The organism is Parageobacillus galactosidasius (assembly GCF_002217735.1).
In the GTDB taxonomy this organism is placed as follows: domain Bacteria; phylum Bacillota; class Bacilli; order Bacillales; family Anoxybacillaceae; genus Parageobacillus_B; species Parageobacillus_B toebii.
This window is the reverse complement of the sequence record NZ_NDYL01000002.1, coordinates 1265688-1323358: the sequence shown is the minus strand read 5'-3', so window position 1 is coordinate 1323358 and position 57671 is coordinate 1265688. Positions and strand designations below refer to the sequence as shown.

The window sequence follows — 57671 nt, the reverse complement described above, 5'->3', positions numbered from 1 at the left end:
CTGACAATATAAAAGCAATGGTAGATGATGAGCAGCAGACGATACAAATTCATGAAGATGAAAAGTATATAACCGCGCAAATTTTCCTTCGTCTTTCCGAGGAGTTAATCGGGATGTTGCAGCTAGTGTATGATCGCCAGCTTTTCATAAGCAGAAGGCTGCTAAAAAAAATCAAACAAGATTTTTCAACGCTTTTCCGAAAGTTCAGGATGATATCCCAAGGGCTTAGCGATGAAAAACGTTATGAACAGCTTCATCGGTTTGCCGCGAAAATTCATTCATCGATGAAGATTGATGATGTGCTCGAGGAAATTATTAACACTCTTAAGCAAGTATATCCGTCCTTTACATACTATTTGCTTTTGTCGCACGATAATCAGCATCACGGGCATTTGCCAATCAAACCGCTTGTTTTTGATGAAAGCGGCGAAAATATGGCAGCGATGCAGGCTTTTTTGACGGGGAGAATTCAGTTTGAAGACTCCATTTCGCTGCGTCGTTCCGTTTTGTATGCGCCGATTAAAGGAGCGCAGGGCGTTTACGGTGTTATTGAAATTATGGCCCCTTACATTATGGAGTTTCCAAAAAGGGAAATCAATTTTATTTCTTTGCTTGCCAATACGGCGGGAAGCGCGTTGGAAAATGCGAAATTGTATGAGCAATCCCGTCGTCTCGTTGCGGATTTACAGCTAATTAATGAAACGATACACCAGTTGAATGCAAATTTGCGTCTTCAAGATGCCATTGAATTTATGGTAAAGCAAATTAAGCAATCGTTTTGTGCGGATGAAGTCGGTTTTTTCTGGTTTGAAGGGAGGAAACGAAAGCTATTACCTGGGAGCACACCATTTTTTCAATCCTGTAAATCCAAAAAGTATATTGAATTTGTGGAAAAGAAAATGAAAACGGAAAAGGATATCGTCTTTGTTGGAGATGCAAAAATTCATGCTTCTCTTTCCGTTCCTGTCTACCACTCTCTAATGGCTGCTCCTATGGTTCAAAATGGGGAGCTAAAAGGAGTTACGATTGTTTTACATCGCGAACCATACCATTTTACGTTTGAAATGTTTAAACTGTTGCAGTCACTGATTCAACATTCCACCCTCGCATTTACGAATGCGATGTTAAGAGAAGAGCTTGAAAAGCACGTTGTTACGGACTATTTGACGAAATTGTATACAAGACGCTATTTAGATGAACAAATCAAAACATCGATGCTTCATGACGAATTTGGAACGTTTATTTTAGTCGATATTGATAATTTTAAACAAGTAAATGATACATATGGACATCAAATCGGGGATCATGTGCTCGTTCAGGTTGCCAACATCATTCGTTCCAATATTCGCGCTAGTGACATCGGCGCTCGTTGGGGCGGGGAGGAACTTGCCGTCTATTTGCCGAAAGTGTCATTAGCCGTAGGAATTTCGATTGCGCATCGTCTTGCTGAAAAAGTAAGAAAGGAAACACATCCTCCTGTAACGATTTCATGCGGCATTTCGTATTGGAAAAAAAATCGTCCCGAAGAAGCGAAAGATTTATTTAAACGGGCTGATGAGGCGCTTTATGCGGCGAAAAGAACAGGAAAGAATTGTATTTTTGTGAAAGATTATGTTCGTCAATATAAAGTGTAAAAAGGAATCCGTTCATTCGGATTCCTTTCTTCTCGATTATTGTTTTCTATCCTATAATGTCGCTATAATGACGTCGACGAACTTTTCCAAATATTTTTGATCTGTTTCATCAAAACGATTTTTGATCGGACTATCAATGTCTAGTACACCGATTACATTCCCATCTTTTATCATAGGCACGACAATTTCTGATTGCGATGCAGCATCACATGCAATGTGCCCTGGAAACAGATGAACGTCAGGAACGATGATGGTTTTTTTGTTTTTTGCGGCGGTGCCGCATACACCTTTGCCAAACGGAATGCGTACACAGGCCGGAAGCCCTTGAAACGGACCTAACACAAGCTCATCGTTTTCCGTTAAGTAGAAACCAACCCAATTGATTTGTTCGAAAAAATGATTTAATAAAGCGGAAGCGTTGGCTAAATTAGCGATGAAGTTTGATTCTCCTTCAATTAACGCGCGCAGCTGTTGAATGACAAGTTCGTAGTTTTCTTCCCGTGTTCCGTTATAAGCGACAGCATGAAACAATGTTTTTCCGCCTCCTTTGTCCATATGAGGATATTCTATGGTGGTTATAGAAACTTTGTCAATCGAAAAACGCTTCTTTTAGCATAACGTCCGTTCCTTGATGTAAATCGTTTGCGCTATGTGCGTCTGAACCATATATAATACGGATGTTTCGCTTCATTGCCTCGCGGATTACCCAGTTTGGCGGATACGGCTGCAAACAAAGCGGTTTTCTAGCACCTGCACCGTTATAGTCAAGCTCATAATCGCGGAGTTTTATTTCATCGAGAATCCGTAACAGCGGCTCCGTCATCGGTGAAGAACAAGGGAAGCGTTTTTGAAATTTATGGATAAGCGTCATATGGCCAATGCGTTTCGGTTTATACGGGCCAAGATTTGCGCGAATCGATTGCAAAACTGTGTCGTAATACGCATTGTACACATTGTCGATCGAGCCGAATAATGTTATGATATCGGCGAACATTTCAGGGCTGTAATCGATACAGACGTACTGTCCTTTGCAATAGAGAAAATGTACAGATAAAATGCCGTCATCTAACAACGGTCCGACATCTTCTAAAAATCGTGCTGTTTTTTCTTCGAAACCGAGAATAAAATCGACTTCAAGACCGATGTGGATGATAATATCATTTTGATAACGTGCTTTCAAATCGGTTAATGATGCGAAATAATGATCGATTTGTTCGCGACGCATTGCGCTATCTTGATATGGTGTCGGATCGGTAAATCCTTCCGGAAGCGGGGCATGCTCTGTAAAAGAAATTTCTTTATAGCCAAGCATAATGGCCCGTTCAACGTATTGTTCTAGTGAATCGCCGCTTCCGTGCGGACAAAACGGGGTATGGATGTGCCCGTCACGCAAAATGACTCACTCCTTCCTTAATATAAGAAAAATGAAGATTTCTGTGAAAAAAATAAAAAATTTGGTCAAAAAATGTCGTTAACATGGTATCATAAAAACATTGAAAAAACATTACGCAAATTTGCCTTCTCGGTTAACCTCATTTTCTTTTGTGACTAACTCGGGTGCAAGGGGGCTATTTCTTGATGGAAATCGCAGTTATCGTTCTACTCCTTCTTGGCGGAGTAATGATATATAATCATGTGTACCGAAAAAAAATGTATAGCGAAATTGATCGACTGGAAGCGTGGAAAATTTCGATTATGAATCGACCGGTGCCCGATGAGCTTTCGAAAGTAAAACAATTGAATATGACGGGAGAAACGGAACAATTGTTTGAGAAGTGGCGGCAAAAGTGGGACGATCTCGTAGCTGTTAAGTTGCCTGACGTGGAAGAAAAATTATTTGATACAGAAGAATTGCTTGATAAATATCGTTATGCAAAAGCAAAAGCGGTGTTGCGTGAAATCGATCAGCTGCTGCGTCAAGCGGAAGAGGAAGTTCAACTCATTATTGATGAAGTGCATGAATTGATCGGCAGTGAGGAGCAAAACCGTACTGAAATAGAAGAGTTAAGAACAATGTATCGTGAAGCGAAAAAAACGTTGTTGGCTTATCGGTATACGTTCGGAGTTGCAGCGGCAAAGCTAGATGAAAAATTAGAAGAGATCGAATCAAAATTTAAACAGTTTGAGGAATTAACAGCATCAGGAAACTACTTGGCTGCGCGGGAAATCGTTCTTTCATCAAAAGGGGAACTAAACAAAGTTACAGAGATGATGAGCGATATTCCAGAATTATTAACAGAGTGTCAAACAACGATTCCAGCCCAGCTGGAGGAGCTTTACGATGGATATAAAGAAATGAAGCAGGAAGGCTATATCCTTGATCATTTACAAATAGATCGGGAAATAGTGCAAAAGCGGGAAAAAATTGAACAGTGTATGCAAATGATTGGCGATTTGCAAGTAGAAGAAGCAAAACAAGGGATTACTGAAATAAAAGAAGAGATTGATACATTATACGATTTATTGGAAAAAGAAGTAATTTCCCATCACTACATAAAAACAGAAATGTCTCGTATTGAAGAAATGTTGAACGAGCTCAACGAAGAAGCGAAAGAAACAAGTGAAGAAACATTGTTTGTACAGCAAAGCTATCGGTTATCGACAAAAGATCTTGAAAAATATCGCAGCATTGAAAAACAAATCCATCAGTTAATGAAGCGTTTTGAAATCATTCAAGCCCGCATTTTAGAAGCGAAAACCGCTCATTCGCTTTTAAAAGAAGAATTAGAGCAGCTGTTGGCGCAAATAGAAATGATGAAAGAAGAGCATGAGGAGTTTCGCAAGATGTTGCAAACATTGCGAAAAGACGAGCTAGTTGCCCGCGAAAAACTAGATGAGATGAAGAAAAAGCTGTCGGAAGCAATGCGGCTTGTGCAAAAAAGCCGGTTGCCAGGGCTTCCAAAATCTTACGAATTGCAATTGTCGGAAGCAAAAGATAGTTTGATGAAAGTCGCGGTGCGTTTGGAGGAAAAACCGCTTAATATGTCTGCTGTCCATCAAGCGTTGGAGGAATCCGGAAACATGGTTCAGCGCGTATATGAACGGACGGTGGAAATGATTGAGCAAGCATCTCTTGTCGAAAAAGTGATTCAATATGGGAACCGCTACCGCCGTCGCTATCCTAGCGTAAAAGAAGGATTGGAAGAAGCCGAATTTCTATTTCGCCATTACGATTATGAACAGGCGCTGGAGCAAGCGGTAGCGGCTTTAGAAAAAGTGGAGCCTGGTGCGCTTCAACGCATTCAACAAATTTTTCGTGATGAACGTTCCAAGGAAGAATAAACGATTCGCAAGACCGATAAATATCACTGGATAGATAGAGATATTTATCGGTTTTTTTGCGAATAATGTAAGTATAATATGTTTCGGTTGATGTTTAACGGCTTTCTTTATTATAATTACTTACTAGTGTACAATTTGTTAACGATAATCGGAGGATGGACGTGATGATTTATTTAGATAACAGCGCAACAACAAAACCGTTTCCTGAAGTGGTGGATTCGTTTGTCACTGTGGCTACAAAGTATTTCGGAAATCCGTCCTCTCTTCACGAATTAGGAATGAAAGCGGAGCGGCTATTAACGCAAGCTCGTGAACAAATTGCCGCGTCATTGCAAGTCAAACCGAGCGAAATTATTTTTACATCTGGAGGAACGGAAGCAAATAATTTTGCCATAAAAGGAGTTGCCTTTCAATATCGCCATCGCGGCAATCATATTATCACGACGGCGATTGAGCATCCATCTGTATCAGAGGCTTGCCATCAATTGGAACAATTAGGATTTGAAGTGACATATTTACCGGTGAATGAAAATGGTGTCGTTACAGTTGAGCAAGTAAAAAAAGCGCTGCGCGATGATACGATTCTCGTTTCGATTATGCATGTCAATAATGAAGTTGGCGCTATTCAACCTGTAGAAGAGATTGGTGAGCTGCTTTCGAGCTATCCGAAAACGATTTTCCATGTCGACCGAGTGCAAGGAATCAGTAAAGTACCGCTTGATATGAAAAAAGCGCATATTGATTTATGTACAATGTCGGCTCATAAGTTTCATGGGCTGCGTGGTGCGGGAATTTTATACGTTCGCCAAGGAATTCAGCTTTCGCCGTTGTTAGCGGGCGGAGGGCAGGAAATGCAGCTCCGTTCTGGGACCGAAAATGTTCCGGCAATTGTAGCAATGGCAAAAGCGTTGCGGATGTCGTTAGAAAAATACGACAAACAAATCGATTATTTACTTGAAGTCAAGCAAGCTTGGCTCAATGAATTAAAAGAGATTCCCTTTATTCAAATAAATACGCCATTAGAGCATTCCGCCCCGCATATTATTAACTTTTCTTTAGATGGCATTAAACCGGAAGTGTTTGTTCATGAATTGGAAAAAAACGATATTTTTGTTTCCACTACATCGGCGTGTTCTTCGAAAAAGAAGGCGCCAAGTAAAACATTATTGGCGATGGGAATGGGGGACAAACGGGCGGAAAGCGGCATTCGCATTAGCCTTTCCTTTGAAAATACGCTCGAAGAAATTCCGATTGCTATCGCCGTGATGAAAAAGGCAATCGAAAAATTAAGAGAGGTAACGAGGTAATTGCTATGAAATATGACCGTATTTTAATTCGCTATGGAGAAATGACGACAAAAGGTCGAAATCGAAACTTGTTTGTTCGCCGTTTAAAAGATAATGTCGCTAAAAAACTTCATGCGTTTCCGAATATTAAAATCGAATATATGCGTGATCGCATGTACATTTTACTAAACGGAGAACCGCATGAACCGATTATTGACAAATTAAAAAATGTATTTGGCATTCATTCATTTAGTTTAGCAATGAAATGTCATAATGAATTGAACGAAATAAAAGAAACAGCATTGGCAGCTGTTAAGCAGCTTCCTCATGAAGGAAAAACGTTTAAAATAAGCGCTCGAAGAGTGGACAAGCAATTTCCGTATGGAAGCAGCGAGTTAAATTATGAAATTGGCGCTCATATTTTGCGCAATACAGACGGGTTAACGGTAAATGTACATGATCCTGATATCGATGTCCGCGTGGAAGTTCGCCAAGAAGGCACATATATCACGTGTCACGATATTCCAGGTCCCGGGGGCTTGCCGGTGGGATCGAGCGGCAAAGCAATGCTCATGCTTTCCGGTGGAATCGATAGCCCAGTTGCCGGGTATTTGGCAATGAAGCGCGGATTGGAAATAGAAGCGGTTCACTTTTTTAGTCCGCCGTTTACAAGCGATCGGGCAAAACAAAAAGTGATTGATTTAGTGAAAAAATTAACCACGTACGGAGGAAAAATAAAACTTCACATTGTTCCTTTTACAGAAGTGCAGCAAGCCATTTATACACAAGTGCCAAACGAATACTCGCTTATTTCAACAAGAAGAGCAATGCTAAAAATTACTGATGCGTTGCGTCAGCGGCATCGCGCACTTGCGATTGTGACAGGGGAAAGCCTTGGACAAGTTGCCAGCCAAACTCTAGAAAGCATGTTTGTCATTAATGATGTCACCACAACGCCGATTTTGCGGCCGCTTGTATCGATGGATAAAATAGAAATTATCGACATTGCTAAAAAAATTGACACACACGATATTTCGATTCTTCCATATGAAGATTGTTGTACCATTTTTACGCCAAGATCGCCAAAAACAAAACCAAAAAAAGAAAAAGTGGTTCATTATGAAAGTTTTGTTGATTTACAACCATTAATAGAGAAGGCGATCGCAAATACGGAAACGATGGTCATCGACGAACATTCCGCAACGGAAGATGAGTTTGAACAGTTATTCTAAATCCCGAAATTTACCAATGAGATAAATGCATGAAGCCATATGTTTTCACACATTCTATAGGTACAAGGAGGTGAAAACATATGGCACGCAACAACAATTCGAATCAATTGCTTGTTCCAGGAGCACAACAAGCTCTTGAACAAATGAAATACGAAATCGCTCAAGAATTTGGCGTAAAATTAGGCGCTGATACTACTTCTCGCGCTAACGGTTCTGTTGGGGGAGAAATCACAAAACGCCTTGTTGCTATGGCGCAACAACAATTAGGCGGTACTCAACAACAATTTTAATTGAATATATATGGCTACGAAGGCGGGTTTATCCCGCCTTTTATTATTTTTTAAAAATATTCAAAATATATAAATTATTTTGTATAATGTAAGTAGCATGCGCTAAATTGGCACCTATCATATTGTAAAGGGGAGTTGGAGAAAATGAAGCGGGAAAATTTCATCGCGCCGGAACGCTATAATTTAACGTCTGAGATCGAAAAACATGCGATGGTTAATCCGAATAAGCTTGCTTTAAAATGGGAAAATGAACAAGGGGAAACACGGGAGATTACATATGGCGATTTAATCAAACACGCCAATCAAATTGGAAACGCTTTATTAAAACGTGGGCTTGAAAAAGGGGATAAAGTGCTTGTTATGGTGCCCCGCTTAATTGAAGCGTATGAAGTATATTTAGGAACATTAAAAGCGGGGCTGGTAGTCATTCCGAGTTCGGAAATGCTCCGCACAAAAGATCTGCAATACCGTATTTCCCATGGTGAGGTAAAAGCGATTATTGCGTATGAGCCATATGTGGATCAATTTGAACCGATCGGAAACATTGACCATATTATGAAATTCGTTGTCGGAAAGACGAAACCGAGCGGTTGGATCAATTTAGAGGAAGCGATGAAGGCAGAAAGCGATGAGCTTGTTGCTGCTGACACATCCCGTGATGATATGGCGTTTTTATCCTATACATCGGGAACGACCGGAAATCCGAAAGGGGTCGTTCATTCGCACGGGTGGGGGTATGCGCATTTGCGCATCGCTGCGAAAAATTGGTTATGCATCGAAGAAAATGATCTTGTCTGGGCGACTGCCGGTCCAGGATGGCAAAAATGGATTTGGAGCCCGTTTTTATCAACGCTCGGTTCAGGCGCCACTGGGTTTGTGTATTATGGCCGGTTTGATCCAGAAAAATATTTACAGCTTTTAAGCAAGTACGAAGTAAATGTGCTTTGCTGCACGCCGACGGAGTATCGGCTAATGGCAAAAGTGCCAAATATCGGCGATTATAAGCTTCCGCATCTCCGCAGCGCCGTATCAGCCGGAGAGCCGCTTAACAGGGAAGTGATTGATACGTTTGAAAAATATTTCAACATTCAAGTCCGGGATGGATATGGACAAACGGAAAATACATTGCTTGTCGGCGTTATGAAAGGTATGAAGATCAAACCAGGCTCCATGGGCAAACCGACGCCGGGAAACATCGTTGAGATTATCAATGAAAACGGGGAACCTTGCGCCGTCGGCGAAGTTGGCGATATCGCCGTCCACGTCGACACTCCAACGCTGTTTAAGTATTACTATAAAGATCCGGAAAGAACGGCGATGCAATTCCGCGGTGATTATTATATTACAGGGGATAAAGCGAGAAAAGATGAAGATGGGTATTTTTGGTTTGAAGGGCGTGGAGATGATATTATCATTAGCTCCGGTTATACAATCGGACCGTTTGAAGTAGAAGACGCCCTTGTCAAGCACCCTGCGGTAAAAGAGTGTGCTGTCGTCGCTAGTCCAGATGAAATACGCGGTTATGTTGTGAAAGCGTTTGTTGTTCTTCGCGAAGGAGTAGATAAAAATGATCCGGCGCTGATTCCAAAGCTGCAGGAGCATGTCAAACAGCTGACCGCACCGTATAAATACCCGCGTAAAATTGAATTTGTCGATGATTTGCCGAAAACGCCGTCAGGAAAAATCCGTCGCGTGGAGCTGCGCGAACGCGAGATGCGCCTTGCAAAGCAGCAATAAAAAAGTAAAAAAAGGACTGTTTCAAACAGGAAACAGTCCTTTTTTGCTCTTAAACGGCATTGTGGGCGAAAGACTGTCTCCAGACTGACTTGTCTTATCAAAAAGCTAAATCACAACAAAAGCAAGAACACCCCAGCGGGCGAAGAACGGTTTACTTCCAGAGAGAGTTTTCTTATAAAAACACTCGTTTTACTTTGTCCCAGAAAGAATTGTCTTTTAAACGGACGGTTTTAATCACTCTGTCGCTTAAGATGACATCAATTTTTTCAATATGTTGAATGCTTAATGCTTCATTATCTAAACCAATGATTGGAAAATGGCTTGTTTCATCGGACATTTTTAAAGTTAATTTTCGCTCTCCGCTTAAAATAAACGATGAACCGAGCGTCCGGTAACGGTTATTATTGAGTGAAGCTAACTCGCTTACTTGAAAGCAAGGAAGAAGCGGATCAACGACAGCGCCGTTTACCGATTTATTATATGCCGTACTTCCTGTCGGTGTCGAAATGATGATTCCATCTCCACGAAACGTTTCAAAGTGCAGGTCGTCAATAAATACGTCCATCGTTAATGTTTTAATAATTTGCGAGCGAATGGAACATTCGTTTAAACAGAAAAATGAAGCGGTGCCATCAATGGTAACTTGAATAATTGGATATTTTCTTACTTCCAGCTGTAAATTTTTTATTGATTCTGCCATATGATCAATGTCATCAATTTGAAAGTCGCAGTAAAACCCGCGTGACGGAAGTGTGGAAATCCCGACATATAAGCAATCGTTGCGAAATCCTGTTTGACGCACCGCTTGTAAAAACGAGCCATCGTCCCCGATGCTGACGATGATATTCGCTTTTTTATGATCATCGACTACCACAAACGGACCTTGTTTTGCAAGCGTGATCAGCGGTTCTACACGTTTCATCAGTTGTTCATCACGCTTATAAAAAAAATAAAGATGATTGCGCTCGTCTGCCATTTAAAACCCTCCCATTGTCTCGTTGTCATATTTTAGTCAATTGGTAATTATGGTACAATAAGTGAAGTATACATAATTTAGTGTAACACTTTTACACGAAATCTAAAAATAAGTTGTTTTCATAGGGGGAAGAATGATGAATCGAAAGCGATGGATTGCGTTATTGATTGCTGTTGTATTATTTGTTTTTTCCGCCTTAGTAAACGTTATTACTACACTGTTAACAAGCGATGTGGAAAAATGGTCGGGAAATTGGCTTGCATTAGTGCAGAATGAGTTCAGCGAAGAGGTTCTTGAAGATGGCGATGAATTGCAAAAAATCGTTGTTCTTGAAGTAAATGGAGTCATTCAAGATGTAGGAGATACGGGGGCGCTATTTGCTGCAGCAGGATATGATCATCAATCATTTTTGCGAATGATTGAGCAAGCAAAAAATGACGATACGGTAAAAGCGATTGTGCTAAGAGTAAATTCACCTGGGGGCGGCGTCGTGGAAAGCGCGGAGATTCACGACCAACTGCTGGAGCTAAAAAAAGAAACGAAGAAACCAATTTACGTTTCAATGGGATCGATGGCAGCTTCGGGAGGATACTATATTTCGACGGCAGGGGATAAAATTTTCGCAAGTCCTGAAACGATTACCGGTTCGCTGGGGGTGATTATGCAAAGTTTAAACTATGAAGGACTTGCTAAAAAGTATGGAGTAAAGCTTGTCACGATCAAAAGCGGACCGTATAAAGACATTATGAATCCGACAAGGGAAATGACGGAAGAAGAAAAGAAAATATTGCAGCAACTAATTCAAAATTCTTATGAGGGATTTGTGAAAGTGATTTCCGAAGGCAGACATCTTCCGGAAAGCGAAGTTCGAAAAATTGCCGATGGGCGAATTTATGATGGAAGACAGGCAAAACAATTGCATTTGATTGACGAATTTGGTTATTTGGACGATACGATCGCCGCATTAAAAAAAGACCATCGTTTGTCGGACGCGCAAGTGGTGAAATATACGAATGAATTTTCGTTTGGCTCCTTATTTCAAATGGCGTTCAATCAAAACACAACGCCAAAGCATGAAGCAACCGAATTAATAAAATTGCTTTCTAACCCTTCTTCACCGCGCTTAATGTATTTATATGCTGAATAAAGGAAGTGGAAAAATGACCGAAAAGTATCTGCCAGTTCCTGTAGAGGCAAGAAATGAAACATATGCAAATGTATCTTCTCATGTACGATATGCTGGGTTTTGGATGCGATTTTGGGCATATTTGCTCGATTTGCTTGTTGTCTCCAGTTTAAACCGTTTGCTTATTTTTCCGTTCTTTCATCTGTTGGATATTTCTGTTGATCGGACGAATATGTTTGCGCCAGCAACGATTGCTACGACCTTGACATTTTATGCATATTTTGTATTGATGACAAAATTCTTTCAACAAACGTTAGGAAAAATGGTGTTTGGATTAAAAGTGATTGATGAGTCTGGAAAGCCGTTAACATGGACGACCGTGTTATTTCGTGAAGTGATCGGGAAGTTTATTGCGAAAACGATTTTGTTTATCGGATTTCTTTTTGTCGCTTTTTCAGAAAAGAAAAAAGGGATGCACGACCAGTTTGCTGATACACTTGTCATTCATGAATAAACCTGTCATATTGGCAGGTTTATTTTTTTACGCACATGGTGACAATGGTATGTTGAAGGGGAGTGCTGATGTTGAAAATTGCGGTAAGTATAGTTGTCGCTCTTTTTCTATTGATTTTTGTTTTATCGGTGATGAAGTTGTCGATTACAATTCTTTTTCAACATGCACAAGATGATGATGAATGGAAAATTACGTTTCGAACATTATTTGGGATTATTCGATATACGATACATATACCATTAGTAAAAATAGAAACAGAGTCGCCAGGTATCGTCATTGTTCATAACAAAACGGTAAAAAATATTTCCGAAAGCAAGCCAAACCGAAGCAAGTATACGCTAGAGGATATTATCGATAGCTTTCAGAAAGCAAAGGAGTTTGTCAGACATGTCGTACGACTGAATGCAATTATAAAAAAATTCCTTCGTCATATATCCATTACGAAATTCGAATGGCAGACGAAAATCGGAACAGGAGATGCAGCGGCAACAGGGATGATTGTCGGATTAGGATGGTCGTTGAAATATAGTTTGGTTGCATTATTTAGCAAATATATGAAACTACAAACGTCACCTTGTTTAATGATTACTCCATCTTTTCATGAAGCAATTTCCGAAACGAAATTCGTATGTATGATTCATTTTCGAATCGGGCATGCTATGTTAGCAGGAATACGAGTTGTGAAATATTGGCGTGACTATCATTTGTCAGAAATAAAAACATTTGTCACCCAGCAAACAAATGAAAGCTACTAGGAGGAATCTTGCATGAGCAATCATCCAATTCAAGGGCTTATGACAACAGCGATGGAAAATTTAAAACAAATGATTGATGTCAATACAATTATCGGTGATCCGGTCGAAACGCCAGACGGAAGTATCATTTTAACGGTGTCCAAAGTAGGTTTTGGATTTGCGGCGGGTGGTAGTGAATTTATGATGGATGGCAATGGCGCTAGTCAACAACAGGCTAGTGAGCATCCATTTGGCGGCGGAAGCGGCGGCGGTGTTTCCATTACGCCTATTGCCTTTTTGATCGTTAACTCTTCGGGAGTAAAACTGCTTCATCTTGACGAAAGCACTCATTTATATGAAAAGATATTGGATGTGGCACCGCAGGCGATTGAGAAAATTCAAGAGATGTTAAAGAAAAATAAAAAGGATTCGCCAACAGAAAAACACGATTTTGATATTTGATAAGTTGAAACCATTGAAATTTTTTGGTATTCCCTTTATGATGACAGTAGTACATATTTTAAGGGGGGAAGACCAATGGCGCAAGTTACATTTAAAGGACAACCGGTAACATTAGTTGGTAATGAAGTGAAAGTGGGAGACAAAGCACCTGATTTTAAAGTATTGGCTAACGATTTATCGGAAGTCACGCTCGCTGATACGAAAGGCCACGTCCGCTTGATCAGTGTTGTTCCGTCGCTGGATACAGGCGTTTGTGATGCGCAAACACGCCGGTTTAATGAAGAAGCAGCAAAATTGGATAATGTGAAAGTATTGACGATTAGCGTTGATTTGCCGTTTGCGCAAAAACGCTGGTGCGGGGCGGCAGGTGTGGAAAACGTACAAGTTCTTTCTGACCATCGCGATGTTTCCTTTGGGCAAGCGTACGGCGTGCTGATTAAAGAATTGCGTTTACTGGCACGCGCGGTGTTTGTCATTGACAGCAACGATATTGTAACATATGTGGAATATGTGCCGGAAGTAACAAATCATCCGAACTACGAAGCGGCCATCGAAGCGGCAAAAGCAGCAAAATAACCGAAAAGACCTCGACTTGTTCGAGGTCTTTCCTATTTTATCGACACAGGCTTGCGATCGGCAAATGTTCGTTTATCCTTCTTGCTATTGGATTGTGCACATCGTACAATAAAATATTGGACACTTACGGAAAGGTGGAGGAACAATGGCAACTCCAGTAGAACGTTTGTTTACATTATTTGATGAAACAGCCAAAATTTTGCAAGATGAATTACAATGCACCTATTTAGAAGCGGTGGCAGAAACGGGAGAAAATGTGTTTCACGGCGATGTTCTTCAAGAAGAAGTGAGCGAAGTCAACGCGAAACGTCTCAAAAAACAATATGCCGACATTCAACTCGAACGGTTTACGAATGAAGAAATAAGAAAAGCATTTCAGCTTGCGGTGTTAAAAGGAATGAAGGAATATACACAACCGCATCATCAAATGACCCCGGATGCGGTTAGTTTATTTATAAGCTATTTAGTCAATCAATTTACTCGCCAACATCTGGCGCTTACCATTCTTGATCCTGCCGTCGGTACCGCGAATTTGCTGACAACGGTGCTTAACCATCTTAAAGGGAAGCAAACGAAAAGTTACGGTGTGGATGTGGACGATGTATTAATCAAGCTGGCATATGTGAACGCGAATTTGCAAAAACACGCGATTCAGCTTTTTAATCAAGATGGGCTGCAGCCGCTATTTGTAGAGCTTGCAGATGTAGTCGTGTGTGATTTGCCTGTCGGTTATTATCCACATAAAGAAAATGCTTCTCGCTTTGCATTAAAGGCGGAAGAAGGACATTCATACGCCCATCATTTGTTCATTGAACAAAGCTTGTATTATACAAAAGAAGGCGGCTACTTGTTTTTCTTAATTCCAAATACATTATTTTCAAGTGACCAAGCGGCAAAATTGCATGAATTTATTAAAGAGCATGCGGTTATTCAAGGATTGTTGCAACTGCCGCTATCGATGTTTAAAACAGAACAAGCAGCAAAAAGCATTTTTATTTTGCAAAAGAAAGGAGAAAACGTAAAAGCACCGAAAAAAGCGTTGTTAGCGGAACTTCCCCGTTTCTCCAATAAACAGGCGATGCAGGCGATGATGAGAAAAATTGATGAATGGGTTACAGAAGAAAAAGGGAAGTAAAACAGTTCCTGTGATAAGTGGGAACTGTTTTTATTTTCGGAAGATAGTAATTATTTTTATTTTCGAAAGATAAAAATATAGGCTTGTCACCAAATTATCACAAATAATTTGCTTGAAAGGGTGGATGAACAATCATACAATGAAAAAGTATAGTGAAATAATTAAAAACCGAACAAAATAACGATAGCGATAAATTAAAGGAGTTGTTTGAAATATGTCCAAAATTTTAGCGATTAACGCGGGTAGTTCATCCTTAAAGTTTCAATTATTTGAGATGCCGAACGAAACCGTTCTAACGAAAGGAATCGTGGAACGAATCGGTTTTGACGATGCGATTTTTACAATTACGGTCAACGGTGAAAAAATCCAAGAAGTGACAGCGATTCCAAACCACGCGGTAGCTGTGAAAATGCTGCTTGACAAGCTAATCAGCCACGGTATTATTCGTTCGTTTGAAGAAATTGACGGAATTGGTCATCGCGTTGTGCATGGCGGGGAGAAATTCAGTGATTCCGTGCTGATTACTGATGAAGTATTAAAGCAAATTGAAGAAGTATCTGAGCTTGCTCCGCTTCATAATCCGGCAAACATCATCGGTATTAAAGCATTTCAAGAAGTATTGCCAAATGTGCCTGCCGTGGCGGTGTTTGATACGGCTTTTCATCAAACGATGCCGGAGCAGTCGTTTTTATACAGCCTTCCATATGAGTACTATACGAAATTTGGCATTCGCAAATACGGGTTCCATGGTACGTCTCATAAGTATGTAACACAACGTGCTGCCGAATTGCTTGGCCGCCCGATTGAACAGCTTCGCCTCATTTCTTGCCATCTTGGAAATGGTGCCAGCATCGCGGCAGTAGAAGGAGGAAAATCGATCGATACGTCCATGGGCTTTACGCCGCTCGCTGGTGTAGCAATGGGAACGCGTTCAGGGAACATTGACCCAGCCCTTATCCCTTACATTATGCAAAAAACGGGAATGACTGCGGATGAAGTGCTTGAAGTATTAAATAAGAAAAGCGGAATGCTTGGAATTTCCGGTCTTTCTAGCGATTTGCGCGACCTTGAAAAAGCTGCGGCAGAAGGAAATAAACGTGCTGAGCTGGCGCTTGAAGTATTTGCTAATCGCATTCATAAATATATCGGTTCTTATGCGGCGCGCATGTGCGGTGTAGATGCGATCATTTTCACGGCTGGAATTGGCGAAAACAGTGAAGTGATCCGTGCGAAAGTCTTGCGCGGCCTTGAATTTATGGGAGTATACTGGGATCCTGCATTAAATAAAGTGCGCGGCAAAGAGGCGTTCATTAGCTATCCACACTCCCCGGTAAAAGTGTTAGTCATCCCGACGAACGAAGAAGTCATGATTGCACGGGATGTTGTCAGACTGGCGAATATTGGTTAATATGGAATAAAAGCAGCCTTTTATGAAGGCTGCTTTTTTATAAAAAATTTTAATCAAATAGGTGATCGATATGAGCGTTACGGAACATAAAAAAGAAGCACCGCACATCGTCCGCTGTAAAGTCATTACGATTAGTGACACAAGGACAAAAGACACGGATAAGAGCGGAAAATTAATGATGGATTTATTAAAAGAAGCTGGTCATGAAGTTGTCAGTTATGAAATCGTAAAAGATGAAAAAGAAGCGATTCGAGAGGCGATTTTGCACGGATGCGAACAGACAAATATTGATGTGGTGCTAACAAACGGCGGCACAGGCATCGCTAAACGGGATGTGACCATTGAAACAGTAAAAGAAATCATCGAAAAAGAAATCGTTGGCTTTGGCGAGTTGTTTCGCATGTTAAGCTACACGGAAGATATCGGTTCAGCCGCGATATTATCGAGGGCGATTGCCGGCGTAGCGAACGATACAGCGATTTTTTCCACCCCAGGGTCGTCGGGAGCGGTGCGCCTTGCGATGACAAAATTGATTTTGCCGGAGCTTGGCCATGTGGTGCGGGAAATAAGGAAAGATTTACGATGAAAGCAAAAAAGTGTCCGTTCAAGGAATCGGACACTTTTTTGCCTGATTAGGTGTTTTTTTGTTTTTCGACTTCTTGATTGCGTAGGATAAATCGCTGGATTTTTCCACTAGGCGTCTTAGGCAGTTCCGTTACGAATTCCACTTCGCGAGGGTATTCGTGTTTTGATAAACGGTTTTTCACGAATAATGATAATTCTTGCGCTAGTTCGTCTGATGGAGTAAATCCATCTGCCAATACGACGAAGGCTTTGACGATTTCCCCTTTTAACGGATCTGGTTTTCCAACGGCCGCTGCTTCCACTACCGCTGGATGTTCGATGAGACAGCTCTCTATTTCAAAAGGCCCGATGCGATATCCGGCACTAGAGATGATGTCATCGGCCCTGCCTTGGAACCAAAAGTATCCGTCCGCGTCTTTCGTTGCCAAGTCTCCAGTGAGGAACCAATTTCCCATCAATCTCTCCGCCGTTTTTTCAGGATCTTTCCAATAACCTTTGAACACGTTTGGAATGGAATTCGTGTTAAAAGCAATTTGTCCAACATTTCCGTCCTCTACCGGAACGCCTTCTTCGCTGAGCAGCGCGACTTCAAATCCCGGCAGCACCCATCCCATCGAACCAGGGCGTATCTCCATGTCAACCGCGTTGAAATTGCCGATCAGCATTAACGTTTCCGATAGCCCATATTGGTCGTGGACAGTAACCCCTAAATGTTTTTGGAAAAAGCGGATCACTTCCGGATTAAGCGGTTCTCCCGCGGAACTCATTGCCCGCACGCGGATATTGTATTTATTGATTAATTCTGCTCCTGCTGCGACCATCGCGCGATAAGCGGTCGGTGCGTAAGCGAAATTCGTTACATGATATTTTTCCATAAGAGAATAGTACGTTTCTGGTTTAAACGGTCCTTCGTAAAAGACGATTGGCACGCCAAAGCACATTGGCGCAAATGTGCAAAAGATCAGCCCGTAAGCCCATCCCGGATCGGCTCCTCCTAAAAATACATCATCATCCCGTAAATCGATGGCGTATCGCATATAAGGATATATGTTAATGAGCAAGTTGTGCGACCACATGGCTCCTTTAGGCATCCCCGTCGATCCGGATGTGTATTGGATAGCTAGTAAATCGTCCACAGTTGTTTCTTCGGTCTGATGATCGACAGACTCTTTTGAAAGCGTTTCCCAAAATGATAAATCGTTATGGTCATTTGTTTCATCAATGACAAAAATATGCTCTAATGTTGGCATTTTTTCTCTTGGAGGTAATTTTGAACGTTGTTCTTTATTCGTCAAAATCACTTTTGCTTCAGAATGATTAATCCGATATTCAATCGCCTGTGGACCAAACGCTGTAAATAATGGAACATAAACCGCGCCAACTTTCCAAGCAGCTAAAATATAAACGACCAGAGCAGGATTTTTAGGCAGAAGAGCGCAAACTCTATCTCCTTTTTTTACTCCAAGTTTGCGAAATACATTCGCCATTTGGTTCGACCAATCCCGCAATTCTCGATAGGTGATGGCTCGCTTTTCCCCTAAATGGTTTTCGTAAAACAGAGCAATGCGAGTTGGATCTTCTGCATAGCGGTCACATACTTCATGAGCGACATTGAAACGTTCACGTGGATTCCAGTCGTAATGTTGAAACACGGTCTCCCAAGAAAAAGAAGTGGTTAATGAAGAATGGGACGTTTTATTTGGCATTTATACCCCTCCACTGTTGTAAAAGGTAGAATCAATATCAATAATAATTGCAAAAGAAAAAATATTCAATATATTATTTAAAAATAAAATAGTATATTGTATCCAGAGGCAAAAAAAGAAGGAGCATTTTTCTGCCATCTTTTCGCTCCTTCATTGTTTTATTGATGAGCGCGCATCGATACCGTTTGATTCATCCGATACCAAATCCATAAATCGTTGATGATCGAGGCGAGTTCGGCTATTTCCGAATTTAACCGGCATGATCGCTCAAAATCGTTTTCATCACTCAACTGATCTTGTTTTTCGTTAATAATTTTTTCTAATTCGGCAATACGGTCGGGAATGGTTCCACGAATATTTTCCCATCGCAGCAAAATTGCGTGTTGTTCGTCTTCGCTATAATCCTCCCAGTCTTTTTCAAGTTTCGGCAATGGAATGCCAAGACGTTGATCATAAATGAAATATTGCTCCATGCTTCTCCCTCGCTTTCCCTTATTTTCTATTTTATAAAAAAGAACAGAAAGAACCAACTTTCAGTATTTTTATACTTTTTTATGAATAACTATTGAAAAACCTTATAAAAACTGATAAAGTGATAATATACTTAGTGAATATTTATTTATGTACAAGTATATTTATGTGAAAGGGAAGGGGAATACAATATGACGAATCCGAAACTTGTGCTGGCGTATTCCGGTGGTTTAGATACATCTGTTGCGATTAAGTGGCTGCAAGAGCGAGGTTATGATGTCATTGCTTGCTGTTTAGACCTTGGAGAAGGAAAAGATCTTGATTTCGTGAAAGAAAAAGCGTTAAAAGTCGGAGCGATTAAGTCATATGTTATTGATGTCAAGGAAGAATTTGCTGATGAATATGCGCTTATTGCATTGCAGGCACATGCGCTTTATGAAGGAAAATATCCGCTTGTCTCCGCCTTATCGCGCCCGCTTATTGCGAAAAAATTAGTGGAAATTGCGGAATTGGAAGGGGCGGTTGCTGTTGCGCATGGATGTACAGGAAAAGGAAACGACCAAGTTCGCTTTGAAGTATCCATTAAAGCGCTAAATCCAAATTTGGAAGTGATCGCGCCGGTTCGCGAATGGAGCTGGTCGCGTGAAGAGGAAATCGAGTATGCGAAAAAACATGGCATTCCGATTCCAGTCGATCTAGACAGTCCGTTTTCGATTGACCAAAACTTATGGGGCAGAAGCAACGAGTGCGGTATTTTAGAAGACCCTTGGGCGGCTCCGCCGGAAGAAGCATACGAATTAACGGCAGCGTTGGAGAATACACCGGATGTGCCGGAAATCATTGAAATCGGTTTTGAACAAGGCGTGCCGAAGACATTAAACGGCAAGCCGTATTCGCTCGCTTCGCTAATTTTGGAGTTAAACGCCATTGCCGGAAAACATGGGGTTGGACGCATCGACCATGTCGAAAACCGCCTAGTCGGCATTAAATCGCGCGAAGTGTATGAATGTCCTGGAGCGATGACGTTAATTAAGGCGCATAAAGAATTAGAAGACTTAACACTTGTAAAGGAAGTAGCGCATTTTAAACCGATTATCGAGCAAAAATTAGCGGAAGTCATTTACAACGGTTTGTGGTTCTCACCAATTAAAGACGCGCTTGTCGCTTTCTTAAAAGAAACGCAAAAGAACGTAACTGGCGTGGTGCGTGTGAAGCTGTTTAAAGGGCATGCGATTATCGAAGGGCGCAAATCAGAGTTCTCCTTATACGACGAAAAGCTTGCGACATATACGGCGGATGACCAATTTGATCATCAAGCGGCCGTTGGCTTTATTTCCTTGTACGGATTGCCAACGAAAGTATACAGCATCGTCAACAATCAAAAGAAGGTGAACGTGTGAAAAAGCTTTGGGGAGGACGTTTTAAGAAAACAGCGGAAGAGTGGGTCGACGAGTTTGGCGCGTCGATCCCATTCGACCAAGAGTTAGTCGAAGAAGACATAGAGGGCAGCATCGCTCATGCAACGATGCTTGGCAAATGCGGAATTTTGCCAAGTGAGGATGTGGAGAAAATCAAGGCCGGACTGTTTACGCTGCTAGAAAAAGCGAAACAAGGCAAGCTCGAATTTTCTGTTGCCTACGAGGATATTCATTTAAATATTGAAAAAATGCTTATTGATGAAATTGGCCCTGTCGGTGGAAAACTGCACACAGGAAGAAGCCGCAACGACCAAGTGGCAACCGATATGCATTTATATTTGCGCAAACGCGTAACGGAAATCATCGCGCTTATTCAAGAATTGCAAAAGGTGCTTGTCGAAAAAGCGGAGGAGCACGTGGAAACAATTGTACCGGGATATACACATTTGCAGCGGGCGCAGCCGATTTCGTTTGCCCATCATTTGCTTGCGTATTTTTGGATGCTTGAACGCGACCGCGAGCGATTCCGTGAATCATTAAAGCGCATTAATAAATCACCGCTCGGGGCAGGAGCGCTCGCTGGAACAACGTTTCCAATTGACCGTCATTTGACCGCGGAGCTTCTTGGCTTTGACGGCATCTACGAAAACAGTATCGATGCGGTGAGCGACCGTGATTTTATCATTGAATTTTTAAGCAACAGCTCCATGCTGATGATGCATTTATCACGTTTTTGCGAGGAGCTTATTCTTTGGTCAAGCCAAGAGTTTCAATTTATTGAAATTGACGATGCGTTCGCCACAGGAAGCAGCATTATGCCGCAAAAGAAAAATCCGGACATGGCAGAATTAATTCGCGGAAAAACGGGACGGGTATACGGAAATTTATTAGCGCTTTTGACAGTGATGAAAGGAACGCCGCTTGCGTACAACAAAGATATGCAAGAAGATAAAGAAGGCATGTTCGATACGGTGAAAACGGTCACTGGATCGCTGAAAATCTTCGCTGGTATGATTAAAACGATGAAAGTAAACGTCGATGTTATGGAAAAAGCGACAAAACAAGATTTTTCGAATGCAACGGAGCTTGCCGACTACTTAGCCAACAAAGGGGTACCATTCCGCGAGGCGCATGAGATTGTTGGCAAACTCGTGCTAATTTGTATTGAAAAAGGCGTATTTTTAGCCGATTTGCCGCTGGATGTCTATAAGGAAGCGTCACCGTTGTTTGAAGAAGATATATATGAAGCGCTTAAGCCATACACCGCTGTTAACCGCCGCAATAGCGCGGGCGGAACAGGTTTTTCCGAAGTAAGAAAAGCGTTGGAAAAAGCTAAAAAAATAGTGAACACTCCGTAGCGGATGCTGCGGAGTGTTTTTCTTTATTCTTTTTCGGTTCGCACGACAAGCACATCGCACTTCGCATAGCGGGTGATATGTTCAGAAACGCTTCCAATTAACAGGCGTTCGACTGCGTTTAATCCTGTTGCTCCACAGATGATCAAATCAGCTTTATATTTTTGCGCTATATCTTTAGCGATTTTTACTTTTGGGGAGCCAAATTCAATGTCGATGACCACATCGTTTAATCCAGCGTCCAACGCTTGTTGTTGGTAACCGTTTAAAAGCTCTTTTGCGTATTCTTCAGACCGTTTAACAGCGGTGCTGTCATATAATTCAAATGGGGCGGCAAAGCTCCGTAAATCAATGACGTGAGAAAGAATAAGTTTCGCATTATTACGTTTAGCAATTTGGATCGCTTTTTTGAATGCCCATTCCGCTTCTTTGGAACCATCAATGGCAACAACAATCGTCTTATACGTCATTGTCATTGTTCTCCACTCCCTTTGGATAAAAGTGCTATCTCTATTATTAGTATACCTGCTACAAGTAATGAGAAACTACCATATGTATGATATTTCTATGAACGAGGAGGGATATAATTATGGAAAAAAACTATAGAAAAGATTTCGATTATGATGAAGATGCAGTAAAAATGGTTAGCGAGCAAATTATGGATGCATATCATAGCGGGGTTGTTGATCGTGATGAACTTCACTATAATCCAAAGCGTGAAGTTGGTGAATAATTTCCACTACATCATGGTGTTTATGCGCCATGATGATTTTTTTTAAGCGAGATGGATGCGTTTAGACATATCTTTATAGTAAAGTAAAGACAGGAAGTTGTTAAGGTGAGGAGGAGTAGATGTGCGACATGCCCTCATCACAGCCGGAGCGAAAGGGCTGGGGAGAAAAGTAACGGAACTGTTGTTAGAAAAAGGATATTCGGTAACCGTCAATTATCGAAGTGATGAAACAGCGGTACAATCACTGCAAGAAAAGTATGCCCATCTAAAAGAGCGGCTTCAATTTGTTCGCGGTGACGTCACAAAAAAAGAGGATTTATCTGCGCTTGTGGACGCGGCGTTAGATCGGTTTGGGCGGATTGATTTTTTAATTAATAACGCAGGGCCGTATATTTTTGAGCGAAAAAAATTAGCTGATTATACAGAAGATGAGTGGTACGAAATGATTGAAGGAAATTTAAGTGCGGTATTTCATTTATTGAAAAAAACGATTCCAGTGATGAGAAAACAACGATTTGGCCGCATTATTACATATGGTTTTCAAGGTGCGGCAGGAGCGCCGGGATGGCCGAACCGATCCGCGTTCAGTGCCGCAAAAGTCGGGTTAGTGTCATTAACGAAAACAATCGCGCTAGAAGAAGCGGAATATGGCATTACAGCTAATATGGTTTGCCCAGGCAATATTGTTGGAGAGATGAAAGAAGCGACGATCGCCTATTCACGTACAATAAAAGACAATGAGACACCAATTGGGCGCTCGGGAACAGGGGAAGATATCGCTCGTGTTGTTGCTTTCTTATGCGAAGAAGATTCAGACATGATTACAGGAGCGATCATCGATGTGACAGGAGGAGTAAATGTTATTCATCGATACTGGACATAAGCGCATTTTTCCAAAAATCACCTTGCTCGATGCAGTGGGGTGATTTTTCTGTTTTTCTATGTTCCATTGGATGTGAAAAAAACATTTGATAGATAAAAGTGATCGTTTATTTAAGTGAAAATAGGAGAAAGATAAGTAATGATGATCTCACCTTTTATTAACAAAATAATATGTTATAGTAAGCAAATGAGCTAGGAGGAATTCGTTGCAATGAAAATCGGTGTTCCAAAAGAGATAAAAAATAACGAAAACAGAGTAGCGATCACACCGGCCGGAGTAATGACATTAGTGAAAGCAGGACATGAGGTATATATAGAAAAAGGAGCGGGGCTTGGTTCAGGATTTTTCGATGAAGAATATGAAAAAGCAGGAGCAACGATTGTTTCATCGGCGCAAGAAGCGTGGTCGGCCGAAATGGTCATGAAAGTGAAAGAGCCGCTTCCACAAGAGTATTCTTACTTTCGCGAAGGTCTTATTTTATTTACGTATTTACATTTAGCGGCGGAAGAAGCGCTAACGAAAGAATTAATCGAAAAAAAAGTAGTCGGAATTGCTTACGAAACGGTGCAGTTGCCAAATGGCTCGCTTCCATTATTAACTCCAATGAGTGAAGTGGCGGGGCGAATGTCCGTACAAGTGGGAGCGCAGTTTTTAGAAAAACCACATGGCGGGAAAGGAATTTTATTAGGAAGTGTACCAGGAGTGCGCCGCGGAAAAGTAACGATTATCGGCGGCGGGGTTGCTGGAACCAATGCGGCGAAGATGGCAGTTGGTCTTGGAGCGGAAGTGACGATTTTAGATATTAATCCAGATCGGCTCCGCGAGCTCGACGATTTATTTGGGGATCGTGTGACGACGTTAATGTCAAATTCGTATAATATTGCCGAATCAGTGCAACAGTCTGATTTAGTGATTGGTGCGGTGTTAATTCCAGGAGCGAAAGCGCCAAAACTTGTCACAGAAGAAATGATTCGTTCGATGTCACCAGGTTCTGTTCTTGTGGATATTGCTATTGATCAAGGAGGAATTTTTGAAACGACCGATCGCGTTACAACCCATGATGATCCAATCTATGTGAAACATGGAGTTGTTCATTACGCAGTAGCGAATATGCCTGGTGCGGTGCCAAGAACGTCAACATTTGCGCTGACAAACGTTACCGTACCTTACGCGCTGCAAATCGCTAATAAAGGATATCGAGAAGCTTGTTTGCAAAACGAAGCGTTGTTGAAAGGAATTAATACGTTGAACGGTTATATTACGTATGAGGCGGTAGCGCAGGCACATGGATTGCCTTATAAAGATGCGAAAACATTGCTGCAACAATCATAATCTTGTTTTCGACAAAAAGAGCGGCCTTTTCGGCAACATCCCGAAAGACCGCTTCTTTTATTTATCTGTCTTTAAACGATTATAAGCTCTTTTGGATATTTCGTTAAAATTTCTGCACCGTTATCGGTGATGAACACATCGTCTTCAATACGCACCCCGCCGACAGAAGGAACATAAATGCCAGGTTCAATGGTAAACGTCATACCGCGCTCTAGCGGCATCGTATTTGTTGCATTCATAGATGGATATTCATGTAATTCGATGCCTAAACCGTGGCCGACGCGATGTGTAAAATATGGACCATATCCTGCCTGTTCAATAATCGATCTTGCGGCTCGGTCGACATTGCCGATTTCCACGCCTGGTTTAGAGGCATCAATCGCCGCAAGCTGCGCGCGCAGAACCGTATCATAAATCATTTGCTGTTCCTCTGTCGCTTCACCGAAGACAACCGTTCTTGTAATATCAGAGCAGTAGCCGTCCACAATGACGCCTAAATCAAATAGAACAAAATCACCACGTTGAATAGCTGTCAGTCCCGGCACACCGTGTGGGTTAGCGGTGTTTTTGCCGGTCAGTACCATCGTGGCAAAAGACATTTCCCGTACGCCTTTTTTCTTCATTTCGTATTCGATGGTTGCGATAATATCTAGTTCTGTTTTCCCTTCGGCAATTGCGTTTACTCCTACTTCGACGGCATAGTCTGCAAGTTCTGCCGCCTGGCGCAATACGGCAATTTCTTTCTCCTCTTTGATCATTCGCAATTGCCGCAGCTTTTCTTCCGCGTTTATCCATGAACGCGCTTGGAAATAGGTATGAAGCAGTTCGTATCGTTCGAGAGAAAGATGGCTTTTTTCGACAGCAATTCGCTCTACAGCAATATTTCTTGAGCGAACATGATGCTCAAGCAGCTGCCATGGATTGTCTGTATCGGTGTAATCAATAATTTCGTATGTCCATCCAGCTTGTTTTACGCGTGCCGTTTCCATTTGCGGGCAAATTAATGCCGGCTCTTCTTGCGGAAAGATGAGCAACGCTAAAAGCCGCTCGTGAGGGTCGCAATAAAACCCGCTTAAATAAAAGACGTTCGGACTTGACGTAATAAGCGCAAATGAAATATGTTGTTCTTGAAGCCACTCGGAAAATAATTGAAGTCGTTTGTTCATTCTGTACCCTTCCTTTCTATATACTTTGAGAGTAGCAGGAATATAAGAAAATGTAAATGTTTATAAGCGTATGGGCAGGGAAATGCATCCACCACCGCGAATAATAATGATGAAAGGAGAGGATGATCATGAAAGTAACATATCATGGACATTCCGTCGTAAAAATTGAAACAAATGGGAAAACGATTTTTATTGATCCATTTATTACAGGTAACGGCGCGACAGATTTAAAATTGGAAGATGTGAAAGCAGATGTCATTTTGCTTACTCATGGTCATGGCGACCATGTTGGGGATACAGTGCAGCTGGCTAAGAAAAATAACGCGCTCGTCGTTGCTCCTTTTGAATTAGCTACATATTTAGGATGGCAAGGAGTAAATACCCACCCGATGCATATCGGGGGAGCGCATCAATTTGATTTTGGAAAAGTGAAATTAACGCAAGCGTTCCATGGTTCCGGTTATGTGACAGAGGACAAGCAAATTATTTATTTGGGTATGCCGGCTGGAATTTTATTCACCGCCGAAGGCAAAACGATTTATCACGCTGGAGATACGGGGTTGTTTTCGGATATGAAACTGATCGGTGAGCGCAATTCTATTGATGTCGCATTTTTGCCGATCGGAGATAATTTCACAATGGGGCCGGAAGATGCTGCGGTTGCGGCGGAATGGCTTCGCGCGAAAATAGTCGTGCCGATTCACTACAATACGTTCCCGGTCATCGCCCAAGATCCGCACCAATTTGTTGCGCTGCTTCCTGATGGCGTAGGACGTGTATTAAAACCAGGAGAAGGTATTGAATTATAAATGAAAAAGCGTCTCTTACTGAGGCGCTTTTTTAGGAACAAGTGTGTTTGGTCGTTTCATTGAATTGAATTTGCTCCACCCGTATAATGAAAATAGGAGACTATGTAAAGGGTGAAGAAACTTGGCGATGACAAAACACGAACAAATTTTGCAATATATTCATAGTTTACCGGTCGGTGAAAAAATTTCTGTGCGGCAAATTGCGAAAGAAATGGGGGTAAGTGAAGGAACCGCCTATCGCGCCATTAAAGACGCGGAAAATAAAGGGTATGTGAGTACGATTGAACGGGTCGGTACGATTCGGATTGAAAAGAAGAGGAAAGAAAATATTGAAAAACTTACGTATGCAGAAGTGGTAAACATTGTTGATGGGCAAGTGTTAGGCGGGCGCGAAGGATTGCACAAAACGCTGAACCGGTTCGTTATTGGCGCGATGCAGTTGGAAGCGATGATGCGCTATACGGGCGCTGGCGATTTGTTGATTGTTGGAAACCGTACGAAAGCGCATGAACGGGCGCTCGAAGCCGGAGCAGCCGTATTAATCACCGGCGGATTTGATACGGAAGACCATGTAAAAAAATTAGCAGACGAATTACAGCTCCCGATTATTTCGACAAGCTACGATACGTTTACAGTAGCGACGATGATTAACCGAGCGATTTATGACCAGTTAATTAAAAAGGAAATTGTTCTTGTCGAAGATATTTTAATACCGCTTGAAAAAACAGCATATTTATATACGACCGATCCGATTGAACGTTGGTATGAGCTCAATCGTGAAACAAGACATAGCCGGTTTCCGGTTGTGGATCAGCAGTTAAAAGTACAAGGAGTTGTTACTACAAAAGATGTGCTTGATTTTGACCGAAAATTGCCGATTGAAAAGGCGATGACAAAGCACCCGATCACGGTAAAAGGAAAGACATCGGTCGCCTCCGCTTCCCATATCATGGTATGGGAAGGCATCGAATTATTGCCAGTTGTTGACGAACATAACCGGCTTCAAGGAATTATTAGCCGCCAAGACGTATTAAAAGCGCTTCAGATGATTCAACGCCAGCCGCAAGTTGGTGAAACCATTGATGATATTATTACAAGCCAATTTCAGGAAGCCAATAGTGACGGGAAAGAGGAGATGTTTCGCTGCACGATTACTCCGCAAATGACGAATCATTTAGGAACACTATCGTATGGAGTATTTACAACGATTGTGACGGAAGCGGCTACGCGTGCGCTTCGGGCATATAAACGCGGAGATTTAGTGATTGAAAATATTACGATTTATTTTATTAAACCAGTGCAAATCGAAAGCACGATCGATGTGAAAGCGAAACTGCTAGAAATTGGACGGAAATTTGGAAAAGTCGATGTGGAAGTGTATAACGAAGGTGTCGTCGTTGGAAAAGCGCTAATGATGTGTCAATTAATTGACCGTTAGAAGTCGTATCAAAACGGGACGCGATTTACGCCCCGTTTTTTGCTGTTTGTTTTGCTTCTTCCAAAACGAGAGGCAAATAATGCTTATAGGCGCGATAGCCCGCCCACGCGCTTCCGGCGCCAATTAGCAAGAAAATAGTACCGATAATATAGGTGATGGTGGAAGAATGGAGAAAAAACTGATTTAATCCGAAAAAGAACACGAATAGACCGAGAGCAATGCTTGATTTGGCGGAAAGCCAACGTCGTTCCATCGGACGGTGGGAGCGAAAATACTTTATTTTATAATAGACGTAAAAAGAAAAGGAAAATATAATGAAAATCACGAGTGTTGGCATAAATAGAACCCTCCATTATTTCTTTCTACCTTATTGTACATAGAAATGAGGAAGAATTCTAGCAATGACCTTTCTTGTTCGCGTATAATGAAAAAAAATACAGCCGCAAAAAAGGGGAAGAAAGATGAAAGAGAAATGTTTGGAAATTTTAAGAGCGATCCATCAATTTGATACGATCATCATTCATCGCCACGTGCGCCCAGACCCTGATGCGTATGGGTCACAAGGGGGATTGGCGGAGATTTTGAAAGCCTCTTTTCCAGAAAAAACGGTGTATACGGTTGGGAAGGAAGAAGAGTCGTTGCAATTTTTACGGCGGATGGATGTCATTGAAGACAAAACATATGAAAATGCGCTCGTGATTGTTTGTGATACGGCAAATACAGATCGGATTTGCGATGATCGTTATCGGCTTGGCAAACAATTGATTAAAATTGACCATCATCCAAACGAAGACCCATATGGAGACATATTATGGGTAGATACAAACGCAAGTTCCACAAGCGAAATGATTTATGAATTTTATTTAGCTGGTAAAGAAGAAGGACTTGTGATGACAAAAGAAGCGGCACGTCTTATTTACGCGGGGATTGTCGGAGATACAGGCCGTTTCCTTTTCCCAAGAACGAGCGAAAAAACGTTTCGTTATGCAAGCGAACTGATTCAATATGGATTTTCATTGACGGAGCTATATGATGGATTGTATCGTACGAAGTTGAATGTGGCGCATTTAAGTGGATATGTGCTGCAAAATTTTACGGTATCGAAAGAAGGAGTGGCAGCGATAAAAATGCCGAAATCGCTGCTTGAGCAATATGGCGTTACTGCTTCCGAAGCATCGCAGTTAGTTGGCCTTCTTGGCAATATCGAAGGAGTTGTCGCATGGGTATTTTTTATCGAGGAAGAGAAAGAAATTCGCGTCCGCCTTCGTTCCAAAGGCCCAATTGTCAATGAAGTAGCGAAAAAATATCGCGGCGGCGGCCATCCGCTTGCCGCAGGCGCTTCGATTGATTCTTGGGATGATGCGGACCGCGTCATTGAAGATTTGAAAGCAGCGTGTCTTTCTCAATAAAATGAAGGAATGTCCCGGTATGGCAAGATCCGGGACATTTCCTCTTTATGAGGAAGGCAGCGGTTTTAATTTTAGTTCAATCGATAAAGTAGTAAAGACGAACATCTGATAAATTTCCAGCTTATACGGTTGCTCGTTGATGGTGTATGTTTTATTTTCAATAGCCCGCTTTAGCAACTCCCGGCTGTTATAAACGGTTTCGATATCTTTTGCTTTTAAGTGGGAAACATCCTCCTTTACGCTTTCTTCAATGCGAAACGTCGTATAAGAGTCAAGTTTATATTGCTCCGCGTTGACGAGGTGGACAGAAATTTCTTGTACCATTAATTTTTTTTTGTTTATTTTATTCTGTTTGACGTAGTCTTCTTGCCAAATGCGGATTTCATCTTCCAAATCGGCAATTTTGTCTTGAAGTTCGATGATTTTTCGAACTTGTTTTTCTTGCAAGACGCCGAATAAATGTAAAAAAACAAACCAGCTGATGAGCGCTCCGATCGCAACGCCGGCAAAAAAACGCTGCCATGTTGGATAGTTGTAATGAGGCGGGATTCTCATGAAGAAATATGCTCCTGTGTCAGCCAAGTAATAATGGTAACGCCTGTCTGCGCGCCTCCCATCGCGGAAAGAATGAGAAGAAACTGTTTAATAATGTCGCGAGTTTCCCCAAAAAAGAATCCCCGTTCTACCATATAAAACGTATCGAACGTTCCTCCAATGGCAGCAACCACAGCCCAAATTCGCAAATCACCGGCAAATCGATACATTGCCGTAAGCGGCTGTTCTCCGCTTAAAAACGCGCCGAGCGCCCCGATCATCGCACCGCCTAACAGCACGCCGACAGCAATAAAATAACTTTGAATAAAAGCAGGCAAAAATGGCATCTTTTCGCTCATACTCGTCCCACCCTTTCTTTTACTATGTATATGGACGATCGGGGAAGAGTATGTTTTGCAATGAAAAAGTTTTGTCCACTATAATGGAGGAAAAGGAGGGGGAGATTGTTGTCGTTTGTTCACCTTCACGTTCGCAGCTGTTACAGCCTGTTAACAAGTCCAGCGAAAATCAGCGATTTGGTAAAAAAGGCAAAAGACCTGCAATTTTCTGCACTGGCATTAACAGATGAAAACGTATTGTACGGAGCAATTCCTTTTTATATGGAATGTAAACGTTACGGCATTCGGCCGATTATTGGGATGATCACAGACATTGTGCTGGAGGGGGAAAGCACATATCCGCTCGTTTTATTAGCAAAAAACGAAACAGGCTATCAGCATTTAATAAAAATAAGCAGTACGATTCAAACGAAAACACAAGAAGGAATTCCAGAAAAATGGCTATGGCATTATCGTGGCGGATTAATTGCACTAACCCCAGGAAAAAGCGGGCAAATTGAAACATTGCTTGCCCATAACGAAATAACAAAGGCAAAGCAAGTGTTAGAACGATATAAGCAAATTTTTGGAGATGATTTTTACCTTTCCGTACAGCGAGGAGAAAATAAGCAGCAAGAACCATATGAGCAGCAGTTGATTCATTTAAGCAACGAAACCAATACCCCGCTTGTGGCAACAAACGATGTTCAATATATTGAAAAAGAAGATGCGTTTGTGCAGCACTGTTTATTAGCGATCAAACAAGGCGCGGTGATAAAAACGGGGATGGCGACAGATGGAGAACGATATTTAACATCGCCAGAGAAAATGAAAAAGCGGTTTTCTGATTTGCCTGAGGCGGTGGAAAACAGCAGGAAAATCGCGGATCAATGCCATCTTCATATCAGCTTGGACACATTAAAGTTGCCGAAATACCCTGTTCCAGAAAAGGAAAACGCAGATCATTATTTGCGGCGCCTTTGTCTGAAAGGACTATATGAACGAGTTTCGTCCCCTTCTGATGCTTACATCAAACGGCTTGAATATGAACTCGATGTCATTCAGCAAATGGATTTCAGCGATTATTTTCTTATCGTTTGGGATTTTATGAATTTCGCTCGAAAAAAAGGGATTGTTACGGGTCCAGGGCGAGGGTCGGCAGCAGGATCGCTTGTCGCGTATACACTTTATATTACAGACATCGATCCGATTCAATACGGGCTATTATTTGAGCGGTTTTTAAATCCAGAACGGGTGTCGATGCCGGATATTGATATTGATTTTCCCGATGACCGGCGTGAAGAAGTTATTCAATACGTCGCCAATAAGTATGGACAACAATATGTGGCGCAAATCATTACATTCGGTACGTTTGGCGCTAAAGCGGCCCTCCGGGACATTGGCAAAGTGTTACAGATTGATTCGAAAGAGATGGAAAACATCATCAAGTATGTTCCTAACAAACATGGAATAACGATTCAAGAAGCATATCATCAATCATTTGCTTTTCGCCAAGCGGTTCAAGCTTCTTCCTTGTTGAAACAATGGATTGCAATCGCAATGAAGGTTGAAGGACTTCCGCGCCATACTTCGACACATGCGGCGGGTGTGATTATTAGCAGTGAGCCGCTTTCCCAAATCGTTCCGTTGCAGCAAGGTCATGGTGAATTGTATTTAACGCAATACCCGATGGATGCATTAGAGCGGCTAGGTCTATTAAAGATGGATTTTCTTGGCTTGCGCACGTTAACATTGCTTGAACATATATGCCGTCTTATTCAGCAACAAACTGGAAAAACCATCGATGTGCGTTCCATTCCGCTTGATGACCGCAAAACATACGAGCTGGTCAGCAAGGGAGACACCAATGGAATTTTTCAGTTAGAGTCGGATGGGATGAAGCAGGTATTAAAGCAATTGAAGCCGTCACAATTTGAGGATATCGTGGCGGTGAACGCGTTATATCGGCCTGGACCGATCGATTACATTCCTTCGTATATAAAGAGAAAGCACGGAGAAGAAAAAGTTTCTTATCTTCATCCAGATTTAGCGCCGATTTTAGCGCCGACATATGGTGTTCTTATTTATCAAGAACAAATTATGCAAATCGCTGCGAACATTGCCGGTTTTTCGCTAGGAAAAGCAGATTTATTGCGCCGGGCAGTCGCGAAAAAGAAAAAAGAAATTTTAGATCAACAGCGGAATGAGTTCGTACAAGGCTGTATCGACCAAGGTTATGACGAAGGGTTTGCAAATGATGTATATGATATGATTGTCCGTTTTGCTAATTATGGGTTTAACCGAAGTCATGCCGTTGCTTATAGCATGCTTTCCTACCAACTTGCTTATTTAAAAGCCCATTATCCGCTTTATTTTTATACAGCATTATTAACGAGCGTGATCGGAGACGAAGAAAAAGTATCTTTATATATTTATGAAGCAAGACGAAAACAGATTGAATTATTGCCGCCTTCGATTAATCAAAGCCGTTATTCTTTCTCAGTGGAGCATGAAAAGATTCGCTACAGTTTAGCCGCGATTAAACATGTTGGAATAGCGGCAGTCAAAGCGATTGTACAAGAGCGAAAAAAGGGGCCTTTTGCGGACTTTTTTGATTTTTGTGTTCGCTTATTCGGAAAAGGCATCAACCGAAAAACGATAGAATCTCTTATTTTGTCAGGCTGCTTTGATGAATTTGGAATCGAAAGAGCATCATTATTAGCAAGCGTCGATGTTGCTTTAGAACATGCGCAGCTTGTTGGTCCGTATGTCGAAGAAGGATTATTTTCAGATATATCATTGAAGCCAAAATATGTAGAAGCACCTTCTTTGTCATTAGAGGAAAAGTTAATGTACGAAAAAGAATTGCTCGGTGTTTATGTTTCTCCTCACCCAACATCTGCTTATCGGAAGGTGTTCCGTTTGGATGGTGTCCGCTCAGTCATGAGTGTAATAAGGGAAAAAACGGACTTTCCTGTTAAAGTGGGTGTATATATTGTGGAAGAGAGAAAAACACGTACGAAAACAGGAGAGGAAATGGCTTTCTTTACGGTTAGTGATGAAAGCGGGGAAATGGATGTGGTTGCGTTTCCAGATGTATATCGTCGTTATTCTTCAGTTTTAAAAAAGGGAACAGTGCGGTTATTAGAAGGAAAAGTAGAGGTTCGTAAAGGGAAAGCGCAGCTGGTCATTCGCAAAGCAGACGTACCTGCGATGGAGGCGCTTTATGTAAAAATTCGTCCGGAACATATAGCGTCTGGAAAATTGTTTACGCTAAAAGAGCTGCTGCAAAAATATCATGGAAAAACGCCTGTCTTTCTATATTACGAGCAAGAGCAAAAGATGGTGAAGCTTACGGAAGAATATGATGTCGCTTTAACAGATGAATGTATCGCTTCATTGAAAGCGCTGCTAGGGGATGAACATATTGTAGTAAAATAATTTATTTCTTTACTATTTTTCAATTTTGTTATATCGTATAAGCATTAAGTGGTCAGACCAGTGATGGAAATTGGAGGAAAGAAATACATGATTTCATTAGAATTTCCTGAACAATGCATAGAGCAAGCATGCAGGGAGGGGTAACAAGTAAAAGACGCAAAAGTATACATTGAAACGCTCGAACAAATCCGCCGGATCATTCGCGAAGACGGACTTGTCGCCGGCGATAAACTACCTTCTGAACGAGAATTATCAGAGCGTCTGCAAGTCGGTCGCTCTTCTGTGCGCGAGGCGTTAAGAGCGCTTGAATTTCTCGGCTTAATTGAAACGCGAAGAGGAGAAGGAACGTATATCAAAGAAGTTGGGAATCATCAGCTTATTAATTTACTCGGAATGTTTATTTTACAAGATGAGCGAGCAAAAGAAGATTTAGCGGAAACGAAAAGGCTTATAGAACAGCTTTGTTTGCAGCTTGCTTGCCAACGATGGACAGAACAGGAACTGGCTCAACTTGAAAAAAGCGTTCGACAAAAAATGATCAGTTATGAGCTTTTTTTCAAATGGGTGACAGTAGCTTCACAAAACTATTTGCTCGAACGGATTTGGCGCGTGCTCCATAACTTTTCGCAAACAATCTATGATGAGGATGCATTTCCAGATGAATTTTATGAACAGATGCTAAAAGCGTTTGCGAAGCGGGATGTTGCCGCTGTGGCGAAAATTTGGGAAACATATACGCAACATCGATTGTCGAAAGAAAGATGACACCGTTTTACAAAAAATATTACTCATTTCCGATACAGTAGTAATGATAGAGTGAAAAAGTGGAGGAGGGAGCACCTCATGTGGAAAGACTTATTTACAAAAAAGAAGAAATATGCATCGATTCCTTCCGAAAAAGTGAGAAGCGAAGTTCCAGAAGGAATTATGACAAAATGCCCCAAGTGCAAAAAAATTATGTATACGAAAGAACTGGTAAAAAATTTGAGGGTTTGCATGAGCTGCGGCTATCATCATACGATGCCGTCCCGTGAACGAATTAATAGCTTGTTAGACGAAGGAAGTTTTCATGAATATGATGCGGATATGGTGTCAGTGAATCCATTGCAGTTTCCAGGATATATAGAAAAACTCGAAGAAGACCGCCGCAAATCGAACCTAAACGAAGCGGTCATTACTGGCGAAGGAACGTTAAATGGATACCCGATTGTGATCGCTGTGATGGATTCGGCGTTTCGGATGGGAAGCATGGGTTCTGTTGTTGGTGAAAAAATTACGAGAGCGATTGAAAAAGCGAGAGAGCTCCATGTACCATTTCTTATTTTTACGGCTTCCGGAGGCGCGCGCATGCAGGAAGGAGTATTAAGTTTAATGCAAATGGCCAAAACAAGCGCCGCTTTAAAATTGTTCAGCGATGAGGGCGGTCTTATTATTTCGGTGATGACACATCCGACTACCGGAGGGGTATCCGCAAGTTTTGCCTCGCTGGGAGACTATAATTTTGCAGAACCAGGAGCGCTCATTGGCTTCGCGGGCCGACGCGTGATTCAACAAACGGTAAGGGAGGAACTTCCAGAAGACTTTCAAACGGCAGAGTTTTTATTAAAACACGGGCAGCTTGATGCCGTCATTCATCGCCATGATTTAAAAGATACATTAACGACCGTGCTTGATATTCATCAAGGAGGAGGGGGACACGGATGGTGGCAGAGTTAGAATTTGAAAAGCCGCTTATAGAATTGCGCAAAAAAATTAGTGAGTTAAAAGAATTTATGAAAAGCACAGATGTAGACCTTTCATCGGAAATTGAAAAATTGGAAGCGCGCCTTGCAAAATTGGAAAATGACATATATGCGAATTTAACTCCATGGGACCGCGTTCAAATTGCGCGTCACCCGAATCGTCCGACAACGCTTGATTACATTGAGCGGCTGTTTACTCATTTTTTGGAATGCCATGGTGACCGCTGTTTTGGAGATGATGAGGCAATTGTTGGAGGGATCGCCAAATATGACGGTCTGCCTGTGACAGTCATTGGTCATCAGCGCGGAAAAGACACGAAAGAAAATATTCGACGTAATTTTGGAATGCCGCATCCAGAAGGATATCGAAAAGCATTGCGTCTGATGAAACAGGCGGAAAAATTTCAACGGCCAATCATTTGTTTTATTGATACAAAAGGGGCATATCCCGGAAAAGCAGCGGAAGAGCGCGGGCAAAGCGAAGCGATTGCCAGAAATTTATTTGAGATGGCAGGACTTACGGTACCGATTGTTTGCATCGTTATTGGTGAAGGGGGAAGCGGCGGCGCGCTTGCGCTCGGCGTTGGCAATCATATTCATATGCTGGAAAACTCTACTTACTCTGTGATCTCTCCAGAAGGAGCCGCTGCGATTTTATGGAAAGATGCGTCGCTTGCCCAACGCGCAGCGGAAACGATGAAAATTACAGCGAATGATTTAAAAGAACTTGGGGTGATTGATGAAATTATTCCGGAGGTCCGCGGCGGTGCCCATCGCGATGTGGACCAACAAGCGGCGGAAATTGATAAAGTGCTGAAACGATCGCTAAAGCAGCTCTTAAAGCTTGATGGGGAAACGCTTGTTCAACAGCGATATGAAAAATTTAAACAGATCGGGCAATTTGCGTTTTCTCGTGATGACATTTGGGTAAGATAAAAGCAAGGCTGTCTCATTCTATGGGGCAGCTTTGTTATATTGTAAGCCGTTTCAATAAACTTGTCTATTGTGTTCTGTTATGCTTCGTGTTATTTTATAGATGTGTTTTAAAGGTATGAGGTCAGACGTTTTTAAATGTTTTGTGAAACAATGAGCGAATGAGGTGGCAACATGAAACGTATAGGTGTGTTAACAAGTGGCGGAGATTCACCAGGTATGAATGCAGCGATTCGCGCTGTCGTCCGTAAGGCGATTTATCATGGAGTAGAAGTATTTGGAATTTATTATGGGTATGCTGGCTTGATTGCTGGGAAAATTAAAAAATTAGAAGTAGGGGATGTCGGCGATATTATCCATCGCGGAGGTACAATACTGTATACGGCGCGCTGTCCGGAATTTAAGACAGAAGAAGGGCAGTTAAAAGGGATTGAACAATTGAAAAAACACGGGATTGAAGGATTAGTCGTCATCGGTGGAGATGGTTCTTATCAAGGTGCCAAAAAATTAACAGAGCACGGATTTCCTTGTGTCGGGGTGCCAGGAACCATTGACAATGACATTCCTGGAACAGATTTTACGATTGGTTTCGATACGGCTTTAAACACGGTGATTGACGCGATTGACAAAATTCGTGATACTGCTACATCGCATGAACGAACATATGTGATTGAAGTAATGGGGCGTCATGCTGGGGATATTGCGTTATGGTCAGGGCTTGCTGGAGGTGCAGAAACGATTTTGATTCCAGAAGCCGATTACGATATGAATGATGTTATTGCACGGTTAAAGCGTGGTCATGAACGAGGCAAAAAACATAGTATTATTATCGTTGCTGAAGGTGTCGGAAGCGGAGTCGAGTTTGGAAAGAAAATTCAAGAAGCGACAGGATTTGAAACGCGCGTCACAGTGTTGGGACATGTTCAGCGCGGCGGTTCTCCAACCGCGTTTGACCGTGTGTTAGCCAGCCGCTTAGGTGCACGGGCAGTAGAGCTATTGTTAGAAGGCAAAGGCGGCCGCTGCGTCGGCATCCAAAATAATCAGCTTGTCGACCATGATATTGTGGAAGCATTAGCAAACAAACATACCGTTGACCAAAAAATGTATTTGTTATCGAAAGAGCTATCCATCTAATATATTTCCTGTGGAAAGGAAGAAGAAATGATGATGCGGAAAACAAAAATCGTCTGTACGATCGGTCCTGCAAGCGAAAGTGTGGACAAGCTTGTAGAATTGATCCATGCCGGGATGAATGTAGCGCGCTTAAATTTTTCTCACGGTGACCATGCTGAGCACGGGCGTCGCATTCAAAACATTCGGGAAGCGGCAAAACGAACGGGAAAAACGGTAGCGATTTTATTAGATACAAAAGGACCGGAAATCCGTACGCATAATATGGAAAACGGGGCAATTGAGCTAAAAGAAGGAGAACAGCTGATTATTTCGATGGAGGAAGTGCTTGGAACACCGGAAAAAATTTCAGTTACGTATGAAGGACTGGTCGATGACGTCACTTCTGGTGCAAAAATTCTCCTCGATGATGGTCTAATCGGATTAGAAGTGATTTCAGTCGATAAACAAGCGCGCGAAATCGTGACGAAAGTATTGAATGGCGGTGTATTGAAAAACAAAAAAGGAGTCAATGTGCCTGGTATCCGCGTCAATTTGCCAGGTATTACGGACAAAGATCGCCAAGATATTTTATTCGGTATTGAGCAAGGTGTTGATTTTATCGCTGCTTCCTTTGTGCGGCGCGCTTCCGATGTATTAGAAATCCGTGAATTGCTTGAGGCAAACAACGCGCTTCATATTCAAATCATTGCGAAAATCGAAAATCAAGAAGGCGTGGATAATATTGATGATATTTTAGAGGTTACAGATGGACTAATGGTGGCGCGCGGCGATCTTGGGGTGGAAATTCCAGCCGAAGAAGTGCCGCTTATCCAAAAAGCGCTTATTAAAAAATGCAATATGCTTGGTAAACCGGTTATTACAGCCACACAAATGTTAGATTCGATGCAGCGAAATCCGAGACCGACGCGGGCCGAGGCAAGCGATGTCGCGAATGCGATCTTTGATGGGACAGATGCGGTGATGTTATCTGGAGAAACAGCGGCAGGGCACTATCCAGTAGAAGCAGTAAAAACCATGCATCAAATTGCGCTGCGTATCGAACAAGCGTTGCAATACCGGGAAATATTAGCACAGCGGACAAAAGAAAGCGCGACGACAATCACAGATGCAATTGGGCAGTCTGTTGCGCATACGGCTTTAAATTTAGACGTGGCGGCAATCGTAACGCCAACAGTAAGTGGAAGAACGGCATATATGGTGTCAAAATATCGTCCAAAAGCGCCAATCGTTGCTGTTACTGCCAGTGAATCTGTATCGCGGAAATTGGCGCTCGTATGGGGGGTATATTCGCAAGTAGCTCCACAAGCGAACACAACCGATGAAATGCTTGATATTGCCGTGGAAGCTGCGGTAAAATCAGGAGTAGTAAAACACGGTGATTTAGTCGTCATTACCGCGGGAGTTCCAGTAGGAGAAACGGGGTCGACGAACTTAATGAAAGTGCATGTCATCGGTGACATTATCGCAAAAGGGCAAGGAATCGGTCGTAAGTCTGCTTTTGGAAAGGCGATTATTGCGAAAACGGCAGAGGAAGCAATCAATAAAATGGTAGAAGGCGGAATTTTAGTAACATGTAGCACAGATGCGGATATGATGGAAGCATTGGAAAAAGCGGCAGCGATTATTACCGAGGAAGGCGGATTAACAAGCCACGCTGCAGTCGTTGGTTTAAGTCTCGGCATTCCTGTTATTGTCGGTGTAGAAAATGCTACATCGATTTTAAAAGATGGGCAGGAAATTACAGTTGATGCTGGATTTGGAGCTGTTTATCAAGGACATGCAAGCGTGCTGTAAGGTATAATAAAAACAGAGAAGAAATTTTCTCTGTTTTTATTCTTTTTTCTGAAAGGAAGAAGAAAGAAATGAAATGGTTTATCGGAATGTTTATCGTTATTCCTGCCTTGGAAATCGGGCTGTTTATTCTTTCCGGCAAACTTATTGGCATTTGGTCAACGGTCGCATTGATCATGCTGACTGGAATGATAGGAGTGTGGCTTGCAAAACAACAAGGGCTAGCCGTTGTTGAAGAAGCCAAACGGGAGTTTTTCTATGGACGTCTTCCAAGCGGAGCGATACTCGATGGCATTTGTGTGCTCATCGGTGGAGTACTTCTCATAACACCAGGCTTTTTTAGTGATATCGCTGGGGTCTTTCTTCTTCTTCCTGCTACCCGGTCCATGATTAAGCCGTATATCGCCCGTTGGTTAAAATCATTGTTTGATACAAAAATGTTTTTTCGCATTTATAGATGAAAAAAGAGCCTTTCCGTGTGTTGAAAGGCTCTTTCTCTTTGATTGTGTTTATGTTGTTGGCTTTCCGATAATAAAATTCCAAATATCACGAAATACGTTGGCGCTGTGCAACGTACGGATAATGACAAGTGTAACAGGTCCAATAATTAATCCTAGGAACCCGATTAATTTAAATCCGACAAATAATGCTACTAATGTAGCAAGCGGGTCAAGTCCGATTGATGACGATAATACTTTTGGCTCCATGATTTGTCGTTGAACGAGGACGACAATATAAAGTACGCCCAACCCGATGGCAAACGGTACATCACCGCTTACCGCCGCATAAATAATCCAAGGAACAAAGACAATTCCCGTTCCTAAGTACGGCAAAATATCTACAATCCCAATAATAAGCGCAATGGTAATCGCATAATTGACACGAAGAATTAACAATCCAATCAAAACGATTACCGTTGTAATCGAAATAAGCGTAGCTTGAGCTTTAATAAAACCAAATAATGCTTTCTTTAAATCGAGAAATACTGTTTTTCCACTCTTGCGTGCTTTTGCTGGCAAAATTTTTTGGGCGATTCCAGTAAGCCGATACCAATCTTTGCTAATGAAGAATGTAGCTAATAGTGAAAAAATAAAGACGGTAGCAGCGTTTGGAAGCCAAGCGAGCAGCAGTGGAATGTTCTGAAGCACATGTTGAATAAATTGCCCGACCGTTGTTGCTATTTGTGTACCTACCGCTTGGATATTATTTATAATCGTATCTTGCTGGCTAGCATCTAAATTTTTAAATAAAACAGCTAAATCATTATAAAGAGGAATGATTTGTTGGGCAACTAATGTTTCCATATACGTAATTAATTTTTGGAAATTCTCTGGTACAACATTTGCCAAGTATTGTGTACCTGAAACAATTTCCGCAATCAGTAAAGTAACAAGACCGGCAACGATTGCGAATAGTACAATTAATGTTACAATCACTGCCAGCCATCTTGGCATTTTCGTTTTTGTTTCTAGAAAATCGACTAACGGATTGATCAAGAAAGCAATAAAAAACGCAATAATAAATGGATATGTAACGGTGGATACATAATAAAGAGCCATTGATCCGAATATAACTACAGCGATCACAAACAAAAAGCGAAGAAAGCTATATAAGTGATGGCTGGACAATGTTTCACCTCCATAAATTTTCCATAGTTATATATTACAGATTTCATTACGTATACGCAAAGAAGAAGGTTTCACGCTCTGAATATTTTAATTAAAGAAAGGAAGAGAGTTAGTGAGCGAACCAATATTGTTTTTACTTATTTTATTTATTATCGGATTTATTGCCAAAAACCAATCATTAATGATTGCGGTTGCTATTTTATTAATTATTAAAATGGTCGGGATGGGAGAAAAGTGGCTGCCTATCGTCCATGAAAAAGGAATTCATTGGGGAGTTACGGTGATCACGATTGCTGTATTGGCGCCGATTGCTACGGGAGAGATTGGTTTTAGACAATTAATCGCATCACTGCAGTCGCTTTCGGCTTGGATCGCGCTATTATCAGGAATCTTTGTCGCATTAGTCGCGAAAGGTGGAGTCACATTATTGGCAACGGACCCGCATATGACGGCTGTTCTCGTATTTGGGACGATTATTGCAGTGTCGCTTTTTCATGGCGTTGCTGTCGGTCCACTAATCGGTGCGGGGATTGCTTATATGGTGATGAAAGTGATAGAATATTTTTAAATAGTTATTTAAACCGAATTTATTTTTTTGTAATAATATTTAAAGAATAAGAGGTTTTGGATTCACAAAAGTCAGATAATTGTTTATAATATAGACGTAAGCCTATTTAGCGGCATCCCCGCTGCCGCTTTTTATTCTAGCAAAAGGCGGCGGACAACAGGGAATATATTATAAAATGTAAGCACTTTCTACATTAAACTTTTTTTACTTTTATTTCGAGCAAGCGCTCGCTCTCATATCGTATAAATTGCAATTGAGAGAAGGGGAATTTTAAAGAAAAGGAGAGATCACGATGACAGTTACACGCGGTCTAGAAGGGGTTGTGGCAACCACGTCAAGCATTAGCTCGATTATTGATGACACGCTAACATACGTAGGCTACAACATCGATGATTTGGCAGAAAACGCTTTGTTCGAAGAGGTTATTTATTTGCTTTGGCATCGTGAACTTCCGACGAGACAACAGTTGGAAGAGCTAAAACAGCAATTGGCGGAAAATGCGGCAATTCCGAAAGAAATTATTGAACATTTTAAACAGTATCCAATCGACAAAGTTCATCCGATGGCAGCATTGCGGACAGCGATTTCTATGTTAGGGCTATACGACGAAGAAGCAGATGTAATGACAAAAGAAGCAAACTATCGCAAAGCGATTCGTTTGCAAGCAAAAATTCCTACAGTTGTTACAGCATTCGCCCGCGTCCGCAAAGGGTTGGAGCCTGTCGAGCCAAGAAAAGATTTAGGATTTGCAGCTAACTTCCTTTACATGTTGACAGGCAAAGAACCAAATGAAACGGCTGTTGAAGCGTTTAACAAAGCGCTTGTTTTACATGCGGATCATGAATTAAACGCATCGACATTTACTGCGCGTGTTTGCGTAGCGACATTATCAGATGTTTACTCTGGTGTGACAGCGGCGATTGGAGCGTTGAAAGGACCGCTTCACGGGGGCGCAAATGAAGCAGTTATGAAAATGTTAAAAGAAATTGGAACGATTGATAATGTAGAATCATATATCTACAAAAAGTTAGAAAATAAAGAAAAAATCATGGGCTTTGGCCATCGCGTTTACCGAAAGGGCGATCCGCGTGCGAAACATTTGAAAAAGATGTCGGAAAAATTAACGAAGCTTGTTGGTGAACCACATTGGTATGAAATGTCAGCGAGAATTGAAGAAATTGTTACTTCCGAAAAATCACTGCCACCAAACGTTGATTTTTACTCGGCATCTGTTTATCACTGCTTAGGAATTGATCATGACTTATTTACGCCGATTTTTGCAGTAAGCCGTATGTCTGGATGGCTTGCCCATATTTTAGAACAATACGATAACAATCGTCTCATTCGTCCGCGCGCGGAATACACAGGTCCGGCAAAAAGGGCATATGTGCCGATTGAACAACGCGGCTGATTATGTTTATAGTTTATAAAAGGTGAGAAGATATAATTATTCTCACCTTTAACAAAATATATTTGGAGGTTGTTATGGTGGCGCAAGGTGAAAAAATTACTGTAACAAATGGTGTGTTAAATGTACCAAACAATCCAATTATTCCATTTATTGAAGGGGATGGGACAGGTCCAGACATTTGGGCTGCCGCATCTCGTGTGTTGGAAGCAGCAGTAGAAAAGGCGTATAAAGGGGAAAAGAAAATCGTTTGGAAAGAAGTTCTCGCAGGGGAAAAAGCGTACAAACAAACCGGCGAGTGGCTTCCACAAGAAACCATTGATACTATTCGGGAATACATAATCGCGATTAAAGGACCGTTGACGACTCCAGTCGGCGGAGGAATTCGTTCATTGAACGTAGCGCTTCGTCAAGAGTTGGATTTATTCGTTTGCTTGCGTCCTGTCCGCTATTTTAAAGGTGTTCCTTCTCCGGTAAAACGTCCAGAAGATACAGATATGGTCATTTTCCGTGAAAACACGGAAGATATTTATGCTGGAATTGAGTATGCCAAAGGGACACCAGAAGTGAAAAAAGTGATTGATTTCTTGCAAAATGAAATGGGCGTTCGCAAAATCCGCTTCCCAGAAACTTCTGGTATCGGCATTAAGCCAATTTCCGAACAAGGAACGAAACGGTTAGTGCGCGCCGCAATCAACTATGCGATTGAACACGGACGAAAATCGGTTACGCTTGTTCATAAAGGAAATATTATGAAATTTACGGAAGGCGCGTTTAAAAATTGGGGCTATGAATTAGCAGAAGAAGAATTCAGCGACAAAGTATTTACGTGGGCGCAATATGACCGCATTGTCGAAACAGAAGGAAAAGAAGCAGCGAACAAGGCGCTGGCGGAAGCAGAAGAAGCCGGAAAAATTATTATCAAAGACGTCATTGCCGATATTTTCTTACAACAAATTTTAACGCGTCCGCGCGAATTTGATGTGGTTGCAACGATGAACTTAAACGGCGACTATATTTCTGACGCGTTAGCAGCACAAGTTGGCGGCATTGGTATCGCTCCGGGAGCAAACATTAACTACGAAACAGGGCATGCCATTTTTGAAGCTACTCACGGAACGGCTCCGAAATATGCAGGATTGGATAAAGTGAACCCATCATCGGTCATTTTATCTGGTGTGATGATGTTTGAGCATCTCGGCTGGAACGAAGCGGCAAAACTCATTGTCAAAGCAATGGAAAAAACGATTGCCGCAAAAATCGTTACATACGATTTTGCTCGTCTCATGGAGGGCGCTACGGAAGTAAAATGTTCAGAATTCGCTGACGCACTCATCCGGAATATGGAATAAAACTGGGAGAGGATGGGGAAAAATGACAATGAAACGCAAAAAAATCTCAGTGATCGGTGCGGGATTTACCGGAGCAACCACCGCATTTATTTTGGCGCAAAAAGAACTAGGAGACGTCGTTCTTGTCGATATTCCACAATTAGAAAATCCGACAAAAGGAAAAGCGTTGGACATGTTGGAATCAAGTCCAGTGCTAGGTTTTGATGCAAATATTATCGGCACTTCCGATTATGCGGATACTGCCGATTCCGATATTGTTGTTATTACAGCAGGGATCGCGCGCAAACCAGGCATGAGCCGCGACGATCTTGTTACAACAAACCAAAAAATTATGAAACAAGTAACAAAAGAAGTCGTCAAATATTCGCCGAATTGCTATATTATCGTATTGACGAACCCTGTTGATGCGATGACATATACGGTATTTAAAGAATCTGGATTTCCGAAAAACCGGGTAATCGGTCAATCTGGCGTATTAGACACAGCTCGTTTTCGCACGTTTGTTGCACAAGAGTTGAATATTTCTGTGAAAGACGTTACTGGTTTTGTATTAGGAGGACATGGTGATGACATGGTGCCGCTCGTTCGTTACTCCTATGCTGGCGGCATTCCGCTCGAAAAATTAATTCCGAAAGACCGCCTAGACGCGATTGTGGAACGCACTCGCAAAGGCGGCGGTGAAATCGTGAACTTATTGGGCAATGGAAGTGCTTATTACGCTCCTGCTGCATCGCTTGCAGAAATGGTGGAAGCGATTATTAAAGATCAACGCCGCATTCTTCCAGCAATCGCTTATCTTGAAGGCGAATACGGTTACGAAGGCATTTACTTGGGTGTGCCGACGATTTTAGGCGGAAACGGCATTGAAAAAGTCATCGAACTAGAGCTTACTGAAGAAGAAAAAGCGGCGCTTGCCAAATCCGTCGAATCTGTCAAAAACGTGATGAGAGTATTAGAATAATGGCAAAGGCAAAAATTCGGGAATCCCCCGAATTTTTGCCACATATTTATTGAAAGCGCTTTCTAAACAAAGGGGTGTTTTAAGTGCTGAGAAAACGAAAACTAGGGAGAAATATATCAGAAATCACGGTCGGGGAAAAATTAGTAATTAACGCCAAAATGGAAGATAAAGATTTATTGCTTTATCTTGGATTAACAGATGATGCGAATCCGTTATACATTCAACACGATTACGCTTCACAGACACCGTTTAAAAAGCCGATTGTTCCAGCGGTGATGCTGACAGGTATGATCACATCGGCTATTTCGAAATATTTGCCGGGACCGGGAAGCTATATTACAAAGCAGGAAATTCATTTTCTGAAGCCGGTTTACCATTATGAACAATTGCAATTTTTGTTTGAAGTGACGGAAATAGATGAAGAATGCCATCATATTGCGATTGCTGTCGAAGCGATACGTCAAGAATCAGAAAAAGTGTTAGAAGGTACTTTATCCGTCTGTCCGCCGTATGCACTGCCAACATTGGATAGCTGGGCATTAGAAAATTTTTAAATGAAAAAACCGCCTTATTTGAGGCGGTTTTTTGCATGTTTATGGTATGATAAAAACGAATAATATTATTGATGTGGTGGGGGCGTATATGTGTAAAAAAGTATTAGTCGTTGATGATGAGCAATCGATTGTCACACTTTTAACATACAATTTGGAACAAGCGGGTTTTACGGTTGTGACCGCAAATGACGGCGAGGAAGCAATAGAAAAGGTAGCTTTCGAACAGCCAGCATTTATTATTCTTGATTTGATGCTGCCAAAGCTCGATGGGGTGGAAGTATGTAAACAATTGCGCCAGCAAAAAGTGATGACACCGATTTTAATGTTAACGGCGAAAGATGATGAATTTGATAAAGTGCTTGGGCTTGAACTCGGCGCTGATGATTATATGACAAAGCCGTTTAGTCCGCGTGAAGTAGTAGCGAGAGTAAAAGCGATTTTGCGGCGCACGCAGCTTTCTAATGGAGAAATGGAAACAAAAGAAATAGTCATCGGAGATTTAAAGATTCTTCCTGACAGCTATGAGGCATATTTTCGTGGGGAGCGTCTTGAGCTGACTCCAAAAGAATTTGAACTGCTTGTTTATTTAGCAAAACATAAAGGTCGAGTATTAACGAGGGATCAACTGCTAAGTTCGGTATGGAACTATGATTTTGCTGGGGATACTCGTATTGTCGATGTTCACATCAGCCATTTGCGTGAAAAAATTGAACAAGATACAAAAAAACCTATATATATTAAAACAATAAGAGGGCTTGGATATAAACTAGAGGGGCCAAAACGGAATGACTAGCTTCCGATCGCGTCTATTGTTTGGGCTTGTGACATTAATTGTCACGGTATTGATTTGTCTCGGTATATTGCTTGGGCAGTTGTTTAAAGACTTTTATGTGGAAACCATGAATATACGAATGGAAAAAGAAGCAAAAGCAATTGCCATTTTATTAAAAAATGAATCACTTGATCGAATTCGCCAAGATTTACAAGAGATGAGCGAAGCGTTATCGTCACGTATTACCATATTAGATAACCATGAAAAAACGTTGTTTGATACAGGACATGTTGCTCATATTAGCGATGAAGACCATGAACAGATCATTCGCAATATTTTGCGGAGAAACCAATTAAATCAATTTTCCGTTATTGAAAAAACAGATGATGTCTATTACTATATCGTTCCTTTTACAAAAAACGGGAAAAACACGGGATATGTCATTTTAAGCTCCCCGACCAATTCGTTAAAAAAAGTGACTCAGCAAATTTGGGGGGTATTAATTAGCAGTTTAGGTACAGCACTTATTGTCATTATTTTGTTAGGGCTAAAAATAGCTGATCAATATATGAAACCGATCGAAGCAGCAACAAAAGTGGCATTTGAATTGGCAAAAGGGAATTATAAAGCGAGAGTTCCGCATGTAAAAAATAATGAAACAGGAATGCTCGTCCATTCTATTAACCGGCTTGCCCGCAATTTGCAAGAGATAAGCAAGGCGCGGGAAATGGAAACAGACCGTTTGCATACACTGATTGAAAACGTTGGAATTGGGCTCATTTTGATCGATAGCCGGGGATATATCAATTTAATTAACCGCGCCTTTAAAGAGAGTTTCCATATTCATCCGGTTGATTATTTATACCAGCCGTATACAGAAGCGTTTGCCCATAAAGAAATTGTTCAACTTGTAAATGAAATTTTTATGAAAGAAACAAAAATTCGCAAACAGCTGTTGCTGACGATCGGGATTGATCGAAAGCATTTTGAAGTATACGGTGCCCCAATTATTGGAACGAATGATGAATGGAAAGGGATTGTTCTTGTTTTCCATGATATTACTGAACTGAAAAAACTAGAACAAATGCGCAAAGATTTTGTTGCGAACGTATCCCATGAATTAAAAACACCGATTACGTCGATTAAAGGGTTTGCTGAGACATTGCTTGATGGCGCGATGAAAGATGAACAAACGCTGGAGTATTTTTTGTCGATTATTTGGAAAGAAAGCGAACGATTGCAAACGTTAGTGCAAGATTTGCTCGATTTGTCGAAAATAGAGCAGCAAGGATTTCGACTTCATTTGGAAACGGTGGATCTTGCGGATCTTTTGCGTGAAATTGCCGTCATGTTTCAACAAAAGGCCGAAGAAAAAGGGATTGATTTTTATTTGCATGCGCCAAAATCGGTATATATGGAAGGAGATGCGAACCGCATTAAGCAAATATTTATTAATTTAATTACAAATGCTTTAACGTATACACCGAAAGGCGGAAAAGTGGAATTAATGATAGAGGAAAAAGAAAAAGAAATTCTTGTTCACGTAAAAGATACAGGGATCGGCATTGATGAACAGGAGATCCCACGCATTTTTGAGCGGTTTTACCGTGTGGATAAGGCAAGAGGCCGCAACTCCGGCGGGACTGGTTTGGGGCTGGCCATTGTAAAACATTTAGTGGAAGCACATCACGGTCATATTACGGTAAAAAGCACGGTCGGAAAAGGAACGACATTTACGGTGCATTTTCCGAAACAAATGCAGTTCGATTAGTGGAAAGATGAGGACGAAAAAATGTTCTCGTCTTTTTTATTTACAAAGCAAATCATGTTACAATAAGAACAAGAGTGTTGGAGGAGGGAATGTTTTGAAGAAGAAACTCGTACTCATTGATGGAAATAGCATTGCGTACCGCGCTTTTTTTGCGCTGCCGCTTTTACATAACGATAAAGGGATTCATACGAATGCGGTGTATGGATTTACGATGATGTTAATGAAAATCTTAGAAGAAGAAAAGCCGACACATATGCTCGTTGCCTTTGATGCGGGAAAAACGACATTTCGCCACAAGACGTTTGAAGAATATAAAGGAGGACGGCAGCAAACGCCTCCGGAATTATCCGAACAGTTTCCACTATTACGGGAGCTGCTTGATGCGTACCGAATTCGTTTCTATGAGTTGGAAAATTATGAAGCGGACGATATTATTGGTACGTTATGCACAAAAGCGGAAAAGGAAGGATTTGAAGTAAAAGTTATTTCCGGAGACCGCGATTTAACACAGCTTGCGACTGATTATGTAACAGTAGATATTACAAAAAAAGGTATCACCGATGTGGAATCCTATACTCCAGAAACAGTGCAAGAGAAATACGGATTAACACCGGAGCAAATTATTGATTTAAAAGGATTGATGGGAGATAAATCGGACAATATTCCAGGGGTGCCGGGAATCGGCGAAAAAACGGCATTAAAGCTGTTAAAAGAGTTTGGCACGATTGAAAACCTGCTGGATTCCATCGAGCAAGTAAGCGGAAATAAATTGAAAGAGAATTTGGCAAAATACCGTGACCTTGCTCTTATGAGCAAACAGCTGGCAACCATTTTACGTGATGCTCCAGTCGATCTTTCGTTAGATGATATAGAATATAACGGATATGATGTTGACAAAGTGATTGCTCTATTTAAAGAACTTGGTTTTAACTCGCTTCTTGAAAAAATGGCGGCTCCGCAAGGCGAAGAAGAGACGGAGGTTGCGCTATCGGACATCGATTATACGATCGTCGATGAGGTAACGGAATCCATTTTGTCCGATAAGGCGGCACTCGTTGTCGAAGTGTTGGAATCAAACTATCATAAGGCGCCGATTTTGGGCTTTGCGATCGCCAATGAGCATGGAAACTTCTTTATTCGTACAGATACCGCATTGTCGTCTTCTTTATTTACAACATGGCTGGAAGATGAATCAAAGAAAAAAAGCGTTTTTGATGGCAAGCGGGCAATCGTTTCTTTAAAATGGCAAGGAATACAGTTGCGCGGTATTCAATTTGATTTATTAATCGCTTCGTATTTGTTAAATCCATCCCAATCTACAGAAGATGTCGCTTCTATTGCAAAAACGAAGCAATATATGGACGTTCAGTCCGATGAAGCAGTATATGGAAAAGGCGCGAAACAAAAAATTCCGGATGAGCCAGTTTTAGCGGAACATCTCGTGCGTAAAGCAGCGGCGATACGCGCATTAGAGCAAGATTTTATTTGCGATTTACAGGAAAATGAGCAATATTCTTTATTCACTGATTTGGAATTGCCCCTATCTTCCATTCTTGCGGAGATGGAGTTTACCGGTGTGAAAATTGATGTCAAGCGGTTAAAAGAGATGGGCGAAGAATTGACGGAACAGCTAAAAGAAATAGAACAAGAAATTTACGAATTAGCTGGTCAAGAGTTCAACATCAATTCACCAAAACAGTTAGGTGTCATTTTGTTTGAAAAGCTGCAACTGCCTGTATTGAAAAAAACGAAAACAGGCTATTCCACATCGGCGGAAGTGCTCGAAAAACTTGCGCCACAACATGAAATTGTCGAGAAAATTTTGCATTACCGCCAATTAGGAAAACTGCAATCAACGTATATCGAAGGGTTATTAAAAGTGGTGCATCATGACACGAACAAAGTTCATACGATTTTTAACCAAGCGCTCACCCAGACAGGACGGTTGAGCTCTACGGAACCAAATTTGCAAAACATCCCGATTCGTTTAGAAGAAGGGCGAAAAATCCGACAAGCGTTCGTTCCATCAGAACCGGATTGGGTGATTTTTTCCGCGGATTATTCGCAAATTGAATTGCGTGTGCTTGCCCATATTGCAAATGATGAAAATTTAATTGATGCGTTTCGTCACGATTTAGATATTCATACGAAAACAGCAATGGATATTTTTCATGTGAACGCAGATGAAGTGACGCCAAACATGCGCCGGCAAGCGAAAGCGGTAAACTTTGGCATTGTTTACGGCATCAGCGACTATGGGCTGTCGCAAAACTTAAATATTACTAGGAAGGAAGCAAGTGAATTTATTAAACGATATTTTGAGATTTTTCCAGGGGTAAAGCAATATATGAAAGATATCGTCCAAGAGGCAAAACAAAAAGGTTATGTTACTACGCTTTTGCATCGTCGCCGCTATTTGCCGGACATTACAAGCCGAAACTTCAACTTGCGCAGCTTTGCGGAACGAACAGCGATGAATACACCGATTCAAGGGAGCGCTGCCGATATTATTAAAAAAGCGATGATCGATTTATCGAATCGGTTGAAAAAAGAAAACATGAAAGCACGAATGTTGCTGCAGGTGCATGACGAACTCATTTTGGAAGCGCCTAAAGAAGAAGTAGAACGATTGCAACAAATTGTTCCGGAAGTAATGGAAAATGCGGTGCAATTACGGGTACCGCTTAAAGTGGATTATCATTTTGGACCAACATGGTATGACGCAAAGTAAAGGAAGGGATTACGTATGCCAGAACTGCCGGAAGTCGAAATCATTCGTCGCACTCTTATTCCATTAACCGCCGGTAAAACCATTGCCGATATCCAAGTATTTTGGCCAAAAATCATTAAGTATCCGGCAGATGTTACCGAATTTATTGAAACAATGAAAGGACAAACAATTCGTGATATTCATAGACGGGGGAAATTTTTAAAATTTATTCTTGATGAACATGTGCTTATTTCTCATTTGCGTATGGAAGGACGTTATGCGGTTTGTAAAAAGGAAGATCCTATCGAACCGCATACGCATATTATTTTTCGATTTATAGACGGCACAGAACTTCGCTATCGCGACGTAAGAAAATTTGGAACGATGCATCTTTATCGAAAAGGAGAAGAAGATGCGCGGCTGCCTTTGTCACAGTTAGGTCCTGAACCGTTTTCGGAAACATTTACTGCCAATTTTCTTGCACAGCGGTTGCGAAAAACGAACCGTACGATCAAAACGGCACTTCTTGACCAAACGGTTGTCGTTGGGCTCGGCAATATTTATGTAGATGAGTCACTATTCCGTGCTGGAATCCATCCTGAACGTATCTCATCGTCATTAACTGACGAGGAAGTTGCTCGCTTACATCGCGAAATGGTGACAATATTACAAGAAGCGATTGAAAAAGGAGGAAGCACGGTAAGGTCATACGTTAACACAAATGGAGAAGCAGGAACGTTTCAACTGCAGTTATTTGTGTACGGACGAAAAGGAGAGCCGTGCCAACGCTGCGGGCAGCCGATTCAAAAAACGGTTGTTGCCGGCCGGGGGACTCATTATTGTGCATTTTGTCAGCATTAATATAAATGCGACTTGATATGGCTGACGTAGGCAAGTCAATGACTTGCCTACGTCCCGCAAAGCGCACACAAATTTATTATTCTGCACTTTTAGGGAGAGGAAAATATGACACTTACGATCGGATTAACAGGCGGCATCGCGAGCGGAAAAAGCACAGTAACGGAGATGATTCGCGGTCTTGGCATACCCGTTATTGATGCCGATCAAGTTGCTCGCGATGTCGTCAAAGTGGGAGAGGAAGCGTACGAACAAATTATTAAGACGTTTGGACAGGACATTTTGCAGGAAAATGGGGAAATTGACCGAGCGAAATTAGGAGCGATCGTTTTTTATAATGAGCAGGAACGAAAAAAGCTGAACGCCATCGTGCATCCGGCTGTCCGCCGGCGTATGCTTGCCGAAAAAGAAGCGTACGTTCAAAAAGGGGCAAAAACGATCGTTTTAGATATTCCGCTTTTATTTGAAAGCGAACTTACTCACTTGATTGATAAAATCATTGTTGTATATGTTGATAATGATATCCAGCTTGAGCGCTTGATGAAGCGGAACGGTTTTTCCGAAGAGGAGGCGCTTGCGAGAATTCGATCGCAAATGCCGCTTCATGAAAAGGTGAAAAAAGCGGATGCGGTCATCAACAATAACGGAACAATTGAAGAAACCAAACAACAACTTTTGCAAATTTTAAAAGAATGGAACGCCCTATAAAAAAAGGGCGTTTTTTTTTATTATTTTGATGATTTTTTTCTCCACATATCATAAAAATATGATATACTTTTTATGTACAAATCGGTTAATTAGTATAACATATATATGAGAGGAGAACATAAATGAAAGCGAAAGTGGCGATTAATGGGTTCGGACGAATCGGGAGAATGGTATTCCGCAAGGCGATTTATTCCCCGGATCTGGATATCGTAGCGATTAATGCGAGTTACCCATCCGAAACGTTAGCGCATTTAATAAAATATGATTCGAATCATGGGAAATTTGATGGTGAAGTGGTCCCACTAGAAGATGGGCTTCTTGTCAACGGTAAAAAAGTTAAGCTGCTCAGTTCGCGCGATCCGAAAGAGTTGCCGTGGAAAGAGTTGGATATTGACATTGTGATCGAAGCAACAGGAAAATTTAATTCCCGGGAAAAAGCAAGCCTTCACCTAGAGGCAGGAGCCAAACGAGTGATTTTAACAGCACCTGGGAAAAATGAGGATGTAACGATTGTCGTTGGCGTAAACGAACATGTGCTTGACATTGACCAACACTTTATTATTTCCAACGCCTCTTGTACAACAAACTGCCTTGCTCCTGTTGTGAAAGTTCTTGATGAGGCGTTTGGAATTGAAAACGGTTTAATGACGACCGTTCATGCATATACGAACGACCAAAAAAATATTGATAATCCGCATAAAGATTTGCGCCGTGCGCGCTCTTGCGGGCAATCGATCATTCCAACAACGACCGGTGCGGCAAAAGCGTTAGGATTAGTACTGCCTCACTTAAAAGGAAAATTGCACGGAATGGCGCTCCGCGTTCCGACGCCAAACGTATCGTTAGTCGATTTAGTCGTGGATGTGAAAAAAGAGGTAACAGTAGAAGAAGTAAACGAGACGTTTATTCGCGCAGCAAACGGTCCGCTAAAAGGAATTCTTGATTTTACAATGGAACCGCTTGTTTCCATTGACTTCAACACGAATCCACACTCAGCGATTATTGATGGATTGTCCACGATGGTGATGGAAGGGCGCAAAATCAAGGTGTTAGCCTGGTACGATAATGAGTGGGGTTATTCTTGCCGCGTCGTCGATTTAGCGAATATGATAGCAAATAAAATGAAGGAAAAGTTAAGCGTAAACGTATAATAAAAAAGCTGGCCATTGCGGCCAGCTTTTAGCTTTGGTGCGCCCCGAATCAGTCTACAGGAAGGAAAGCACGGAATTCGTTTAACAGTGTCCGCTGTTTTTTCAACACGGTCAATCATATGCCGGTTTACACGGCGATTCATATTTCCCTGCTGGAAAATCATGCGTGATCATAATGCCCTTTGATATCATTATAAAATGCGTTCCGTTCGGAAACAGTAACATGTAGATGGCAAAAAAATACTCTCTTAATAACGTAAAAATACAAAAAAGGATATTGAAAAAAATATGTAAACAAAGTATACTATGTCTCGTGAACTTCTTAAAGGCAACGGTAATGTGACTACTTAAAGGGTTAGGACCTCTTAGGACTAACTTTCCCCCGTGGTAGTTATACATGCCATATTGCAAAAGAGTTTCATGCTTTATTTTTTAAGAAAATTTGTTTGAAGGGGGATTAATGGAATGGACACAATGGGTCGTCACGTTATCTCAGAATTATGGGGATGCGATTTTGATAAGCTGAACGACATCGAATTTATTGAGAAAACGTTTGTTGATGCTGCGTTGAAATCTGGAGCAGAAATTCGCGAAGTCGCATTCCACAAGTTTGCGCCACAAGGTGTTAGTGGAGTTGTTATTATTTCTGAATCGCACTTGACTATTCATACGTTTCCAGAACATGGATATGCAAGTATCGATGTTTACACATGTGGACACTTAGATCCGACAATTGCGGCGGATTATATCGCCGATAAACTTGGAGCACAAACGCGTGAAACGATTGAACTTCCGCGTGGCATGCGTCCAATTGAAGTGAAAAAAGCACAAGCATTATAATTAACGAGCGAAATTAAAAGAGGTGCGAAAGACGCGCCTCTTTTTTACTTGTCTAATATACATCTTAGTCAAAAATGATGATATGATAATAGTAATTACGGAGCGTTATAAACAGAAAAATAAGGGGAAAGTAATGATGAGTGTTTGGAAAAAGCTAAAATATGCGTTAACCAATCATTGTGAAACGAGAGAAAATCATGAGGACGAACAGTTGCGGAGCCGTTACTATAAGGCGACAAATAATACTGTAATCCAGACGGTAAAAGAATTGTTCACTTCTTCACCTGATTATGAATTATTATCTGTTTCTGAAGAAAGAGGAGAGTTCAGCGCGACAACTCGCCGTGGAAAAAAAGTATTCATTGTGGTTACTGTCATTTCCGTTCGCCCGCTAGAGACAGCGGTCGATTTTTCGGTCACAACGGAAACAACCTTTTTGCCATTTGATTTTGGGCGGAGTCGGCAGGTCATCATTGATTTATATCGAAAATTGGACCAACGCCTTCCATACATTGGATCGGGAATGAACGCATAGCGAAACAACTTGCCCGCTGTTATTTGTTCCGTTATCATAAAGATAAGAATAAAAACGGAGTTGGTTATATGAGATGCCCATCATGCCAGCATCACGGCACAAGAGTCCTTGATTCGCGTCCGGTGGATGAAGGACGTTCGATTCGGCGCAGACGGGAATGCGAACAATGCCACTATCGCTTTACAACATTTGAAAAAGTGGAAGAAATGCCGCTGATTGTCGTGAAAAAACAAGGAATGCGCGAAGAATTTAGCCGTGATAAAATTTTGCGCGGTTTAATTAAAGCGTGTGAAAAGCGTCCTGTTGCTTTAGAAGAACTCGAAAAAATTACGCAGGACATTGAAAGGGAGCTTCGCAATCAAGGAGTAGCGGAAGTGAAAAGCGAAACGATCGGCGAAATGGTGATGGAACGTTTATCGAAAGTGGACGAGGTTGCTTACGTCCGTTTTGCTTCCGTGTATCGCCAATTTAAAGATTTAAATGTATTTATTGAAGAACTAAAAGAGCTAATTAAAAAAGAACAACGTTAAAAAGGGCTTTTTGCGCAATAGATAATAAGCCCTTTTTTTCATCGTTAAAACTTAATACGGAAGGTCGAGAATAATGGAACATCATTGGAAAGAATTAATTCCTGTTGACCGTTATACGGTACGGAGCAATGGAGTGTTGCATGATTTTGACCGAAAAGTGCTCACTCTCCTTTATCAACCGCTAATAGGCCATCGGGCATTAAGTCTTTATATGACGTTATGGTGCGAGCAGGAGCTTCTTTCGGAAAAAGAAACGACCCATCATAGTTTAATGGTGCTTATGCAATGCAGTTTGCGAGAAATCTATGAAGAACGTTTAAAATTAGAAGGAATTGGGCTATTAAAGACGTATGTCAATAATGAAGAACCGAAATTGTTTATTTATGAGCTGCAGCCGCCGCTTACACCAGAGCAATTTTTCATGGATGGAATGCTTAACGTTTTCCTCTATAACCGTATCGGCAAACATAAGTTTCAAGAGCTGAAACAGTTCTTTTCCACCCCATCCATTGACCAAACGAAATTTTCTCCTATTACTCGCGCGTTTCATGATGTATTTGCGTCTGTGCATGTGGAACAAATGGTTGCTAATATGAATGAAGAAACGCAAGAAGATTTGCGGCTTGTTGATGGGTATGAGTATATCAGCAGAAAAGAGAATACGTACGAACTTAGCGATGATGTATTTGATTTCGAACTATTTTTTGCCGGTTTATCTAAACATATGGTGCCAAAGCGGGCGATTACGGCAAAGGTAAAAGAAGCGATAAAAAAATTAGCCTTTTTATACGGTGTTGGACCGCTTGACATGCAAAAAATTGTCATGAGTGTGATTGATCCGTCTAACCATATTGATATCGATGCATTGCGGAAAGCCGTTCATGAGTGGTATGAATTTGAACGCGGAGATTCTCCTCCTAACTTAAGTTCGCGGGTGCAGCCGCTTCCGTATCGTACGATGACGAATGTCGAACCAAAAACGAAAGAGGAACTGTTGATAAAGCAGCTTGAAACCATTTCCCCCCGCCAATTGTTAATAGAAATATCTGGCGGAGCCGAACCATCGATGAGCGATTTGCAGCTGATTGAGGACATTATGTTTCAACAGAAATTGCTTCCGGGTGTTGTGAACGTATTAATTTATTATGTGATGTTGCGTACAAATATGAAACTATCCAAAGCATATGTTGAAAAAATTGCCAGTCATTGGGCGCGGAAAAAAGTACGCACCGTCAAAGAGGCAATGGAGCTGGCAAAGCAAGAAGCAAAAACATATCAAAGCTGGGCAAATGAAAAAAGCAAAAGAACAAACAGAAAAGCAGTGCGAAAAGAATTGTTGCCAGAATGGCTTAATATGGATTATAGTCAAAACGATGATCAAGACAAAGAGGAAAATATCAATATCGAAGAAAAGCGCCGGGAATTAGAGGAACGATTAAAAAAATACCGCAATGAATAATAGGATGTGGAAATGATGGAACGAATGGATCAACTGTTAAATCGACTGCTTCATAAAAAAGATTTTCAACAGCGCTATGAACAAATGAAACGACAAATTTTGTCACACCCAGAAGTACAAGCATTTTTACGTGAACACGAGTGGGAAATTACAAAAGAGATGATAGACCGCAGTTTAATGAAGCTGTATGAGTTTATGGAGCAAAGCAAAAACTGCGCACAATGCCCTAGTTTAGATCAATGCAAAAACTTTTTAA

56 protein-coding genes (2 of these 56 cut by a window edge) are annotated in these 57671 nt (G+C 41.5%); 45 read left to right on the top strand and 11 right to left on the bottom strand.

Translation table 11 applies throughout. The annotated features are described in order from the left end of the window. Positions 1-1634: the 3' portion of a sensor domain-containing diguanylate cyclase gene (locus tag B9L23_RS16230; RefSeq protein WP_089098019.1), read on the top strand. 244 nt of this gene lie to the left of the window's left edge; 1634 of the gene's 1878 nt are visible here — the last part of the coding sequence; its start codon lies beyond the left edge, outside the window; it ends in the stop codon at positions 1632-1634. Positions 1635-1685: 51 nt separating this feature from the next. Here B9L23_RS16230 and B9L23_RS16225 read toward each other — a convergent pair whose 3' ends face one another. Next, positions 1686-2165, bottom strand: a complete 480-nt coding sequence (locus tag B9L23_RS16225) for a GAF domain-containing protein (protein WP_015864819.1) — start codon at positions 2163-2165, stop codon at positions 1686-1688. 58 nt (positions 2166-2223) lie between these two features. Further along, entirely contained in the window at positions 2224-3027 is an 804-nt protein-coding gene (gene hisJ, locus B9L23_RS16220) for a histidinol-phosphatase HisJ (RefSeq protein WP_081188732.1), read from the bottom strand. Between the two features lie 185 nt (positions 3028-3212). Between hisJ and ezrA the strand changes: the two genes are divergently transcribed. The 5 genes from ezrA to mbcS all read left to right on the top strand — a co-directional run bounded on the left by ezrA (position 3213) and on the right by mbcS (position 9461). Further along, the gene (gene ezrA, locus B9L23_RS16215; RefSeq protein WP_062754986.1) at positions 3213-4916 is read left to right on the top strand and encodes a septation ring formation regulator EzrA; all 1704 of its coding nucleotides are present in this window, start codon (positions 3213-3215) and stop codon (positions 4914-4916) included. A gap of 164 nt (positions 4917-5080) precedes the next feature. Further along, positions 5081-6223 carry a cysteine desulfurase family protein gene (locus B9L23_RS16210; RefSeq protein ID WP_015864816.1) on the top strand — a complete coding sequence of 381 codons (1143 nt, stop codon included), beginning with the start codon at positions 5081-5083 and terminating at the stop codon, positions 6221-6223. A gap of 5 nt (positions 6224-6228) precedes the next feature. Beyond that, the gene (gene thiI, locus B9L23_RS16205) at positions 6229-7434 is read left to right on the top strand and encodes a tRNA uracil 4-sulfurtransferase ThiI (RefSeq protein WP_062679247.1); all 1206 of its coding nucleotides are present in this window, start codon (positions 6229-6231) and stop codon (positions 7432-7434) included. 80 nt (positions 7435-7514) lie between these two features. Then, positions 7515-7724: an alpha/beta-type small acid-soluble spore protein gene (locus B9L23_RS16200; protein WP_015864814.1), complete on the top strand. Its 210-nt coding sequence runs from the start codon at positions 7515-7517 to the stop codon at positions 7722-7724. Between the two features lie 144 nt (positions 7725-7868). Beyond that, the gene (gene mbcS / locus B9L23_RS16195) at positions 7869-9461 is read left to right on the top strand and encodes an acyl-CoA synthetase MbcS (RefSeq protein WP_089098018.1); all 1593 of its coding nucleotides are present in this window, start codon (positions 7869-7871) and stop codon (positions 9459-9461) included. 172 nt (positions 9462-9633) lie between these two features. Here the strand turns inward: mbcS and B9L23_RS16190 are convergent, their stop codons facing one another. Then, positions 9634-10437: an NAD kinase gene (locus tag B9L23_RS16190; RefSeq protein WP_089098017.1), complete on the bottom strand. Its 804-nt coding sequence runs from the start codon at positions 10435-10437 to the stop codon at positions 9634-9636. Positions 10438-10573: 136 nt separating this feature from the next. Here B9L23_RS16190 and sppA point away from each other — a divergent pair, with 136 nt between their 5' ends. The 8 genes from sppA (at position 10574) to B9L23_RS16150 (ending at position 16978) form a co-directional block, all read left to right on the top strand. Continuing rightward, complete coding sequence (sppA, locus tag B9L23_RS16185) at positions 10574-11584, top strand: signal peptide peptidase SppA (protein ID WP_081188729.1); 1011 nt, start codon at positions 10574-10576, stop codon at positions 11582-11584. A gap of 13 nt (positions 11585-11597) precedes the next feature. Further along, positions 11598-12077, top strand: coding sequence for an RDD family protein (locus B9L23_RS16180; protein WP_062754976.1), 480 nt, complete (start codon positions 11598-11600; stop codon positions 12075-12077). Between the two features lie 68 nt (positions 12078-12145). After that, complete coding sequence (locus tag B9L23_RS16175) at positions 12146-12832, top strand: DUF2953 domain-containing protein (RefSeq protein WP_081188728.1); 687 nt, start codon at positions 12146-12148, stop codon at positions 12830-12832. Positions 12833-12844: 12 nt separating this feature from the next. Beyond that, positions 12845-13273 (top strand): GerW family sporulation protein, encoded by a 429-nt coding sequence (gene ytfJ, locus B9L23_RS16170; protein ID WP_015864808.1) that lies wholly within the window; start codon positions 12845-12847, stop codon positions 13271-13273. A 75-nt stretch (positions 13274-13348) separates the two neighbouring features. Beyond that, a complete protein-coding gene (gene tpx, locus B9L23_RS16165; RefSeq protein ID WP_015864807.1) occupies positions 13349-13849 on the top strand; it encodes a thiol peroxidase in 501 nt (166 codons plus the stop codon). Between the two features lie 145 nt (positions 13850-13994). Further along, positions 13995-14984, top strand: a complete 990-nt coding sequence (locus B9L23_RS16160; protein WP_015864806.1) for a class I SAM-dependent methyltransferase — start codon at positions 13995-13997, stop codon at positions 14982-14984. A 214-nt stretch (positions 14985-15198) separates the two neighbouring features. Continuing rightward, the gene (locus B9L23_RS16155; protein WP_062754972.1) at positions 15199-16392 is read left to right on the top strand and encodes an acetate kinase; all 1194 of its coding nucleotides are present in this window, start codon (positions 15199-15201) and stop codon (positions 16390-16392) included. Between the two features lie 70 nt (positions 16393-16462). Continuing rightward, positions 16463-16978: a MogA/MoaB family molybdenum cofactor biosynthesis protein gene (locus B9L23_RS16150; protein WP_062679240.1), complete on the top strand. Its 516-nt coding sequence runs from the start codon at positions 16463-16465 to the stop codon at positions 16976-16978. A gap of 46 nt (positions 16979-17024) precedes the next feature. Here B9L23_RS16150 and B9L23_RS16145 read toward each other — a convergent pair whose 3' ends face one another. Continuing rightward, complete coding sequence (locus B9L23_RS16145) at positions 17025-18683, bottom strand: acetate--CoA ligase (protein ID WP_081188727.1); 1659 nt, start codon at positions 18681-18683, stop codon at positions 17025-17027. Positions 18684-18841: 158 nt separating this feature from the next. After that, positions 18842-19156, bottom strand: a complete 315-nt coding sequence (locus B9L23_RS16140) for a hypothetical protein (protein WP_015864803.1) — start codon at positions 19154-19156, stop codon at positions 18842-18844. 189 nt (positions 19157-19345) lie between these two features. Between B9L23_RS16140 and B9L23_RS16135 the strand changes: the two genes are divergently transcribed. Next, positions 19346-20554, top strand: coding sequence for an argininosuccinate synthase (locus tag B9L23_RS16135; protein WP_015864802.1), 1209 nt, complete (start codon positions 19346-19348; stop codon positions 20552-20554). After that, positions 20551-21930, top strand: coding sequence for an argininosuccinate lyase (argH, locus tag B9L23_RS16130; RefSeq protein ID WP_015864801.1), 1380 nt, complete (start codon positions 20551-20553; stop codon positions 21928-21930). Before B9L23_RS16135 ends, argH begins: the two co-directional genes overlap by 4 nt. 23 nt (positions 21931-21953) lie before the next feature. Here argH and B9L23_RS16125 read toward each other — a convergent pair whose 3' ends face one another. After that, complete coding sequence (locus tag B9L23_RS16125) at positions 21954-22403, bottom strand: universal stress protein (protein WP_062754966.1); 450 nt, start codon at positions 22401-22403, stop codon at positions 21954-21956. Between the two features lie 113 nt (positions 22404-22516). Between B9L23_RS16125 and B9L23_RS20605 the strand changes: the two genes are divergently transcribed. From B9L23_RS20605 to ald, 3 genes are all read left to right on the top strand, one after another. After that, positions 22517-22660 (top strand): hypothetical protein, encoded by a 144-nt coding sequence (locus tag B9L23_RS20605; protein ID WP_015864799.1) that lies wholly within the window; start codon positions 22517-22519, stop codon positions 22658-22660. 121 nt (positions 22661-22781) lie between these two features. After that, on the top strand, positions 22782-23543 hold the full coding sequence (locus B9L23_RS16120; RefSeq protein ID WP_015864798.1) for an SDR family oxidoreductase: 762 nt from the start codon (positions 22782-22784) through the stop codon (positions 23541-23543). A gap of 210 nt (positions 23544-23753) precedes the next feature. Next, on the top strand, positions 23754-24875 hold the full coding sequence (gene ald / locus B9L23_RS16115; RefSeq protein ID WP_062679238.1) for an alanine dehydrogenase: 1122 nt from the start codon (positions 23754-23756) through the stop codon (positions 24873-24875). A gap of 71 nt (positions 24876-24946) precedes the next feature. On the opposite strand, the gene B9L23_RS16110 is transcribed toward ald, so the two are convergent. Beyond that, positions 24947-26041, bottom strand: a complete 1095-nt coding sequence (locus B9L23_RS16110; RefSeq protein ID WP_062754962.1) for a M24 family metallopeptidase — start codon at positions 26039-26041, stop codon at positions 24947-24949. A gap of 128 nt (positions 26042-26169) precedes the next feature. On the opposite strand from B9L23_RS16110, the gene B9L23_RS16105 reads away from it, so the two are divergent. After that, positions 26170-26850: a metal-dependent hydrolase gene (locus tag B9L23_RS16105; RefSeq protein ID WP_062679236.1), complete on the top strand. Its 681-nt coding sequence runs from the start codon at positions 26170-26172 to the stop codon at positions 26848-26850. A 127-nt stretch (positions 26851-26977) separates the two neighbouring features. Further along, positions 26978-28288: a CBS domain-containing protein gene (locus B9L23_RS16100; RefSeq protein WP_062679264.1), complete on the top strand. Its 1311-nt coding sequence runs from the start codon at positions 26978-26980 to the stop codon at positions 28286-28288. Between the two features lie 25 nt (positions 28289-28313). Here B9L23_RS16100 and B9L23_RS16095 read toward each other — a convergent pair whose 3' ends face one another. Next, complete coding sequence (locus tag B9L23_RS16095) at positions 28314-28625, bottom strand: YtpI family protein (protein ID WP_089098016.1); 312 nt, start codon at positions 28623-28625, stop codon at positions 28314-28316. Positions 28626-28749: 124 nt separating this feature from the next. Here B9L23_RS16095 and B9L23_RS16090 point away from each other — a divergent pair, with 124 nt between their 5' ends. Beyond that, the gene (locus B9L23_RS16090) at positions 28750-29697 is read left to right on the top strand and encodes a DHH family phosphoesterase (protein ID WP_015864792.1); all 948 of its coding nucleotides are present in this window, start codon (positions 28750-28752) and stop codon (positions 29695-29697) included. 45 nt (positions 29698-29742) lie between these two features. Here B9L23_RS16090 and ytrI read toward each other — a convergent pair whose 3' ends face one another. After that, positions 29743-30252: a sporulation membrane protein YtrI gene (gene ytrI / locus B9L23_RS16085; RefSeq protein WP_015864791.1), complete on the bottom strand. Its 510-nt coding sequence runs from the start codon at positions 30250-30252 to the stop codon at positions 29743-29745. Continuing rightward, positions 30249-30590, bottom strand: coding sequence for a sporulation membrane protein YtrH (ytrH, locus tag B9L23_RS16080; protein WP_015864790.1), 342 nt, complete (start codon positions 30588-30590; stop codon positions 30249-30251). The genes ytrI and ytrH overlap by 4 nt, the downstream gene beginning before the upstream one ends. A gap of 108 nt (positions 30591-30698) precedes the next feature. On the opposite strand from ytrH, the gene dnaE reads away from it, so the two are divergent. The 7 genes from dnaE (at position 30699) to B9L23_RS16045 (ending at position 40071) form a co-directional block, all read left to right on the top strand. Then, positions 30699-34010: a DNA polymerase III subunit alpha gene (gene dnaE / locus B9L23_RS16075; protein ID WP_089098015.1), complete on the top strand. Its 3312-nt coding sequence runs from the start codon at positions 30699-30701 to the stop codon at positions 34008-34010. A gap of 168 nt (positions 34011-34178) precedes the next feature. Further along, the gene (locus tag B9L23_RS16070; protein ID WP_089098014.1) at positions 34179-34775 is read left to right on the top strand and encodes a FadR/GntR family transcriptional regulator; all 597 of its coding nucleotides are present in this window, start codon (positions 34179-34181) and stop codon (positions 34773-34775) included. 78 nt (positions 34776-34853) lie between these two features. Continuing rightward, entirely contained in the window at positions 34854-35726 is an 873-nt protein-coding gene (gene accD, locus B9L23_RS16065; protein WP_015864788.1) for an acetyl-CoA carboxylase, carboxyltransferase subunit beta, read from the top strand. After that, on the top strand, positions 35711-36688 hold the full coding sequence (accA, locus tag B9L23_RS16060) for an acetyl-CoA carboxylase carboxyl transferase subunit alpha (RefSeq protein WP_015864787.1): 978 nt from the start codon (positions 35711-35713) through the stop codon (positions 36686-36688). The genes accD and accA overlap by 16 nt, the downstream gene beginning before the upstream one ends. 171 nt (positions 36689-36859) lie before the next feature. After that, positions 36860-37819: a 6-phosphofructokinase gene (gene pfkA / locus B9L23_RS16055; RefSeq protein WP_015864786.1), complete on the top strand. Its 960-nt coding sequence runs from the start codon at positions 36860-36862 to the stop codon at positions 37817-37819. A 30-nt stretch (positions 37820-37849) separates the two neighbouring features. Then, complete coding sequence (gene pyk, locus B9L23_RS16050; protein ID WP_062754960.1) at positions 37850-39613, top strand: pyruvate kinase; 1764 nt, start codon at positions 37850-37852, stop codon at positions 39611-39613. A gap of 68 nt (positions 39614-39681) precedes the next feature. Next, entirely contained in the window at positions 39682-40071 is a 390-nt protein-coding gene (locus B9L23_RS16045) for an FxsA family protein (RefSeq protein WP_015864784.1), read from the top strand. Between the two features lie 48 nt (positions 40072-40119). Here the strand turns inward: B9L23_RS16045 and ytvI are convergent, their stop codons facing one another. Beyond that, on the bottom strand, positions 40120-41238 hold the full coding sequence (gene ytvI / locus B9L23_RS16040) for a sporulation integral membrane protein YtvI (protein WP_089098013.1): 1119 nt from the start codon (positions 41236-41238) through the stop codon (positions 40120-40122). A 112-nt stretch (positions 41239-41350) separates the two neighbouring features. Here ytvI and B9L23_RS16035 point away from each other — a divergent pair, with 112 nt between their 5' ends. From B9L23_RS16035 to dnaI, 16 genes are all read left to right on the top strand, one after another. After that, positions 41351-41806: a DUF441 domain-containing protein gene (locus B9L23_RS16035; RefSeq protein ID WP_089098012.1), complete on the top strand. Its 456-nt coding sequence runs from the start codon at positions 41351-41353 to the stop codon at positions 41804-41806. A gap of 292 nt (positions 41807-42098) precedes the next feature. Further along, positions 42099-43217: a citrate synthase gene (gene citZ, locus B9L23_RS16030; RefSeq protein WP_062679226.1), complete on the top strand. Its 1119-nt coding sequence runs from the start codon at positions 42099-42101 to the stop codon at positions 43215-43217. 74 nt (positions 43218-43291) lie between these two features. Then, a complete protein-coding gene (gene icd / locus B9L23_RS16025; protein WP_171699276.1) occupies positions 43292-44566 on the top strand; it encodes an NADP-dependent isocitrate dehydrogenase in 1275 nt (424 codons plus the stop codon). Between the two features lie 22 nt (positions 44567-44588). After that, positions 44589-45527 (top strand): malate dehydrogenase, encoded by a 939-nt coding sequence (gene mdh / locus B9L23_RS16020; RefSeq protein WP_015864778.1) that lies wholly within the window; start codon positions 44589-44591, stop codon positions 45525-45527. A gap of 83 nt (positions 45528-45610) precedes the next feature. Next, entirely contained in the window at positions 45611-46081 is a 471-nt protein-coding gene (locus B9L23_RS16015; RefSeq protein ID WP_089098011.1) for a MaoC/PaaZ C-terminal domain-containing protein, read from the top strand. 88 nt (positions 46082-46169) lie between these two features. Continuing rightward, on the top strand, positions 46170-46874 hold the full coding sequence (locus B9L23_RS16010; protein WP_062753178.1) for a response regulator transcription factor: 705 nt from the start codon (positions 46170-46172) through the stop codon (positions 46872-46874). Next, the gene (gene pnpS, locus B9L23_RS16005; RefSeq protein WP_089098010.1) at positions 46867-48624 is read left to right on the top strand and encodes a two-component system histidine kinase PnpS; all 1758 of its coding nucleotides are present in this window, start codon (positions 46867-46869) and stop codon (positions 48622-48624) included. Before B9L23_RS16010 ends, pnpS begins: the two co-directional genes overlap by 8 nt. 94 nt (positions 48625-48718) lie before the next feature. Then, entirely contained in the window at positions 48719-51355 is a 2637-nt protein-coding gene (polA, locus tag B9L23_RS16000) for a DNA polymerase I (protein ID WP_081188837.1), read from the top strand. Between the two features lie 15 nt (positions 51356-51370). Further along, positions 51371-52195 (top strand): DNA-formamidopyrimidine glycosylase, encoded by an 825-nt coding sequence (mutM, locus tag B9L23_RS15995; protein WP_089098009.1) that lies wholly within the window; start codon positions 51371-51373, stop codon positions 52193-52195. A gap of 105 nt (positions 52196-52300) precedes the next feature. Then, positions 52301-52900 (top strand): dephospho-CoA kinase, encoded by a 600-nt coding sequence (coaE, locus tag B9L23_RS15990; RefSeq protein ID WP_062753170.1) that lies wholly within the window; start codon positions 52301-52303, stop codon positions 52898-52900. A gap of 122 nt (positions 52901-53022) precedes the next feature. Continuing rightward, a complete protein-coding gene (locus B9L23_RS15985; RefSeq protein ID WP_015864771.1) occupies positions 53023-54051 on the top strand; it encodes a glyceraldehyde-3-phosphate dehydrogenase in 1029 nt (342 codons plus the stop codon). Positions 54052-54516: 465 nt separating this feature from the next. Beyond that, entirely contained in the window at positions 54517-54891 is a 375-nt protein-coding gene (gene speD / locus B9L23_RS15980) for an adenosylmethionine decarboxylase (RefSeq protein WP_003248680.1), read from the top strand. Positions 54892-55027: 136 nt separating this feature from the next. Further along, complete coding sequence (locus tag B9L23_RS15975) at positions 55028-55426, top strand: hypothetical protein (protein ID WP_062679221.1); 399 nt, start codon at positions 55028-55030, stop codon at positions 55424-55426. A gap of 68 nt (positions 55427-55494) precedes the next feature. Continuing rightward, complete coding sequence (gene nrdR, locus B9L23_RS15970; RefSeq protein ID WP_015864769.1) at positions 55495-55956, top strand: transcriptional regulator NrdR; 462 nt, start codon at positions 55495-55497, stop codon at positions 55954-55956. A gap of 73 nt (positions 55957-56029) precedes the next feature. Then, positions 56030-57415 (top strand): replication initiation and membrane attachment family protein, encoded by a 1386-nt coding sequence (locus B9L23_RS15965; RefSeq protein WP_062679220.1) that lies wholly within the window; start codon positions 56030-56032, stop codon positions 57413-57415. Between the two features lie 15 nt (positions 57416-57430). Then, positions 57431-57671, top strand: partial view of a primosomal protein DnaI gene (gene dnaI, locus B9L23_RS15960; RefSeq protein ID WP_169712579.1) — the beginning only. Its footprint extends 695 nt past the window's final position; 241 of the gene's 936 nt are visible here — the first part of the coding sequence; the start codon lies at positions 57431-57433; its stop codon lies beyond the right edge, outside the window.

Excerpts from the sequence above, each read along its gene's own strand:
- B9L23_RS16200 (WP_015864814.1), top strand. The coding sequence starts at position 7,515 with ATGGCACGCAACAACAATTCGAATCAATTGCTTGTTCCAGGAGCACAA.
- sppA (WP_081188729.1), top strand. The coding sequence starts at position 10,574 with ATGAATCGAAAGCGATGGATTGCGTTATTGATTGCTGTTGTATTATTT.
- ezrA (WP_062754986.1), top strand. The coding sequence starts at position 3,213 with ATGGAAATCGCAGTTATCGTTCTACTCCTTCTTGGCGGAGTAATGATA.
- B9L23_RS15975 (WP_062679221.1), top strand. The coding sequence starts at position 55,028 with ATGAGTGTTTGGAAAAAGCTAAAATATGCGTTAACCAATCATTGTGAA.
- B9L23_RS16150 (WP_062679240.1), top strand. The coding sequence starts at position 16,463 with ATGAGCGTTACGGAACATAAAAAAGAAGCACCGCACATCGTCCGCTGT.
- ald (WP_062679238.1), top strand. The coding sequence starts at position 23,754 with ATGAAAATCGGTGTTCCAAAAGAGATAAAAAATAACGAAAACAGAGTA.
- ytfJ (WP_015864808.1), top strand. The coding sequence starts at position 12,845 with ATGAGCAATCATCCAATTCAAGGGCTTATGACAACAGCGATGGAAAAT.
- mutM (WP_089098009.1), top strand. The coding sequence starts at position 51,371 with ATGCCAGAACTGCCGGAAGTCGAAATCATTCGTCGCACTCTTATTCCA.
- B9L23_RS16090 (WP_015864792.1), top strand. The coding sequence starts at position 28,750 with ATGAAAGAGAAATGTTTGGAAATTTTAAGAGCGATCCATCAATTTGAT.
- ytrH (WP_015864790.1), bottom strand. The coding sequence starts at position 30,590 with ATGAGCGAAAAGATGCCATTTTTGCCTGCTTTTATTCAAAGTTATTTT.
- B9L23_RS16140 (WP_015864803.1), bottom strand. The coding sequence starts at position 19,156 with ATGGAGCAATATTTCATTTATGATCAACGTCTTGGCATTCCATTGCCG.
- thiI (WP_062679247.1), top strand. The coding sequence starts at position 6,229 with ATGAAATATGACCGTATTTTAATTCGCTATGGAGAAATGACGACAAAA.
- pyk (WP_062754960.1), top strand. The coding sequence starts at position 37,850 with ATGATGCGGAAAACAAAAATCGTCTGTACGATCGGTCCTGCAAGCGAA.
- B9L23_RS16010 (WP_062753178.1), top strand. The coding sequence starts at position 46,170 with ATGTGTAAAAAAGTATTAGTCGTTGATGATGAGCAATCGATTGTCACA.
- B9L23_RS15965 (WP_062679220.1), top strand. The coding sequence starts at position 56,030 with ATGGAACATCATTGGAAAGAATTAATTCCTGTTGACCGTTATACGGTA.
- B9L23_RS16180 (WP_062754976.1), top strand. The coding sequence starts at position 11,598 with ATGACCGAAAAGTATCTGCCAGTTCCTGTAGAGGCAAGAAATGAAACA.
- accA (WP_015864787.1), top strand. The coding sequence starts at position 35,711 with ATGGTGGCAGAGTTAGAATTTGAAAAGCCGCTTATAGAATTGCGCAAA.
- B9L23_RS16155 (WP_062754972.1), top strand. The coding sequence starts at position 15,199 with ATGTCCAAAATTTTAGCGATTAACGCGGGTAGTTCATCCTTAAAGTTT.
- B9L23_RS16125 (WP_062754966.1), bottom strand. The coding sequence starts at position 22,403 with ATGACAATGACGTATAAGACGATTGTTGTTGCCATTGATGGTTCCAAA.
- B9L23_RS15985 (WP_015864771.1), top strand. The coding sequence starts at position 53,023 with ATGAAAGCGAAAGTGGCGATTAATGGGTTCGGACGAATCGGGAGAATG.
- speD (WP_003248680.1), top strand. The coding sequence starts at position 54,517 with ATGGACACAATGGGTCGTCACGTTATCTCAGAATTATGGGGATGCGAT.
- B9L23_RS20605 (WP_015864799.1), top strand. The coding sequence starts at position 22,517 with ATGGAAAAAAACTATAGAAAAGATTTCGATTATGATGAAGATGCAGTA.
- accD (WP_015864788.1), top strand. The coding sequence starts at position 34,854 with ATGTGGAAAGACTTATTTACAAAAAAGAAGAAATATGCATCGATTCCT.
- nrdR (WP_015864769.1), top strand. The coding sequence starts at position 55,495 with ATGAGATGCCCATCATGCCAGCATCACGGCACAAGAGTCCTTGATTCG.
- pnpS (WP_089098010.1), top strand. The coding sequence starts at position 46,867 with ATGACTAGCTTCCGATCGCGTCTATTGTTTGGGCTTGTGACATTAATT.
- ytrI (WP_015864791.1), bottom strand. The coding sequence starts at position 30,252 with ATGAGAATCCCGCCTCATTACAACTATCCAACATGGCAGCGTTTTTTT.
- mbcS (WP_089098018.1), top strand. The coding sequence starts at position 7,869 with ATGAAGCGGGAAAATTTCATCGCGCCGGAACGCTATAATTTAACGTCT.
- B9L23_RS16045 (WP_015864784.1), top strand. The coding sequence starts at position 39,682 with ATGAAATGGTTTATCGGAATGTTTATCGTTATTCCTGCCTTGGAAATC.
- pfkA (WP_015864786.1), top strand. The coding sequence starts at position 36,860 with ATGAAACGTATAGGTGTGTTAACAAGTGGCGGAGATTCACCAGGTATG.
- mdh (WP_015864778.1), top strand. The coding sequence starts at position 44,589 with ATGACAATGAAACGCAAAAAAATCTCAGTGATCGGTGCGGGATTTACC.
- citZ (WP_062679226.1), top strand. The coding sequence starts at position 42,099 with ATGACAGTTACACGCGGTCTAGAAGGGGTTGTGGCAACCACGTCAAGC.
- B9L23_RS16145 (WP_081188727.1), bottom strand. The coding sequence starts at position 18,683 with ATGCCAAATAAAACGTCCCATTCTTCATTAACCACTTCTTTTTCTTGG.
- B9L23_RS16135 (WP_015864802.1), top strand. The coding sequence starts at position 19,346 with ATGACGAATCCGAAACTTGTGCTGGCGTATTCCGGTGGTTTAGATACA.
- B9L23_RS16105 (WP_062679236.1), top strand. The coding sequence starts at position 26,170 with ATGAAAGTAACATATCATGGACATTCCGTCGTAAAAATTGAAACAAAT.
- B9L23_RS16160 (WP_015864806.1), top strand. The coding sequence starts at position 13,995 with ATGGCAACTCCAGTAGAACGTTTGTTTACATTATTTGATGAAACAGCC.
- B9L23_RS16110 (WP_062754962.1), bottom strand. The coding sequence starts at position 26,041 with ATGAACAAACGACTTCAATTATTTTCCGAGTGGCTTCAAGAACAACAT.
- B9L23_RS16100 (WP_062679264.1), top strand. The coding sequence starts at position 26,978 with ATGACAAAACACGAACAAATTTTGCAATATATTCATAGTTTACCGGTC.
- tpx (WP_015864807.1), top strand. The coding sequence starts at position 13,349 with ATGGCGCAAGTTACATTTAAAGGACAACCGGTAACATTAGTTGGTAAT.
- B9L23_RS16175 (WP_081188728.1), top strand. The coding sequence starts at position 12,146 with ATGTTGAAAATTGCGGTAAGTATAGTTGTCGCTCTTTTTCTATTGATT.
- B9L23_RS16210 (WP_015864816.1), top strand. The coding sequence starts at position 5,081 with ATGATTTATTTAGATAACAGCGCAACAACAAAACCGTTTCCTGAAGTG.
- B9L23_RS16095 (WP_089098016.1), bottom strand. The coding sequence starts at position 28,625 with ATGCCAACACTCGTGATTTTCATTATATTTTCCTTTTCTTTTTACGTC.
- coaE (WP_062753170.1), top strand. The coding sequence starts at position 52,301 with ATGACACTTACGATCGGATTAACAGGCGGCATCGCGAGCGGAAAAAGC.
- B9L23_RS16190 (WP_089098017.1), bottom strand. The coding sequence starts at position 10,437 with ATGGCAGACGAGCGCAATCATCTTTATTTTTTTTATAAGCGTGATGAA.
- icd (WP_171699276.1), top strand. The coding sequence starts at position 43,292 with ATGGTGGCGCAAGGTGAAAAAATTACTGTAACAAATGGTGTGTTAAAT.